The sequence below is a fragment of the Actinacidiphila bryophytorum genome, from assembly GCF_016916835.1.
Taxonomy (GTDB): domain Bacteria; phylum Actinomycetota; class Actinomycetes; order Streptomycetales; family Streptomycetaceae; genus Actinacidiphila; species Actinacidiphila bryophytorum.
Genome location: NZ_JAFFIX010000003.1, coordinates 401796 through 459466, shown reverse-complemented (window position 1 = coordinate 459466; position 57671 = coordinate 401796). Strand labels below are relative to the sequence as shown.

Below are 57671 nucleotides of genomic sequence, written 5' to 3'. Positions count from 1 at the left end.
CTTCCGCTTTCCCCGCCGCCTGCTAGGTTTTTTGTCGGGATGAGTGCGGCCGCAGGTCGGCGGCCGCACCGGCGATGGGGGCACGATCATGAAGTCGGACTGGGACCGGCTGTACGGTTCCGGCGGTGACCAGGCGCCGGGCGAACCCGGTGCGAACGGCAACGGCTCGGACAGTACCGGCGGAAACGGCTCGGACAGTACCGGCGCGAAAGGCGCCGGCTCTGCCGGTGCCGGTGTCGACGGCGGTGACGCCGGCGGCGCCTGGTCGCGGCTGACGGAGCTGGTGGACCGTGCGGGCGACAGCCCGCAGGTGCCGGTCGCCGCGGCCTTCGGCATGCTGCCCAGCGCCCAGGAGGGCGCCCACGCCGCCCTCGTCTCGGAACTCGCCGACCTGCACGCGGGCAACGGCGACCCCGACGCTCTGCTCGACGCCTTCCGGGCGAGCCTGGTCATGGTGCCGACCCTCGACGGCGGCGACCTGTGGGCGACCAGCATGGGCGGGGTGCACTGGGTGTACGCCTTCTCCGACGACACGGAACTGGCCCGCTTCGTGATGGCGCGGGGCGCCGACGGCTCCTCCGACGTGGACTATGTGACGGTCTACGGCTGGCGGCTGCTGGACGAGGTCGTGCCCGCGGTCGGCGAACCGGCAGGCGTGGCACTGGACGTGGCGGGCAGCCGCCCGATGATCTTCCCGCCGGTGGCGGGAGTGGTACCTGACAGGGCCGCGGTGGACGCCGTGGCAGGCAACGGGGAGGAACGATGACCGGAGGCGGGGGCGGCGACGGCTACAACGTCACCGAAACGGCGCTGGCGCAGACGGCGGCCGGGCTCAACGGCGTCATCCACGAACTGCAGTCCATGGGCCAGGAGGCGGCGGCCGACGTCGGCCGCGGCTTCTCCAACCTCAAGCTGACCGGCATGCAGACCGGGCACGACGGCCTCACGTCGGCCTTCGACGGCTTCTGCGACCGGTGGGAGTGGGGCGTGCGGACCATCGTCCAGGACGCCGACCAGATCGCGCAGCGGCTGGGCCTGGCGGCGGGCACGTACTACGAGATGGACCAGTACGCCATGAAGACCCTCAAGGTCGTCGTGGCCTCCGACATCGGGAACCCCAACCTGACGGAGGAGCAGGAGGAGAACATGTCGTGGAGCCAGATCGGCTCCGACAACCCGATCAACGACTTCCTGCACCCCGACTACAGTGCCAAGTCCGCCCAGCAGGCGCTCTCCGACATGGGGCAGACCTGGAAGGACACCGCCCACGACATGAGCCAGTCGATCCCCCTGGAGACGGCGGCGACACTCAGCGGGCACAAGGACGAGTACGACCAGACGCTCGACCAGATCTACGGCCCCACCCCCGAGGAGCGCGCGCAGCAGCAGGCGCAGGGCGGTGGCACCGGCAGCGGCGGCTGATGGGCCTCAGGGCGCTGGTCGACGGGCTCGGCGACGGCGGCGACCGGCTGCTGCGCTCGGCCAAGCGCACGGCCGGCGCCCTGCTCGACGACAACGCCCACCTGCTGGCCGCGGGCCTCGACGCGGCCGGGCTGCACCGGGCGGCCGAGTGGACCGAGGACACCGGCGACCTGATCGCCGACCGCCTCGGCGCCGACGTGGCCGAGCAGCAGCTGGGGCAGACCGCGGAGCCCGGGGACCTGCTGCACGGCGACCCGGGCCGGCTGCGCGCCGCCGCAGGGCACCTGCGCCGCCTGCACACGGCCTTCGACACCGGGCGCGCGGGCCTGTCCAGGCTCGACCCGGGCAACTGGTACGGGGCCGGCGGCGACGCCTTCCGCGCGGCCTTCGCACCGCAGCCCGCGGCATGGGGCCGGGCGGCCACCGCCTGCCAGGACGCGGCCGACGCCCTGGAGCGCTACGCCTTCACCGTGGAGTGGGCGCAGCACAGGGCAGAGGAGGCCGTACGGCTGTGGCGGCGCGGCGCCCGGGCGCGCAAGCAGGCAGCGGCGGCCTACAACGCCGACGTCGACCGCTACCGGGCCGCACTGGCGAACGGCGCCGCCGACGTACCGGCACGGCCCGGCCCCTTCACCGATCCGGGCGCCGACGACCGCGGCGCCGCAGCCGACCTGCTGGCCGCCGCGCGTGACCAGCGCGACACGGCCGCCCGCGGCGCCGAGGCCGCGGTACGGGCGGCGACGGCACTGGCCCCCGGGCTGCCGGACTTCACCGGCCGCTTCTGCGCCCGCACGGCCGACCTCTTCGCCTCCGCACCCATCCGCCTGGAGCACTTCGCGGGCGGGCTGATCCGCAGTGCCACCGACGCGGTGCGCTTCGCCCGCGGCCTGAACCCGTACGACCCGTACAACCTCACCCATCCCGCGGCCTATGTGACGCGGCTCGACGGCACCGCCGCCGGGATGCTCGACCTCGCCCTGCACACCGAGCGGCTGCCCGGGCTGCTGCTCGGCACCGGCTGGGGGCGCGACGGCGACGAGGCGAGCGGGCGGCTGCTCGGCAACGTCCTGCTGGCCCTGGCCACCGACGGCGGCAGCGCGGCGGGCCGCAACGCCGCGGGCTGGCGCAACGCCGTACCGCCGCGCGGCGCCACCCTCGACGACATCCGCAGCGCCCTGCGCGAGGGACCCGACGGGCTGCAGCCGGTCGACCACGCCGACCAGCGGGCGCTGGAGAAGGCGGTGCCGCGCAACCGGGACGGCAGCTTCCAGCGCCACCCCGACCCGCGCGGCGACTGGACCCGGCTGCAGAACGACGGCGGCACCCAGGTGGCAGGCCGGTCGAACAACTGCGCCGACAACGTACGGGCCGCCCTGGAGACCTGGTACGGCAACCCGCAGGTCGCGGCGGCCCGTACGGTCAGCAGGGCGGCGGACGGAACGCTCGACGTGCTGAGCGCCGAACGGTTCGGCGTGGAGAACGGCAACGTATGGGGCGGCACCGCATTCGACTACACAGGACCAGGACCTGCCGCGTACGAGCGGGTGGCCGACGACGTACGCGGCGCGGGGCACGGGTCGAGCGCCTTCGTCCACGTCGAGTGGCCGCCGACCGTCGACGGCGTGCGCACCTCGCACGTCTTCACCGCGCTGAACCACCGCGGCGAGGTGTTCTGGTTCGACCCGCAGGCCGCCCTCGTCAGCACCGACCCCATCCACCGCGGGGCGCGGCATGTCTTCCACTACGTCCTGGACGCGGAGCGGCGTCCCGTCGCCCGCCGCGAGGACCTGACGGCGGCCAGGGAGTAGCCCGTTGACGGAGGACGACGCGCGGCGGATCGCCGCCCTGCACTACTGCTGGCGCCTCGCCGGCGGCGAACCGGCCCCGACCCGAGCCACCGAGTTCGACGCGGGCTTCATCGTGCTGCCCGTGCTGCCACCACCGCCGCCGGAAGTCCCCGGGCAGCCACCGCACATGACGCCGCCCGGAACAGCCGCTGTCGTCGTCGACAAGACCACCGAATCAGCCACCGTCGTGCCCTACCACGGCATCGAGGGAACGGCCGACTACTACCGCCGCATCCGGCGCTGAGCCGGCCCCCGCGGCCGGGCCGTATCGCAGGCCCGTAGGCGCCGCGCGGAACCGGAGGCCGGAAAAGCCCGTTCCGACGCCCTCTGTCGCCCTGCCTGGCCTGGCCGTTCGGGACCCGAAGATGCAACCCGTGGCTGGAACCTGAGAGTATGGGCCGATCGTCTACACAGTCACAAGCGGACCGGCCGCCGAACCGGCACCGCGCAACAGCACCGCGGGGGTGGGCTGATGGGCCTCGGAGGCTTGATCAACAAGATCGGCGACGGTGGCGAGAAACTGCTTGGCAAAGCCAAGAAGAAGGCCGGCGAGCTGATCGACGACGGCGCCCACCTCGTCGGTGACGGCCTCGACCACGTCGGCCTGCACGATGCGGCGGACTGGGTCGACGACCACGGCGACTCCATCGCCGACCACCTCGGCGCCCATGTCGACGAGCAGCAGCTCGGCCAGACCGAGGAGCCCAAGGAGCTGATCCACGGCGACTCCAACAAGATCCGCGAGATCTCCGGGCACCTGAGCCGCTTCCACTCCGCCTTCGACACCGGCCACACCGGCCTGACCCACCTCGACCCGGGCAGCTGGGACGGCGACGGCGCCGAGGCCTTCCGGGCGAAGTTCACCCCGCAGCCCGCCAAGTGGGCCAAGGCCGCCACCGCCTGCCAGGACGCGTCCAACGCGCTGGAGCACTACGCCTTCACCGTCGACTGGGCGCAGGGCCAGGCCAAGGAGGCCGTCCGGCTGTGGAAGCAGGGCACCGAGGCGCGCAAGCAGGCGGCGACCGCGTACAACGCGAAGGTCGACCAGTACAACAAGGACCTGGCCAGCTACAAGGAACTGGTCGACGGCAACGGCGACCCGGGCAAGCCGCCCGTGGCCCCCGACGCCTTCGTCGACCCGGGCGCCGGTGACAAGAACCACGCCAAGGAGATCCTCAGCGCGGCCCGCAAGCAGCGCGACACGGTGGCGGGCGAGACCGAGGCCAAGGTCCGCACCGCGACCGCCCTCGCCCCCGCCAAACCGGACTTCACCGACCGTATGAAGGGCGACGGCGGCGACTTCCTCAAGTCCGCGCCAATCCAGGTCGAGCACTTCGCCGGCGGCCTCATACGCTCCGGCACCGACATGCTGAAGTTCGTCCGCGGCCTGAACCCGTACGACCCGTACAACATGACCCACCCCGCCCAGTACCTGACCCACCTCAACTCGACGGCCGCCGGACTGGTCGACATGACCGCGCACCCCGAGCGGCTGCCCGGCATCCTGCTCGGCAGCGGATGGGGCTCGGACGGCGACGAGGCGGGCGGCCGGCTCGTCGGCAACATCCTGATGGCGCTGGCCACCGACGGCGGCAGCGCGGGCGCCAAGGCCGGCGTCGAGGGCGCGGGCAAGGACGCGGCGGAGCAGGCCGCCAAGGACGCGGCAGAGAACGGCAGCAAGTGGAAGGGCCTCGCCAAGTCCACCTCCGACGTCAAGGGCAAGGCCTTCCACCAGGGTTCGATGACCCCGGCGGAGGAAGCGCAGTTCCTGCACGACGAGTACCCGTGGCTCAAGGACGTCAACAGGACCGGCGAGCCGGGCTACACCCAGAACTGCTCGAAGAACGTCGAAGCGGTCAACGAACGCCTCGACGGAATGCCCTCCCACGCGACCCCGTTGGAGAACCCGCAGTGGCCGAGCCCGGCACGGCTCGGCAATCCCGGCGCGAAGTTCGAGGACGTCGGAAGCTACGACGACATCATCAACGACATGAACGCGCGCGGCGAGGGCTCCCGGGGCGTCGTCTACGTCGGCCGCGGCAATTCCGCGCACGTCTTCAACGTCGTCCACGACAGCAACGGCGTGGTCTTCCTCGACGGCCAGAGCGGCCGATTGGCGGACCTCGAAAAAGGCGTGCAGATCAAGTACATGCCGTACAAGTAGCCTGGACAGCGCGGGCAGGGCGACGGCACCGCCCGACGCCCCGCGGCCAGGCAGAGCCCCCGAGACCGGGCGCGGCCACCGGACGGGCCGCAGCAGACGAAGAAAGGTGCACCTGTGATGACCGAGGAGGAGGCGCTCGCCGCCGCCTGGGCGTTCCTGCGGGACCGGTACGGCGACGGGCCGCCGACGATCGTGATCGCGCCGGGAAGCACCACCGAGTACCGGCTGGCGTGGACCGTCCACTTCGACACGCAGGAGCACATCGACACCGGCGACATCATGCAGGCGCCGCTGGTGCGCGAGATCGTCGTGTTCAAGGACGGCTCCCTGATCGACTTCACCCCGAGCGCCCTGAGCACGCCCAATGCCAGGGCCTGGTTCGAGGACGGCGTGTGGCCCGAGCAGCTCAGTCGGCTCACCGACCCGCGGGTCTTCGGCACCCAGTGGACCCGCCGGCCGCCCGGCACCGGGGCGTGAGGACATGACCGACCCCTACCACCTCGCCCACGAGTGGCTCAGCGCCACCTACGACGTGCCGCTCGACATCCAGCGCACGCCGGTCGCCGAGACCCCGCGGGCCTGGGTCTTCAGCACCGCCCTGCGCCCCGCCGAGGGCGCGCGGACCACCGAGCCCGCCCCCATGCTCACCTCCCTGGTGTGCGTGCCCAAGGACGGCGCACCGCCCTTCCACCCGGCCACCGACGACCCGTGGGGCGACCTGGCCGACTTCGAACGCGACCCGCGCCCCAGGGACCCCGCCGAACAGGCCCGCAGGACCAACGCCAGGGGCGCCGTGCTCGCCGCCCACGCCTCGGTCGGCGGTGCGCCCGCGTCTGCGCTGCCCTGGCAGTCCGCCCACGAGGGACCCACCTGGTGGGACGACTTCCTGCGGCGGTACTTCCCCACGGCCGAGGTCGGCCCCTGCCCCGACTGGGACACCGTGATCGCCGCCGTCGGCGAACCCGGTCCCGGCACCGCGGGCGTGGTGTGGGTACGCCGCGAACTGCACGGTTCGGAAGCCACCGGCCACCTGCTCTACGCGCACAACAACGACGGCCAGGTCGCGCTCCTCGACCCGCAGGGGCAGCGGCTCGCCCGGCTGGAGACCGAGAACGTCCGGCAGATCGTGCTCGCCAGGATCCCCGCGCCGTCCGCACAGCCCCCCGCCGCGCGGGCGGCCCGCGGCCCCGCCGACCTGGCCTCCGCGGTACGCGCGGCCGAGGCCTGGCTGGAGCACGTGCACGGCGGCGACGTCGTCCTGGTCGAGCCCTCCGCCGCCGACGAGACGGCCCGCGGCTGGCTCTTCGCCTGCAACACCCGCGCCTTCCTCGCCGACGGCAACCCTCAGCACGCGATGCTGGACGCGGCACTTGTGGTGCCCAAGGACGGCTCCGTGCCGTTCGGGCTGCCCAACTCCGACCCGTGGGAGTGGTTCGAGCGCTGGGACCAGGGCGCACAGCCCGGCGTCGACGGCTTCCCGCTGCCGCCCGAGCCCGGCCCCGCGGCATGGTTCGCACCGACGATGAGCCCACTGGGCGCCGTCCTGTCCGTGACGGACTACACCGACTGGCCGACGCTGATCGCCGGGCTCACCGAGATGCCCGTGGGCTCGCGCTCGGTGGTGTGGCTGCGCAGGAACGACCGGCGCGGCCGCGAGTCCGTGGGGCTGCTGTGCGTCGCGGCGCAGACCGACACCGGCCTGGTCCTGGTCGACACCGCGCGGGACGCCCCCGCGGAACTGGAGAGCGACGGGGTGCGGTCGCTGCACGTGGTCCAGTACCGCTGAGCGCTCAGGCTGGGGGCGCCGTTCGGCTCAGGAACGGCGCCTGCGGTCGCGCAGCGCCACCGTCGTACCGGTGACCAGGAGCAGCGCCACGGCCACCCCGCTCACCGTGTACGCCGCCGTACGCTTCTCCCGCTGCCGCGCCGGGTCGCCGAAGGTCAGAGCCGCGGGCACGGCCCTGTCCTGGCCCTTGAGCACTCCGGGGTCCGGCGTCGGCGAGTCGATCGGCTTCCCGTCGTCGGTGAGCGCCCGGACCGGGTCCACGACCCCCCAGCCGACCAGGGAGTTGTGCCCGAGCGAGGTGCGCTGCGCCGTCTGCTCGATCTGCGCGATGACCTGCTGTGCGGTCCACTTCGGGTGCTTGGCGCGGATCAGTGCCGCCACCCCGGCGACGTAAGGCGCGGCAAAACTGGTGCCGTTGTCCACGCACTGCCCGCCGCCGGGCACCGTGGACAGCATGTCCACACCCGGGGCCGCCACGCCGACGAAATCCCCCGCCTGGGAGAAGGAGGCGCGTTCGTTGTTGCGGTCCGAGGCGCCGACCGCCAGCACTCCCCGGTAGGCGCCGGGATACGTCGTGCGCGCCTTGCCGTCACCGCCGTCGTTGCCCGCCGACGCGACGACCACGATGTTCGCGTTCACGGCCGCCTCGATGGCGCTCTCCAGCGCGGGCGAGTTGCTCGAGGTGTCCTGCGAGATGTTGATGACGTCGACATGGGCGGCGACGGCCTTCTGCAGCGCCGTGATCAGATGCGGCACCGTACCGGTGCCGTCCTCGCCGGCCTGCCGGATCGAGATGACCTTCGCTTCGGGCGCGAGTCCCACGAAGCCGGTCGAGGGCGAAGGGCGGGCGGCGATGATGCCGGCCACCTCCGTGCCGTGCCCGACCGGGTCGGTCGTGCCGTGGCCCTTGGGATCTATCAGGTCAACGCTGGCCCCGGCAATCACCGCGCCCGTCAACTGGGGGTTCCTGATATCCACCCCCGAGTCGATCACCGCGACGGTGACGCCCTTGCCCCGGGTGTCCTGCCACAGCTGGTTCATCAGCACGCGCTGCAAGGACCAGGGCGTCTGCTTCACCGGCGGCGCGGGGAACGTGCACTGGCCGTCGCCGTCCAGCGGCTCCGCAGCCCGCGGCGAGTCGGGCCGGACAGTGGACGCGGTCGGTGCGGGCTCCGCTGGCGTGCCGGGCGCGGCGCCGGCCGGCGCGGCCGACCCCAGGACGGCTCCCGGCACCAGCGCGAGCACCGCCGCGGCAGCGGCAGCCACCGACGCGGCACGCCGGTGCGGCGGCCCTGCAACCCTCACGACGCCTCTCCTCGGCTCCTCGGCCCGTTCGCCGGCTCCTCGGCCCGTTCGCCCGGAAGGGCCGACCTGCCGCCGACCCGCCGGTCGACCGCCATGGCGGCGGGCCGGCGCGGGTCGGCCGCACGGCCGGTCGATGTCAGCCGAAGTAGGACGCGGCCTTCTTGTCGGCCGCGTTGTAGTGACCGCTCGCGATCTGCACCTTGCTCGCGATCGACTCCAGCACCTCGTGCATGTGGTGGGTGCGGTTCGCCCACTCGTTCGCGACGGCGTGGAAGGCCGTCTGCGCGTCGCCTTCCCAGTACGCGGCGACCGCGCGCACGCGGGTCAGCAGGTTGTCGAGGTCGGTCTCCAGCTGACCGGCCTGCTGCTTGATCGCACCCGCGGCCTCGTCGAGCGAGGAATATGTGACCTTGAGTTCACCGGGATCGGACATGATTACCCCCCATGGAAGTAGGTGATACGGCTCGTGGCGTGATGGTCGGCGACCGACCCGGACGGCAACCCGGTCAGGACCGGGGCGATGGCCGGATCAGGGACCGGGTCAGAGACCGGCGATGCCGCTGCCGGCGGCGCTGCCGTTGATGTCGATGCTCTTCATGTCCTGGAGGACGTCCTCATCGGTGGAGCCCGAGGTGAGGTTGGTGTCGTGCACGGCTTCCTTGATCTTGTTCAGCAGGATCGCCAGTACACGGTGGTCCTCGTTGATCAGGCTCTGCTGCGCGTTGAAGGCGTTCGCGCCGATACCCCGCCAGTGACCCTCGAGGTTGTCGATCACCGTCTGGAGCGCCTTCACCTGGCGGTCCATCGAGCCGACCATGTCGTAGATGTCGGTTTCCAGCTTGGCCAGCGAAGCCGCTGTGACTTTCATTCCGGCAGTCATGTCTTCTGCCCCTCCCCCATGCAATCGCGTGTACGTCGTCGCGGGCGAATACGTTACCCGCTCACTCTAGCCACAACACCTGCCGATCCCAACAGGGGACCCACTGCTCCCAGTTGCGCCCTAATAGGGCGGCGGTGGCGGAGGCGGCCGGTAACCACCATACGGCGGTGGCTGCTGCGGCGGCTGCTGAGGTTGTAGCGGTTGCGCCACAAAAGCCGGCGCGGCAGCGGCGGCGCGACGGCGCCGCCCGCGTAGGGCCAACGCCGTCCCGGCCGCCGCCAGCACGACGACAGCCGCCCCGGCGGCGATCCACGGCGTCGAACTCCCGCCCCCGCCACCGGAGTCGGAAGCCGCGGCCGCGGACTTGTCCGAATCGGACGCGGAAGAGGAAGCGGACGGCGCCGGAGCGCCGGTGCCCTCGGCGCCGTCCGTCGGCGTCGCGGACACGTCCGCACCCTGCTTCCAGCCCTCGTGCTCCGCCAACGGGTACACATCAGCAGGCCCGGGATCCCCCGGCGTCTGCAACGCCACCCGCGGCCGCACGGCCCCGTACCCGATCGCGTCATTCCGCTCCGCCCCGTCCGTGGGCTTCGACGCGGTATTGAGCAGCACACGCAGCACCTGGTTGGCGGTCCAGGCGGGGTGAGCGGACCAGACGAGGGCGGCGGAGCCGGAGGTGAGGGCGGACGCGTCACTGGTGCCGCTGCTCGTGTTGACACAGTTGGGCCGGATCCCGCTCGGGCAGGCCTTGGAGATGTTGTCGCCGACCGCTGAGATGTCTACCTGTGGGCCTTTGGTGGACAACGTGAGCGCGTTGCCGTTCCGATCGAGAGCGCCGACACCGACGACACCGCGGCTGGCCGCGGGGTAGGCAACGGGGCTGCCTTTCTCACCCGAGTTGCCCGTGGCCGCAAAGATCAGCTTGCCCTTGTCACGAGCGTAGTCCACGGCACTCTGGAGTCCAGCGATGTCCTCCGGTCTCAGGGAACTGGCCGGAACGCCCTGGGAAATGTTGATGACACGCGCCTGGCTGTCAGCTGCGTAACGCAGCGCCTTGTCCAACTCAAGGGTGAAAGACTCGGCACTCGCAGCTTCGTTCGTATCCCGCGGGTCGTTGAACACTTGGATCGGAAGAATCTTTGCTGCCGGTGCGGCCCCAATAGCACCGGAACCACCTTCCGCAGCCCCGGTGCCAGCGATCAGGCTGGACATCCCAGTTCCGTGGCCGTCTTTGTCTTTGTAAGGCGAGCTGACCGGATACGTGAAGCTTGTCCCCGCCAATACCTGCCCTTGGAGATCCGGAATCGTCCGGTCAACCCCGGTGTCGATCACGGCAACAGTGATACCCGCGCCTTTGCTGATCTTCCAGGCTTCGGGCAACCGCATCGCGTCAATGTGCCACTGCATCTGACGAAGGGTCTGCGCCTGCGCGGGCAGCGCCCCGATGCTCAGCATCAGGGCGCCGCTCACGGCGGAAACGGCCAGGGCACGCTGTACCCAGGTACGTGCCCGGCGTTTCATCGCTCTTCTCCTCGCGGTGCGGCTCGGTCGGATCGCCGTCGTGTCAGTCGATAACGGGCGGTGCGACATCGTCACGGGTCGGGATCCAGTCGTCCTCTTCGATGAGGTGGTCAGGCCGGCGGCTGTTGCGCCGCCGGTCCCGGTCGGAGGAACGACCCGTCCCGGGTGCGAACTCGCCGGCCGGTGTACGGCCCACGACCCCGCCGGGCTCGCTCGCCAGACGACCCGCGCTGCCTCGGGTCATGCCGTTGCGGCCACCCATGCCGGGGGTGGCGCCCTCCGCCATGCCACCGGGCATCCGAGCGGCAGCGCCCCGGCCGCCGATGACGCTCCCCCGAGGCACTTGCCCTTGCGGGCGACCTCCGTACATCCCCGGCTCGTTCGTCGGACGCCCGCCGTAGATCCCGTTCGTCGTGCTGCGCCGCACGGGCGGTGCGGCACCGATCTCCTCCGAGGGTGTCGTCAGGTTCCGCGGATTGAAGGGACCATTGCCACGCGGACCACCGGAGGTGTTGACCGGCTCCACGTTGCGCAACTGGTTCGGCACGGTCGGCCCGAACTGCTGGTTCTGATTGGGGATCGGCTGGTAGGAGTTGGGCAGGTTCGGCCCTGTGATGTGGGGACCACCACCGGTGGTGGTCGGGGCCACGGGGCTCGGCTGCGTCGGTGAAACGGTGGTCACCGGCCCGGTCGACTGGATGTGCGTCACTGGCGGCGTGTTGGTCTCCGGCACCTGTGCCACCGGCGATCCGACCCGGGAAACGTGCGACACGTCCCCGCTGGCCGAGACCTTCTCCAGCCCACCATGATCGGCAGGCTTCACCGAACGCGTTGAACTGCTGCTAGTTTCCGATGTGTATGGGGACGGCGTACCGGTCGTAGAGCCATAGTGCGCAGGGTCGTAGTCACGCACATCACTCGGCGGCACGAAAGTCGTCGGCATCGGCGGATACGTCGGCGGCTTCGCGTTGTTGATGATCGCCGCCGAGAAGGAGTACGACTGCGCCAGCTTGTGCATCTGGTCGGCGGCCTGGATGCGGGCCGTCTCCAGTTGCGTGTGGGCCTGGGAGATCTCCTTCTGGCCGTCCGGGTCGTGGCGGGCCACGGGGTCGGCGTGGAGGGCGTCGTAGGTGGCCTTGGGGCCGGCCGGGACCTTCGGGATGTCGCGCTTGACCGTGCGCAGCGTGTCGGCGGCGGCCGTGAGGGCCTTGCCGGTGGAGTCGGCGTAGTCGCCGAGCGCCAGCGTGGACTTGGCGACGTTCTTGCCCCAGTCCTTGAAGGCGGCGCCGGACGTGCCCTCCCAGTCGACGTACGCGATGTGGTCGTTGAGGTCGGTGCCGATCTGGTTGATCTTGGTGACGGCCGTGGTGAGGCGGTCACCGAAGCCCGCGAGGGCCTCGGGGTCGGCGTGCTGGACCATGTCCAGCATCTGCTCGTGCGAGAACGACTCGAAGTCGGTCCGCGAGAAGTCGAGTGCGTGCTCGACCGTCTTCGCGATGTTGGCGAACCACCCGCCGGGAGCGCTCCCTGACGTGTCGGTCATGTCCTGCCCCCGTTTTCTGTCGTTTCCGCCGGGCTGTGCTCACGGGTCTCGCAGCTCTCACCGCGCGTCATCCGACGCCCCCGCTGCCCGCCTGCGAACCGTTGCCGTTGCCGTTGCCGTTCCCGGTGCTGCCGTTGTCCGTGGTCGCCGACGCGTTCGCGGGCTGGCCCGCGAGGTTGCCCTTCGGCGCGTTGGGGTCCAGGGCCGGGTTGTAGGCCTGGACGATCTGGTCGTTGAGGTCGAGGAGTTTGCGCTGGGTGCCGAGGTCGACGTTCTTGAACGTCGAGTGCCCGATGTGCAGCGAGAGGCTCATCGCCTCGATCTGGTTGGCGAGCGTCGCGGAGAGCTGTTCGAGCTGGCCGTGGACGTAGTCGTACGCCTTCATCAGGTCTTCGGCCTCGCCGAAACCGCTGCCGATCTGGGCGGACTTGACCCGTCCCTGGCCGATCTCCTTCGGTGCGAAGTCCGAGCCGTCCAGCTCGTCCAGCAGCCCGTCCACTCGTGTCTTGAACGTGCGCAGGTCCTCCAGCGCAACGTGCAGACTGGCTCCGCCGCCGTCTACTGGTGCTTCCATTCGAACGTCGCCCCTCCCCCATGACCCCGGTGGCCACAGACACCACCTGAGTCGAGCTTACCCGCATCCCTTTACGCGGTGCGATCAGGATCCCTGGGGTTGTGCGGCGCTTGCGGTGTCCAATGCCGGTCCCTTCGGCAGAAGTTCGGACCATACGGACGGGATCGACATCGGTTTGACGTCCTGGTAGCCGAGCCTGACGGAGGCCTGGTTGACCTCCTGTTTGGAGTCGGAGGCCTTGTTGGCAGCGGCGCTGTCGTTGTTGCGGGAGACCGCGTAGCGCAGGCCTGTGTCGGTGACCAGGAACAACGTGCCGCCGCTGGTGTCGGTGCCGCTGACCTCCTGGTAGAGCAGGCCGCTGCCGGGCGTCACGTAGGCGCTGCTCGCACCCTCGACGATCTGCTCGGGGTAGTCCTTGCCCGCCCACAGGGTCGTCTTGAGTCCGGGTGTGCCGTCGGTCCTGTTCTGCAGCACGCTGCATGCGACGTCGCGGGGTGAGTCGCCGGTCGACGTGTTGACCTGGCTGGGGTCGCTCTGCGGCCAGTCGTCGGGGAGGAAGGGCTGCAGCAGTGTGACCGGGATGCTGGTCTGCACGGGGGCGGTCTGGTGGTTGGCCTGGAGCAGCAGCAGGGAGGCGAACTGGGTGATCGGTGCGACGCCGTCCTTGGTGACGACGTAGTACTCGTAGCCCTTGCCCGAGACGGCCCGCAGGACGGTGCCGACGGTGGTGCTGCCGCCGGGGACGCCGATGACCTTCTTGGTGCTTCCGCGGTCGTCGACGGACGGGAACCAGATGGGGGTTCCCTTGTGCAGCGACGCGAGCCAGGTTTCGGAGACGGTCTGCGGCTGCGGGTCCTCACCGAAGAGGGTGCGCAGCAGCAGGCCCATGTCCTCCGGCTTGCGGGACTGCGGGTCAGGGCCGCCCAGTTCGTACTTCGTGCCCCGCGGGTCGACGAGGTACTGGATGCCGTCCTGGTTCTGTACGTAGAGGACCTGGCTGCCGTTGAGCGCGGACGGGCCGTTCATGGCGGCGGCCTCGTCGCCGCCGAGCACGAACACCGCCTGCTGGGCCGCGTGACTGCTGCCGCCGCCGGGCCGGTCGCACACCGCCCACGCCTTGGGTTTGCCCGCGTCCGTCGCACTGGGCAGCCGGTCGGGCGCGTAAGGGATGCCTATGGTGGCGCCGTGCTTGAGTCCGCTGTGGTCGAGCACGGACTCCTTGACCTTGATGACGTCGTAGGCCCCGGGGTCGAGCAGCAGGCGTGCCGACGCCATGTTGAGCACGGGGTGCAGCACCGGCTTGTGGGTGTCGGCGTCGTTCAGTACGACGTACCGCGTGGTGGACTCGTCGGCGACGATGACGTGCTTGCCCGGCTCGTCCCAGCCGTGCGGCACCGAGGGGCTTATCAGACCCCAGGCGCCGAAGCCCGCGAGCAGGACGGCGCCGACGACGATGCCGGGCACCAAGGCGCGCATGGGGCGCGGCGCACCCTCGTCGGACCCGGAGGGGCTGGGCTGGAGAAAGGCCGCCACCACGCGTTTGCGCGCGAAGGTGTAGGCGTTGAGCTGTTCCTTGCGTGAGGCCATCGTTCCGCTTTCCCCCCGGGTGACGTCCGCTGGGACCCGCTGCCGTCAGGCACCGTGCCGTCGCGTTGGCAGGGTCGGTCCCCTACTATGCCGGGTGCGCCGCATGTCCTACGACACCGGTACGGTGAGCGGACATCATGACGCCGCACGACGGAGGGCGCAGGGGGATGACCACCGCAAGCACAGCACGCCGTGATCGCAGGCACGGTCCGGCACCGGCCGCGCTGCACCTCAGTTCGCGCCCCGGGCGGATCGGTGTGCTCCGGTTGCACCAGCTGGCCATGGTGGAGGTCGCGGCGGCGCTCGTGGCGATCGGTGCGGCCACCAGCAAGGCGGTGATGGTGCCCTGTGCCGCGGTGGCGGTGCTGCTGGTCGCGGCTGCCGTGCTGCGCCGGCGGGGCAGGCCGCTGCCGGAGTGGCTGACCAGTGTGCTGGCGATGCGGCGCAGGCAGCGCGAGGCGGCCAGGGAGGCCACGCGGGATGCGGGGACGCCGGGCGGCTCGGCAATTGCCGCGGGTTCCGGGCTGATCGACCCGGCGCTGGCGCCGATCACCGAATGCGACCCGGCGCTGCGCACGTACACCTTCACCGGGCGGCGCCGTGAGCGCAGCGTCGGGATGGTGGGCGACGGTACGTTCGTGACGGCGGTGCTTCTGGTGCAGTCGCGCGACGAACCGCTGCGCACTGCAAGGCCGATGCCGCTGGGGCTGCTCTACGACGCGCTGGAGGTCGACGACATATCTCTGGCGTCCGTCCAGGTCGTGCAGCACGTCCAGCCGGCCCCGGCTCCGCACCTCCCCGCGCAGGCGGTGGCGGCGGTGTCGTACGGGCCGCTGCAGGCGCAGTACGGGACACCCGCGATACGCGTGACCTGGGTCGCGCTCAAGCTGGACCCGGAGTTGTGCCCCGAGGCGGTGCTGGCCCGCGGCGGCGGTCTTGGCGGCGCCCAGCGCTCGGTGCTGCGGGCCGCGGACCATCTGGCCAGCAGGCTGGCCGGGGCCGGTTTCGAGGCGTCGGTGCTGGACGAGGAGGAGCTCACCGCGGCCCTTGCCACGTCGGCGGGCGTCAACCCGCTGGCGACGGCGCTTGCCGGGCGGCTCGGCACAGGCCAGCGCAGGACGCTGGAGCGCAGCCGCGCCTGGCGGTGCGACGACCGCTGGCACACCACGTACTGGGTGGGCCGCTGGCCGCAGGGCGGCGGCGCGCTGCCCACCGCCCGTACGGTCACCGCGCTGACGGCGGTGCCCGCGATGGCCGGAAGCTTCGCTCTGACACTGAGCCGCGGCACCGGGCAGACGCCGGCGCTCAGCGCGTACGTACGGATCACCGCCAGGGACGACCGCCAGCTGACGTCGGCGCGGCGGGAACTGGAAAGGGTCGCGCGGCGCCACAAGGTGGGGCTCGTACGGCTCGACCGCGAGCAGCTGCCCGGCGTCCTGGCCACGCTGCCGCTGGGAGGTACCAGCTGATGTCCACTCAGCCGATGTATCAGGGACCGCGCGCGGGCATGCGGCCCGGCGGCGAACCCGACCAGGCGCTGCCCCCGCAGCGCCGCAAGGCCAGGCCCGGCTTCGGGCTGCGCGGCCCCCGGCGGGACCGGCACGGGCTGTCGGTGCGGCAGCTCGACTCCATGTCGCTGCCGCTGGGCGACGACGGTGTCGTCTCCGGGATCGACGAGGCCGGAAATCCCGCGGTCCTCGGGCTGTTCCGCCCCGCGCAACTCGACGTCGTCGTGATCGGCAGCGTGTGGACCGCCCAGGTGCTGGCGCTGCGCGCGGTCGGCACCGGTGCGCGCGTCGCGGTCGAGTCCGCGCGCCCCCAGGTGTGGACGCCCCTGGCGCAGGCCGCGGGCGGCGGGCAGCAGTGCATGACCGTGCACGACGTGAAGGAGCTCCCCTCGCAGGGGCCGACGGTGTCCAGCCCGGTGCTGGTCGTACGGGACTGCGGTACGTACCCGCCGCGCAGCCGCCTCGCGAAGGCGCCCTGGCAGGCCGTCCTCACCCTGCTGCCCTTCCTCGGCCCGCAGGCGCCCAGGCTGCTCGGCGAGGCGGGGCTGGTCGGCATCCAGCGGGTCTCCCCGCAGGAGGCAGAGGTCCTGGCCAAGGTTCTCCGCCTCACCCGCGAGGAAGCCGCGGCGCTGCCCGCGCTGGGGGACGGCGTCATGCTCTGGGGGACGCCGCAGCACCGGCAGTTCGTGCTGGTGCAGCCGACCGATGCGGAGGTGGGCCTCCTCGGGGAGGCCCGTCGCATCGACTGACCCCCCCTCCCCCCGGGCGGCCGGTGTTCCGTGGGCCTGCGGCCCGGGGCAGCTGCCGCGGCGGCGGGCTTGGCGCGGCCGGGCTCGGCCCGGGCTGAGGGGGTGCCACTTGCCGTGCACCGGGCCGTTCCCCGACATATGGGCTGGGCGCGCAGTTCCCCGCGCCCCTGGGTGGGTGCCACCTCGGCTGAGTGGGAAGCCGACCCGGCATCGGGGGGGCTGGGCAGATGGATGCGGGCTTGGGAGCTGGGCCGCCGGGTGGGGGGACTTGGTGGAGTGGGTGGAGTTTGGGCGGGGTTGGGGGTTGGTGGGAGGTGGGGTCGTAGGCTGGGGTGGGCGCGGGGCGTAGGGGCGGTGGCGGGGAATGAGCGGAGCGGGCGGCCTGACGGCGGACGTGCACCGGCGATTAGGCTGTGCGTCGAGAGCGGCAGGGCGTGGCGGATGGGCGCCTGCCCTGCGGCGCACGGGGCGGGGAGCCGGCTGCAGGCAGCTCCTCGACGCAGACCGGGAGGCACAGTGAACAGCGATCGGGACGACAACCGCGCGGGCGGGGCCGCCCCTGTCGAGGAACCGGCCGAAGGTGAGGTGACGGGCGAGTACCGCTTCGACTTCACTCCGCCGGCCTGGTACATGCAGAACGGCAGCGGGACCGGCGAGGAAGACCCGGCGGCGCCGCCGCCGCAACCCGCGCCCGCCGAGGCGCCGGAGGCACCGGCCGCGCCGGCCGCGCCGGCCCCCGACGTCGCCGCGGCCGAAGACGTGACGGCTCGCGTACCGGCGTGGGAGATGCTGCCCCCGCGGCAGCCGCAGGAACCCGCGGCAGGGGCCACGCCGTTGGCCGGGGGCGCCGCCTGGTCGGCGACGGCCGTGCCGCCCGCGGCGCCCGAAGCGCGGGAGCCCGAGGCGCCGGAGCGCCCCGTCTGGTCGGGCACCCCGGTGTCGCCTGCCGTGCCCGAGCCCGCCGCCGCGACCCCCGCACCGGAAGCGGAACCGGAACCCGCCGCCGCGCCGCCGCAGGTTGCGGAGGAGGAGGACGACCCGGAGTCGCGGGGCGACTTGGTGGCCCGCGAGACCGTGCGGTTCTCCGCCGCGGCCTTGCGCCAGGAGATCGAGCAGCGGGCCGGCGTGCGGATCGAGGACATCGCACCGGCGGACCCGGTGGCGCCGCAGCCCGCAGCCGAAGAGCCGGCGGACGCCAGGCCCGCGGCACCGGCTGCGGAAGAGGCGCGGGCGGAACCGGAGGACGCCAGGCCCGTGGAGGCGCCGCCGCAGGATGCCGTGCCAGAAGACGCGCCGCCCGCGCCCCGGGCGCCCGTATGGACGCCGCTGCCGCAGGCACCGCCGGTTGCCGAGCCGCAGCCGTGGGCGCCCGCCGCGCCGCAGAGCGCGGTGCCGCCGCTGCCGCCGCACTTCGAGCGGGCAGTGCCGCAGTCCCCGACGCCGGAGAGTTCGCAGGCCTTTCCGGCCCCGGCGGCGCCGCCCCTGAGCCAGGCCGGTCCTCCGCAGGGTCCGCCCGCCGCTTATCCCCCGCCCGCGCCTGCGGCGCCGGCTCCTGCGCAGCCGGCTGGCGGCTACGGCTTCCCGCAGCCCCCGGCCCCGCAGCAGGCCGAACAGGGCGGTTACGGCTTCCCGCCGCCCGCACCGAACCTCCCTGCCCCGCCCGGCCCGCAGAGCGGTTACGGCTTCCCGCCGCCTGCGGCCGAGCAGCCCGGGCAGGGCGCGTACGGCTTCCCGCAGCAGCAGCCGCAGGCATCGCAGGCGCAGGGTGCGGTACCGACGGGTCTGCCGCAGCAGCCGGTGGCGCCGGTGGACAACAGGCCGCTGCCTGCCCAGGGCGGTTACGGTTTCCCGCCGCCTCCGCAGCCAGGGCACCCGCATCCGGTGGGCGCGGAGCCCGAGGCGGCGGGACCGCTGCCGCCGCTTCCCGCGCAGGGCGGCTACGGCTTCCCGCAGCAGGGCGCGGCAGTGCAGAACCTGCCGGCGCCGTACACCTCGCAACAGCAGCAGCCGCCGCAGCAACCGCAGCCGAGCCCGGCCCAGGGGATCGACCCGCGCCTGGGCGGCGACCAGGCCGCGCCGACAGCGCAGCCGGGTCCCGTGGACCCCCGCTCCGGGGGTTGGCCGACGGTGACGCCGGACCAGCGGCAGCGTACGACGCAGGGCGGTGCGCCGCTGGGCTACACCGCGGCGGTCGAGCTGTCGTCCGACCGGCTGCTGCGCAACCAGCCGAAGCCGAAGAAGCCCGGTGCCAATGCGCAGCCGAGCCGGTTCAAGATCGGCGGCAAGAAGGAGGAGGCGGAGCGGCAGCGGAAGCTGGAGCTGATCCGCACCCCGGTGCTGTCCTGCTACCGGATCGCGGTGATCAGCCTCAAGGGCGGTGTCGGCAAGACGACGACCACGACCGCGCTGGGGTCGACGCTCGCGAACGAACGGCAGGACAAGATCCTGGCGATCGACGCGAACCCGGACGCGGGCACGCTGGGCCGCCGGGTGCGCCGTGAGACGGGTGCGACGATCCGCGACCTGGTGCAGGCGATCCCGTACCTGAACAGCTACATGGACATCCGCCGCTTCACCTCGCAGGCGCCGTCGGGCCTGGAGATCATCGCCAACGACGTGGACCCCGCCGTGTCGACGGCGTTCAGCGACGAGGACTACCGGCGGGCGATCGACGTGCTCGGGCGGCAGTACCCGGTCATCCTGACCGACTCCGGTACCGGTCTGCTCTACAGCGCGATGCGCGGGGTGCTGGACCTGGCCGACCAGCTGATCATCGTGTCGACGCCGTCGGTCGACGGCGCGTCAAGTGCCAGTACGACGCTGGACTGGCTCTCGGCGCACGGCTACGCCGAGCTGGTGGCGCGCAGCATCACGGTGATCTCCGGGGTCCGCGAGACCGGGAAGATGATCAAGGTCGAGGACATCGTGGCGCACTTCCAGACGCGCTGCCGCGGTGTGCAGGTGGTGCCGTTCGACGAGCACCTCGCGGCGGGTGCCGAGGTGGACCTCGACATGATGCGGCCGAAGACCCGGGAGGCGTACTTCAACCTCTCCGCCATGGTCGCGGAGGACTTCATCCGCGCCCAGCAGGCGCAGGGGCTGTGGACGGCGGACGGCCAGAACCAGCCGCCGCACCAGGCGCCTCCGATGCCGGGTCCCTACGGGGCTCCCGGAGCGTACGGCGGTGCCCCGGCCGGCTACCCGGCGCCGGATCAGCCCGGCCAGCAGCCGTACGGCCAGCCGATGCAGCCGGGCCAGCCCGGACAACCTGGCCAGCCGGGGCAGCCCGGGCAGCAGCCGTACGGCCAGCCGATGCAGCCGGGGCAGGTCCCGCCCGCGCAGTACGGAGGCCCGCCGCAGGCACCGCAGCCGTACCCGCAGGCGGGTCCTGGCGGGCAGCCGCCGGCGCCGCAGCCCTTCCAGCCCCAGTCGCCGCAGCCGCAGGCACCCCAGCCGCAGCAGGGCTGGCCGGTGCCGCAGCAGCAGCCGGAGCAGCAGGGATACGGCTACCCCCCGCCCCCGCCGCCTCAGCAGCAGTAGGGGCGGGCGGGCGAAGAGCACCGCGCCGACATCGGGCCGCCGCCGTGGGTCTCCACGGCGGCGGCCCCTTGGCGTGTAAGGGCTCCGGGCGGTCGAGTACCCCGCCGGTCGTACACGGTGTCACCCCGGGGATGCAGCCGGCGGGCTACGGAATCCGCCCGTGGACCGTCGCGGACGGGGGGTCGGGAATCGGACGATGGAGACATCCTGATCGACCCCCCTCCGACGCACGCCAAGAGGTCCCTCCCATGATCGAAGCCCACGCCCTGACCAAACGCTACGGCGAGCGCGCCGCGGTGACCGAGCTGAGTTTCACCGTGCGACCGGGCGCCGTCACGGGCTTCCTCGGGCCGAACGGTGCCGGGAAGTCGACCACGATGCGGATGATCCTCGGGCTCGACGCTCCGACCTCCGGGGAGGTGTCGGTCAACGGGAAACGGTACGCCCAGCACCGTGCGCCCCTGCACGAGGTCGGCGCCATGCTGGAGGCGCGGGCGATCCACACCGGCCGGAGCGCCTACAACCATCTGCTGGCGCTGGCCGCCACGACGGGGATACCGCGCCGCCGGGTGGACGAGGTGATCGACATCGTCGGGCTGCGCGAGGTCGCGCGAAAGCGGGCAGGCGGCTTCTCGCTGGGCATGGGCCAGCGGCTGGGCATCGCCAGCGCACTGCTCGGCGACCCGGCCACGCTGGTGCTGGACGAGCCGGTGAACGGGCTCGATCCCGAGGGCATCCTGTGGATCCGCAATCTGCTCAAGGACCTCGCCGCCGAGGGCCGCACGGTCCTGCTGTCCTCGCATCTGATGTCGGAGATGGCTCTGACGGCCGAGCACCTGATCGTCATCGGCCGCGGCCGACTGATGGCCGACACGTCGGTGGCGGAGTTCGTACGGTCCGCGGCGGGCACGTCGGTGCGGGTGCGGACGGACGAGGCGGACCGGCTGCGGCAGGCGCTGGCCGGGCCGGAGGTCACGGTGAGTTCGACCGAGCGGGAGGTGCTGGAGGTCACCGGGCTGAGCAGTGACCGGATCGGCCGGATCGCGGCGGACTCCGGGATAGCCCTCGCCGAGCTGACGCCGCAGCAGGCGTCCTTGGAGGAGGCGTTCATGGAGATGACCAGGGACGCGGTGGAGTATCAGTCCCCGGCGCGCGAGCGGGAAGGACAGCCGGCATGAGTACGACGACCAGCACGGTCATGGCGGGCGGCCCCGTGCCCCCGGCCGCGGCGGCCGCCCCGCGCGGCCATGTCACCCAGCTGCGGGTGTTCCACTCCGAGTGGATCAAGATGCGCAGTCTGCGCTCCACCTTCTACACCCTGATAGCGGCCGTGGTGGCGTTGATCGGACTGGGTGCGCTGTTCTCGGCGTTCACCGCAAGCCACTGGGCGAGCATGAATCCGCATGAGCGGGCGGACTTCGAGCCGGGTATGACGAGCCTGCGCGGCTTCTTCCTGGCCCAACTGGCGGTGGGCGTGCTCGGGGTGCTGATGATCAGCGGGGAGTATGCGACCGGGATGATCCGGGCGTCGCTGTCCGCGGTGCCGGGCAGGCTGCCGGTGCTGTGGGCCAAGGCGGGGCTGTATGCCGCGGTCATCTGGGTGCTGACGACGGCGGGCGCGCTCGTCGCCTTCCTGATCGGCCAGGCGACCATGTCCTCCAAGCACATAGGGACGTCCCTGGGCAACCCCGGAGTGCTGCGCCAGGTGATGGGAGTCGGCCTGTATCTGACGGTCGTGGGTCTGCTTGGGGTGGCGATCGGCGCGCTGATCAGGAACACGGCGGGCGGAATCGCCACGGTGTTCGGGCTGCTGCTGGTGGTGCCGGTGCTCGCCGAGGCGCTGCCCACGTCCTGGTCGAACCACGTCAACCAGTGGCTGCCGAGCAACGCGGGCCAGTCGTTGATATCCCTGCACCGGGAGGCGCATACGCTGGCGCCATGGACCGGATTCGCGGTGTTCTGCCTGTATGCGGCGGTGGCGCTGGCGGCGGCTGCGGTGCTGCTCAAGCGGCGCGACGCGTGACGGTGGCGTGATGACGTTCGCGATGCCGTCCGCGGGCGGGGCGTCCGCGGAGTCGGCAGGGGTCCCTGGCCTGGGTGAGACGTCCGACCCGGGCCGGGTCCCCCAGGCGGGCGGGGCCTCGAACCCGGGCGGGATCTCGGACCCGGACGCCGTCCCGGGGCTCGGCTCGGCGGGCCGGGGGTCGTTGCCGGACGCCGGCGGTAGCGCGGGCGGGACGGTGGAGCAGGCGGCGGGGCCGGTGGGGCGGGTGGCGGCTCGGGTCGAGCGGGTGGGCCGGGCGGGGTATGCCCGGGTCGCCCGGTGGGTGCGGCTGTCGCCGCCCGCGCTGGACGCGGTCTTCGCGGTGGGGCTGTTCATGGCGAGCGCCGCGGCGTTGCGCCAGCAGCTGTGCGGCCGTCCGATGCTGCTGGTGCCGCTGCACGCGGCGCTGGTGCTGCCATTGGTCTGGCGGCGACGGGCGCCGATGGCGGTGTTCTGCACGATCGCGGGCACGGCCCTGGTGCAGTGGTGCCTCGACGTGCGGATCCCGACGGACGTGACCCTGCTCGTCGCGCTGTACGCGGTGGCCGCCTACAGCACCCGGCGGCGCACGCTGCTGGCGTTCGCGGTGCTGGAAGGGGGCATCCTGCTCGCGACGCTGCGGTGGTCGATGCACGACAGGGGCACGGGGACGTTCGTGTCGCTGTCGGCGATGGCGACCGCCGCGATGGTGCTGGGGCTCAACATGCGCAGCCGGCGGGACCGGTTGGCGACGCTGGAGGACCGGGCGGTCCGGCTGGAGCGGGAGCGCGACCAGCAGGCGCAGCTCGCGGTGGCCGGGGAGCGGGCCAGGATCGCCCGGGAGATGCACGACATCGTGACGCACAACCTGTCGGTGATGGTGGCGCTCGCGGACGGCGCGGTCTTCGCCCAGCGGCGCAGTCCGGAGCGGGCGGCCACCGCGATGCGGCAGGTGTCGGCGACGGGGCGGCAGGCGATCACGGACATGCGGCGCTTCCTCGGGGTGCTGCGGGCCGACGAGCCGGACGCGCTGCGGCATCCGATGCCGGGCATCGGGCAGTTGCCCGCGCTGGCCGAGCAGGTGCGGGCGGCGGGACTGCCCACCCGGCTGGAGGTGGCCGGTGATCCGGCGCTCGTGCCGGTCGCGGCGCAGCTGACGGTGTACCGGCTGGTGCAGGAGGCGTTGACCAACACCTTGAAGCACGCGTCCGCGGGGGCCAGCGCCGAGGTGCGGGTCGAGTGCGCGCCGGAGGCGGTGTCCGTCACGGTGACCGACGACGGCACCGGGCCTGCGTTGCCGCGCGACCCCGCCGCGTCCGCCGGGCACGGGCTGCCCGGGATGCGGGAGCGTGCCGCGGCCTATGGCGGCCGGCTGACGGCGGGGCCGCTGCCCGGCGGCGGCTGGCAGGTGGCCGCCGTTCTCACTCTGACCACTCCGGAGCCGTTGTGACCGCAGAATCCGCAGCATCCGCAGCACCGCCGGCGGGCGCCACCTCGCCGGGGAGGGTGGTCGCGGGCAGGAAGGAGGAGGCGCCGGTGATCCGGGTGCTGCTGGTGGACGACGAGCCGCTGCTGCGGATGGCGTTCACGATGGTGCTGGACGCGCAGGCCGACATGACGGCGGTGGGTGAGGCGGGGGACGGTGCGCAGGCGGTGCGGCTCACCCGGGAGCTGCGGCCCGACGTGGTGCTGATGGACGTGCGGATGCCGGGCACCGACGGGATCGAGGCGACGGCGCGGATCATCGAGAGCTGCCCGCAGTCGAAGGTGCTGATCCTGACGACGTTCGACCTGGACGAGTACGCCTTCGCCGGGCTGCGGGCGGGGGCGTCCGGCTTCCTGCTGAAGAACGCGCTGCCCGAGGAGTTGCTGGCGGCCATCCGGTCGGTGGCGGCGGGGGACGCGGTGGTGGCGCCGCGGATCACCCGGCGGCTGCTGGAGAACTTCGCGCACCAGCTGCCGGCGGCGGGCGGCGCCGAGGGTCCTGAGGCGGACGAGCGGCTGTCGCGGTTGACGGCCAGGGAGCGGGAGGTACTGGTGGAGGTGGGCCGGGGGCTGTCGAACACCGAGATCGCCGCGTCGCTGCACCTGGCGGAGGCCACGGTCAAGACGCACTTCAGCCGGGTGCTGGTCAAGCTGGAGCTGCGGGACCGGGTCCAGGCGGTGGTGTTCGCGTACGAGACGCGGCTGGTCCGCCCGACGTGAGCCCCGGGGGTGCCCCCGGGGCAGGCGGCGGTTAGCGGGCGTCGCTGCGGGAGGGCTGGGCGGCCGCCCCGATGAGGTCCCTGGCGCGCTTCACGTCGTCGGCCATCCGTTCGAGCAGGGCGTCGATGGTGTCGAACTTCTCCATCCCGCGCAGATAGGCCAGGAAGTCCACGGCGACGTGCAGGCCGTAGAGGTCCAGGTCGACCCGGTCGATGGCGTAGGCCTCGACGGTCCTGGTGGTGCCGTCGAAGGTCGGGTTGGTGCCGACGGAGATCGCGGCGGGCATGGCCTCGTCGCCGACGTGCAGCCATCCCGCGTAGATGCCGTCGGCGGGGATGGCGGTGTGCGGCAGGGTCTCGACGTTGGCGGTGGGGTAGCCCAGGTCGCGGCCGCGCTGGGCGCCGCGTACGACGACGCCCTCGACCCGGTGCGGGCGGCCCAGCACCTCGGCGGCGCCCTCCATGTCGCCCGCGCTGATCAGCCGCCGTGTCAGACTGGAGGAGAAGGGTTCGCCGCCGCCGGCCGCACCGCTCATGAAGAGGTCCACGACCTCCAGCTCGTAGTCGTACTTCAGCCCGAGCGCGGACAGGAAGTCGACGTCGCCCGCGGCCTTGTGGCCGAAGCGGAAGTTCGGGCCCTCCACCACATGCTTGGCGTGCAGCCCGTCCACCAGCACCGTGCGGACGAACTCGCTCGGTGAGAGCTGGGAGAACTCGCTCGTGAAGGGGATGATCAGCAGGGCGTCCACCCCGAGTGCCGCGACCAGTTCTGCGCGGTGGTGGTGGGCGGACAGCAGCGGAGGGTGGCTGCCGGGCCTGACGACCTCGCTGGGGTGCGGGTCGAAGGTCACGACCACCGACGGCAGCCCCATCTCGCGTGCCCGCTCCACCGCACGGCCCATGATCAGCTGGTGGCCCCGGTGGACGCCGTCGTAGGAGCCGATGGTGACGACGCAGCGTCCCCAGTCACCGGGAACGTCATCCAAGCCCCGCCAGCGCTGCACCTTGACGCTCCGCTTCCCTCGCTGAATCCATGACATTCGCTTTTCTGCAGAGCCAAGACTGCCATGTCCGCCGCCGCCGCGGATCCTCGGCCCGGCCGGGGCGTGCTTCCCCGCGGCGGCGGGGGCGGCTTCCGGTGCTGCTCAGCTGCGCTCGCCCGACGCCGGTGCGGGACGGCCGAGGCGGTGGCGGGCGCTCGGGCCGACGAGCGGGTCCCAGGTGGCGGTGTCGGTGAGCCAGTCGAGCAGCAGCCGGGAGAAGTCGGGGGTGGCGGCGGCGAGTTCGACGACGCGGCGGTCGAAGCGGGCGGCGCCCTCGGGGGTGCGGCCGAGCAGCAGGGCGAGGCGGCGGACCAGGTCGTGGGTGAGCGGCGGCGGCCGGCGGGCGGCGCCGTCGGCCGCCGCGGCGAGCAGGGCGTCCAGGACGTCGGGGTCGCGTTCCGTCTCCAGCACAGCGTCCAGGAGTTCCTGGCGCAGCGGCCGGGACAGGTGGCTGCCGGGGGCGGCGAGCACCGCGACCAGGATGCTGCGGACCTCCGGCGGGTGGTCGCGCAGCAGCGCGGTGGTCAGCGGCAGGACCACGGCACGCACCGCGGGTCCCTGTTCAAGCCGCAGGTCCAGGAAGCGGGCGACGCCCGCTGCCCCTGCGGGGCGGTGCCGCAGGTGGTCCTGGACCAGGGCGGCGGTCCTGCGGGCCAGCGCGGGGGCGGTGACCGCGGCCATCTCCGCGAGCAGGTCGTCGGCGCCGACCTCGGCGGACCGCAGCCTGGCCTGGAAGGCGGCGAGCACCGGTTCGGGATGCGTGGTCAGCGCCGCGGCCAGTGCGCCGGCCGGCAGCCTGGGGTCGCCGGTGGCGAAACGGTCGAGTGCGGCCGGGAGGTGGCGGGCGCGGGTGGCCGGGTCGCGGACCAGCATGCCCAGCACGGCGCCGTGCAGCGAGCAGTCGCCGGGGCGGGACAGTACGGCAAGGGCGGCATAGCGGAGGAGTTCGCGGTCGGCGTCGGAGCGCACGTGCAGGGCGGCGCGCGGGCCGTACGCGGCGGCTGCGACGTGCCGGTCCGGGCGCGGGTCGTGCGCCCAGCGGTCGACGGCCCGGCACACCGCGGACGGCTCGTCCTCGGCCAGCGCGGCCAGGAGTTCGTCGGCGCCGGGGTGGGCCGCGGCGACCAGGGCCTCGGTCAGGTCGTCCACGGCGAGCCTGCGGTGGGTGTGCAGCAGGGCCTGCGCGGCCGAGGCGACGGTCAGCCGCGGCCCGTCGATGCCGGGCGGTGCCTGGAGCGGGCGGTCGTCGTCGAACCAGCCGCACACCGCGGGCAGCACGTCGGCGGGCCGCTCGCACAGCAGCTCGGCGACGGCGGCCAGGAAGCGGTCGTGGCGGTCGGGCAGCCCGGGCGGGCCGTCGGCGGGCAGCAGCAGCCGCAGCAGTTCGAGGCGTTCTGCGACCGGCAGCCGCACCCGGCGCCAGAACCACGGCCCGAAGTCGCCGAGGCCGCCCATGCCCTCGGGGGTGAAGCCGCCGCGCTCCACGGCCCGTACCGCGGTCCTGGCTGCCAGGTCGCGCAGCACCGTGCGGCACACCGTCGCGTCGGGCAGCCGCAGCAGCACCTCGCGCAGCAGGTGCGCCGCCCACCACAGGGCGTCGCCGCGCCGGGCTGCGGGGCCGGGCAGGGAAGGCCGCCCGGCGACCTGCACGCCGTCGGGCCAGCCGCCGTCGTCGGAGTCCTGCTGCCGCAGCGTCCCGGGTACCGCGTCGGGGCGGGCGGCCCTGCGGGTCCTGGGGTTGGGCACGGTGTCGGCGTCGAGGTCGTCGGGGGGCGGCGCGGACGGGGCCGGCACCGTGACCGCAGGCGGGGGCGGTGCGGGCGCCTTGCGCGGGGTGCAGCGGGTGGGCGGCGGCGTCCTGTGGTCGAGGGCCTGGACGAGGCCGGCCAGATGCCCGGCCAGTTCCGCGGGCGGCGCCATCAGCAGCGCCTGCACGACGGGTCCCGCCCGGTGCCGGGGCACCGGCAGGGAGCGCGGCGCCGACGGCGGGGCGACGGCCGGCGCCGGCGGTACGGGCGGCGGCTGCCCTGCCCGCGCGGCGGGGCGGGAGGGGAGGCGTACGGGAGCGTCGGCGGATTCCGCGGCCGGGGCGGCGAACCAGCGGTGGACCAGGGCTTGCAGGGCCGCGGCCAGGTCCAGGTGCACGGCCTGCAGCCAGTCGGCGGCCTCCTCGTGGACGAAGCGGTAGCCGGCGCCCGCGGGGACGAGCAGGCCCTCGGTCAGCACGGCGGAGGCCCAGCCCGTACGCCAGGGGAAGAGCTCCTCGAAGGCCTCCCGGTCCAGCTCGCCCTGGCCAGGGCCGAGGCAGCGGCGGGCGGCCTCGTGCACCTGGCCCGCGACCCGGGCGGCCAGGTGCCGCACGCCGGTGCCGCGTACCGGCGGGTCGGCCGCGGCGGCCAGCCGGACCGCGATCCGCAGGCACATCAGGTCGAGGTGCGCGGCGAAGACCTGCACGCGGGAGGGGGTGCCGTCGGCGCCGCCCGGGACGGCCGCACGGACCTCCGACAGCAGCCGCAGCGTCAGCGGGTGCGCCTCGTCGGCGCTGCCGAGTGCCCCGTCGGGCAGGCCGTAGCGCTCGCGGGCCGCCGCGGCCTGCGCGGCGTCCAGGTCGCCGACGCGCACGTACGGCGGCAGCGGGCGGCTGCCGTCCTCGGGTGACCCGGGTGCCGGGCGCCCGTGCAGCAGGGCCGCGGGCAGCAGCCGGCCCGCCTGGTCCCAGAACTCGGGCCTGCAGGCGACGACCAGCCGGGCCGTCCCCGCCCGCAGCCAGCTCGCGGTGCCCGCGGTCCAGTCGTCGAGGGCGTGGGCGAGGACCGGCGGCATCTCCTCGGGGGCGTCGAGCACGATCAGCAGCGGGCGCCCTGCGGCCCGCGCGAGGTCGGCGACGGCGTCGGGCGAGGCGTGCAGCGGCTCGGCGGTCGTGGCGGCGCCGACGATCCGGGCCGCGGTGCGCAGCGACCGCTCCACCGCGTCCTTGATGCCGCCGTCGGCGGGGCGCAGTTCCGCGCCGCGCAGCCACACGGTGGGTGCGGGCAGTGCGCCGCGGGTGCGGCGGGCGGCGAGCCGGGCCAGCTCGGTGCTGCGGCCCGTGCCGGGCTCGCCGACCAGGCCGAGCACCAGCGGGGCGCTCTCCCCCCGTGCGGCGAGGAATTCCCGCAGGGCGTCGGCGACGTCCGGCCTGGCGACCGGCTCGCGCCACTCGGCGGGGCCGGAGGCCGCGCCCACGGAGGTCGCGGTCAGCTGGAGCGCGCCGGCGAGGTTCAGGTGCGGGCCGTAGCCGGGCACGGTCGCCGCGTTGCGGGCCAGCAGGTCGGTCAGCGCGCGGGGTGCGCCCGCGGGCCGCAGCGGCAGTGCGAAGCCGGCGGCGCGGTGCCCGGCGTGCAGGGCGGTCGCGACGACGCCGAGCACCGCGCCGGTCAGCGCGTCGACGACGGGCGTGCCGGAGGCCTGCGGCGGCACACGGCTCATGTCGGTGCCGTCCAGGGCGAGTTCGTAGACGCCCTCCAGCAGGTGGAAGCGGTCGGTGGCGGTGTACGTCACCGTGGCGGTGCCCAGCACCGTGCCCTCGGCGGGCTGCGGCAGCCGGACGCGGATCCGCCGCTCGGGGTGCGCGGGGCCGCCGGGCGCCAGTGCCAGCGGCGGCATGCTCAGCCCTTCGGTGGCGACCAGGGCGAGGCCCTCTTCCGGCAGTGCGGTGATGGCGGCGGCCTCGACCAGGCACAACTGCCCGCCGGGTGCGTGCAGCACCAGCCGGGCCAGGCCGTCGACGGCCTCGTGGCTGGTGACCATCGTGCCGTCGGCGTCGGCGAGGAAGCCGGTGCCGCGGGGGCGTCCTGCGAGGTCGCAGACCCGGACGAGTACGTCGTCCGCTCCGCCGCCCGCCGCCCCCCGTGCCGCCCCCATGCGGGCACCTCCCCCACTACCGCGCCCAGTTCGTCCCGCTTCGACGGTAGTGTCGGTTGATCGCCCCGCCTAGATCACCGGGCGAAGGCGCCCCCTCGTGCGCCCCGCCTTCACCCCGAGCGCCCCACCACCCGGGTGACACCAGGGCACCCCCAGGGTCGCGAGGAACTGCGCGCCCACCGCCATCCGGAGGGAAGGTCCCGGATCGAGGAAAAGAGGCACCCCGGAGGGCGGACCCACCGGGGTGCGGGCAAGAAGGGGGGCGTGCCCCCCACGGCTAGGCCGTGTTGTGGAAGTCCCGCCTGCCCCGCGACGCCTGGCACGCACACTCGCTGCGTTGTCGGAGTCGTCCGAGCAGGCCCACTACGAGGACGACCCTCCGCCTTGCGATCGCACGCACCGGACGCCGCGGGGCCCGCCCTGTGGGCGGACGGCGCTACTTCCAAAACACGGCCTAGGCGGGGAAGCCCGCCACGATGCGGGCTTGCCCTTGGTCCGGCTCCACCAGCGCCAGCAGCCGCCCGTCAGGCCCGAAGACGGCGTGCGGACCCGGCGCCAGCTCGGGCGCCCTGATGCGCACCCCGTGTCCCAGCAGCTCGGCCTGGGAGGCGTCGACGTCCCAGCGGGGGAAGGCCGCGGCGGCGGCGTCCTCGATGGGGAGGATGCGGAAGTCCTCGGTCAGCTCCTCCAGGGTGTGCGCGCCCGCGATGTCGTAGGGGCCGACGCGGGTGCGGCGCAGCGCCGTGAGGTGGCCGCCGACGCCGAGCCCGGCGCCGAGGTCGCGGGCCAGCGCCCGGATGTAGGTGCCGGAGGAGCAGACCACGGTGACGTACACGTCGAGCACCCCGGGGCCGGGGCGCACGTCCTGGACGGTGAAGGACGAGACGGTGACCGGGCGCGCGGGCAGGTCGAAGTCCTCGCCCTCGCGCACGCGGGTGTAGGACCGCACGCCGTTGACCTTGATCGCGCTGACCTTGGAGGGCACCTGCTGGATGGGGCCGGTGAGCGCCGCGATCCCGGCGTCCAGGGCCTCGCGGGTGATGGCGGCGACCGCCGCTGCCGGCGCCGTGGCGGTGACGTCGCCCTCGGCGTCGTCGGTGACGGTGGTCTGGCCGAGCCGGACGGTGGCGACGTACTCCTTCTCGGTCAGCGCGAGGTGCCCGAGCAGCCGGGTGGCCTTCTCCACGCCGATGACGAGCACGCCGGTCGCCATCGGGTCGAGGGTGCCCGCGTGGCCGACCCGGCGGGTGCCGGCCAGCCGGCGCATACGGGAGACGACGCCGTGCGAGGTGAGCCCCCCGGGCTTGTCGACCACGACCAGCCCGGAGGGTACTGCGGTGCGGGAGGTCATGCCGGTGACGTACCGCCCTCGTCGTCGGCCCGGTCGGCCCCGGAGTCCCCGTCGTCCTCGGCGTCCTCGGCGTCCTCGGCGTCCAGTTCTGCGTCCTCGTCGGCCGGCTTGCGGTACGGGTCGGCGTCGCCGGCGTACTGCGCGTCGGTGGCGGTCTTGCGGACCTCCTCGTCGGCGGCCCTGGCCTTGGCCAGCAGGTCGTCGATGGTCCGCGCGTTGTCCGGGAGGGCGTCGGCGACGAAGGCCAGGGTGGGCGTGAAGCGCACCCCGGTCTGCCGGCCGACCTCGGAGCGGAGCACGCCCTTGGCGCTCTCCAGTGCGGCGGCGGAGGCGGCCCGCTCCTCGTCGTCGCCGTAGACCGTGTAGAAGACCGTCGCCTCCCGGAGGTCGCCGGTGACCCGGGTGTCGGTGATCGTCACGTAGCCCAGCCGCGGGTCCTTGATCCGCCGCTGCAGGGTCTCCGCGACCACGACCCGGATGCGGTCGGCCAGCTTGCGCGCCCGCGCGGTGTCGGTCATCGTCTTCTTCTCTCTGTCCTGGTCGTCCTGGTCGTCCTGGTCGTTCGCCGACCGCTGCCGATGGGCTCAGTCGTCCTCACCGTGGATGCGCTGCCGTGCGGACAGCAGCTCCACTTCGGGTCGGGCGATCATCCAGCGTTCGCACCGGTCGAGTACGTCCTTGAGGTGCCCGAGTTCGCCCGACACCACGGCGATTCCTATTTCGGCCCTGCGGTAGAGGTCCTGTTCGCCGGTCTCCGCCACGCTCACCCCGAACTTCCGGTGCAGCTCGGCGACGATCGGACGGACCACGGACCGCTTCTCCTTCAGGGACCGTACGTCACCCAGGAGCAGGTCGAAGCACAGTGTGCCTGCATACATGGGTACGACGGTACAGGCGACGGCCGGGGCCGATCGACGGGATTTACCCCGCCGACCGGCCCCGGCCCCAGCCGTCGCCCGGCCGTACGGAAACTCCGTACGGCCGGGCCGCAGCGTCAGCCGCGCGGCTTCTCGCGCATCTCGTACGTCGCGATGACGTCGTCGATCTTGATGTCGTTGTAGTTGCCGAGGTTGATACCGCCCTCGTAACCCTCACGAATCTCGGTGACGTCGTCCTTGAAGCGGCGCAGGCCCTCGATGTTGAGGTTCTCCGCGATGACCTTGCCGTCGCGCAGCAGCCGGGCCTTGGTGTTGCGCCTGACCTCGCCGGAGCGGACCAGCACACCGGCGATGTTGCCGAGCTTGGAGGAGCGGAAGACCTCGCGGATCTCCGCGGTGCCCAGCTCCACCTCCTCGTACTCCGGCTTGAGCATGCCCTTGAGCGCCGCTTCGATCTCCTCGATGGCCTGGTAGATCACCGAGTAGTAGCGGACGTCCACGCCCTCGCGCTCGGCCATCTGTGCGGCACGGCCGGCCGCACGGACGTTGAAGCCGATCACGATGGCGTCGGAGCCGGTCGCCAGGTCGATGTCCGACTCGGTGACCGCACCCACACCGCGGTGCAGGACCCGGATGTCGACCTCGTCGCCGACGTCGAGCTGGAGCAGCGAGGACTCCAGGGCCTCGACCGATCCGGACGCGTCGCCCTTGATGATGAGGTTGAGTTCCTGCACCAGGCCGGCCTTGAGCGCCTCGTCCAGGTTCTCCAGGGAGAACCTGACGCCCTTGCGGGCGAAGCGGACGTTGCGCTCGCGGGCCGCGCGCTTCTCGGCGATCTGCCGGGCGGTGCGGTCCTCGTCGACGACCAGGAAGTTGTCGCCGGCGCCGGGCACGTTGGTCAGACCGAGGACGAGCACCGGAGTCGACGGGGTCGCCTCCTCCACGTTCTCGCCCTTGTCGTCGAGCATGGCGCGCACGCGGCCGTAGGCGTCGCCGACGACCATGGTGTCGCCGACCCGCAGGGTGCCGCGCTGGACCAGGACGGTCGCCACGGCGCCGCGGCCCTTGTCCAGGTGGGCCTCGATCGCGATGCCCTGTGCGTCCTGCTCCGGGTTGGCCCGCAGGTCGAGCGAGGCGTCCGCGGTGAGGATCACCGCTTCGAGCAGCTCGTCGATGTGCAGGCCCTGCTTGGCGGAGATGTCGACGAACATGGTGTCGCCGCCGTACTCCTCGGCCACCAGCCCGAACTCGGTGAGCTGGCCGCGCACCTTGGTCGGGTCCGCGCCCTCGACGTCGATCTTGTTGACCGCGACCACGATCGGCACCTCGGCCGCCTTGGCGTGGTTGAGCGCCTCGATCGTCTGCGGCATCACACCGTCGTTGGCCGCGACCACCAGGATCGCGATGTCGGTGGACTTCGCACCGCGGGCACGCATGGCGGTGAACGCCTCGTGACCGGGGGTGTCGATGAAGGTGATCCTGCGCTCTTCACCGTTGACGTCGGTGGCGACCTGGTAGGCGCCGATGTGCTGGGTGATGCCGCCGGCCTCGCCCGCGACCACGTTGGTCTTGCGGATCGCGTCGAGCAGGCGGGTCTTGCCGTGGTCGACGTGACCCATCACGGTGACGACCGGCGGGCGCGGCTGCAGTGCGTCCTCGCCGCCCTCGTCCTCGCCGAACTCGATGTCGAAGGACTCGAGCAGCTCGCGGTCCTCCTCCTCCGGGCTGACGATCTCCAGCACGTAGTTCATCTCGCCGGCCAGCAGCTCCAGGGTGGAGTCCGAGACCGACTGGGTGGCCGTGACCATCTCACCGAGGTTGAGCATCACCTGAACGAGCGACGCCGGGTTGGCGTTGATCTTCTCGGCGAAGTCGGTGAGCGAGGCACCGCGCGACAGGCGCACGGTCTGGCCGTTGCCGCGGGGCAGCAGCACGCCGCCCACGGACGGGGCCTGCATGGCCTCGTACTCCTGGCGCCGCTGGCGCTTGCTCTTACGTCCGCGCGCCGGACGGCCGCCGGGGCCGCGACCGAACGCGCCCTGCGTGCCACCACGGCCGCCCGGGCCGCCGGGACGCCCGCCGAAGCCGCCGGGACGGGGGCCGAAGCCGCCGCCACCGCCGGGAGCACCGCCGCCGGGACGGGGACCGCCGAAGCCGCCACCGCCGCCGCCGGGACGACCGCCGCCGCCGGGACCCGCGGGACGGCCGGCGAAGCCGCCGCCGCCACCGGGACGACCGCCGGGGCCGCCGGGACGCCCGCCGGGACCGCCGCTGCGGCCGCCGGGGCCACCGCCCGGGCGTCCGCCCGGGGAGGGCGCGGGGCGCTGCGGCATCATGCCCGGGTTCGGGCGCGGGCCTGCGGACTGCGGGCGGGGCATGCCGCCCGGCGAGGGACGGGCACCGCCCGCACCGCCGGGACCGCCCTGGCCGCCGCCGGGACGCGGGGCGCCACCGGGGCGCGGAGCGCCGCCGCCGGGACCCGCGGGACGCGGGGCACCGCCCTGGCCGCCGCCGGGACGCGGCGCGCCACCGGGGCGCGGCATGCCGGTGGAGCCGGACGTGAAGGGGTTGTTGCCGGGACGCGGGCCTGCGGGCCGCGCACCGGGACGTGCTGCGCCGCCCTGGCCGGGCGCGGGGCGCCCGCCCTGGCGGGGTCCGCCGTCACGCTGGCCTGCGTCGCGCCGGTCGCCGTCGCGCTGGCCGCCGGCCGGGGCCGGGCGTGCGGGGCGGGGGCCGGGGGTGGCGGAACCGGGCCTGGCGGGCTGGTTCGCCGGGGGTGCGGCGGGCGGCGCCTGGAACTCCGCGGCCGGCACGGGTGCGGCCGGAGCGGGCTTGGGCGCGGCCGGGGCCGGCTTGGGCGCGGCGGGACCCGGGCGCGGGCCGGGCGCCGGCGCGGAGCCGGTGCTCGGCGCGGCGGGGGCCGCGGGGGTGACGGGGCCGCCGGCGGCCGGCTTGGGCGCCGGGGCAGCGGGACGGGCCGGCGCACCCGGGGTGGGGGCCGGCTTGGCGGGGACGCTCTTGCGGGGTGCCGCGGGCTTGGCGGCGGACTTGCCGCCGTTGCCACCGCCGGGACCCTGGAAAGCGTCGGTCAACTTGCGGACTACCGGCGCCTCGATGGTCGAGGACGCCGAACGGACGAACTCGCCGAGTTCCTGGAGCTTGGCCATGACGACCTTGCTCTCGACTCCCATCTCTTTGGCGAGTTCGTAGACCCGGACCTTAGCCACTTCGCTCCTTTTAGGTCCGGGGTGATCGTCCGCCGGACCGTCGCTACTTCATGGGCGTACTCATCGCGTACTCATCGAGTGCTCATCGCAATCTCGACCTACTTCCATCTCGCGAGGTACCTGATCGCACGGGCTGACCCGTGCCGTACTCTTCTTGCCTTCTTACGGGGTTGCCTGCTGCTCGACAAACCGGCGCAATTCCGCGGTATCGGGCGCCACCGGGCCTCGGAAGGCCCGGCCGAACGCCCGGCGGCGGACCGCCAGGTCGAGGCAGGCAAGGGCGGGATGCAGATATGCACCCCGACCGGGCAGCGTACCGCGATGATCGGGAACGCAGGCGTCCCCGCTCATCACCACACGCAGCAGTTCGCTCTTGGCCGCTCGCTGACGACAGCCGACGCACGTACGCTCCGGGCATGCTGGCGACAGCGTCCGACCAGACACTCTTCAGTCTACCTCCCCGCGCGGACCTCACTCCTTCGAGTGTGCCGACGCACGGCTGTTCGTTTCATGGCAGCCGGGGATTCGGCCACACGTGGGTCGCGTTTCAGCCTTCCGGACGCGCCTGCACCGGTGACCGGGGGGCGGCAGGCGGCTGCTCGGCACCTTCGGTGTCGGGGCGGATGTCGATCCGCCACCCGGTGAGCCGGGCGGCGAGCCGGGCGTTCTGCCCCTCCTTGCCGATGGCCAGTGACAGCTGGTAGTCGGGCACCGTGACGCGCGCGGAGCGGGCGCCGGCGTCCACCACCTCGACCCGGGACACCCGGGCGGGCGACAGCGCGTTCGCCACCATCTCGGCCGGGTCGTCCGACCAGTCCACGATGTCGATCTTCTCGCCGTGCAGCTCGGCCATGACCGCCCGCACCCGGGCGCCCATCGGGCCGATGCAGGCGCCCTTGGCGTTGAGCCCGGAGCGCGCCGACCTGACGGCGATCTTGGTGCGGTGGCCGGCCTCGCGGGCGATCGCCTCGATCACCACCGAGCCGTCGGCGATCTCCGGCACTTCGAGCGCAAAGAGCTTCCTGACCAGGTTGGGGTGGGTGCGCGACAGGGTCACCGACGGGCCGCGGACGCCCTTGGCGACCCGCACCACGTAGGTGCGCAGCCGGATGCCGTGCTTGTACTCCTCGCCCGGCACCTGCTCCTGCACCGGCAGGATGGCCTCCAGCTTGCCGATGTCGACCAGCACGTTCTTGGGATCCTTGCCCTGCTGGACGACACCGGTCACGATGTCGCCCTCACGGCCGGCGTACTCCCCGAAGGTGACGTCGTCCTCGGCGTCGCGCAGCCGCTGCAGGATCACCTGCTTGGCGGTCGAGGCGGCGATCCGCCCGAAGCCGGAGGGCGTGTCGTCGAACTCGCGCGGCTCGGCCCCCTCGGCGACCTCCTCGGGGTCCTCGGTGGCCCACACCGTGACGTGCCCGCTGGTGCGGTCCAGCTCCACCCTGGCCCGGCGGTGGCTGCCCGGCTCGCGGTGGTAGGCGATCAGCAGTGCCGACTCGATGGCCTCGACCAGCAGGTCGAAGGAGATCTGCCGCTCCTGCACCAGGCCCCGCAGGGCCTTCATGTCGATGTCCACGGCTACGCCTCCTGCGTGCTCTCGTCGATGTCGCTGCCGCCGTCGTCGTCTCCGCCGTCGCCCGGGTCGTCGCCGTCGTCCAGTTGGTCACCGAGGTCGTCGGGCCCACCGGCCTTGCGGCTGAACTCGACCTCGACCCGGGCCTTCGCGATCTCCGCGAAGTCCGCGCGGGCGGGCTTGGGCTTACGGCCCTTGACGCCCGGCACCTCCAGGTCGAGACCCGTCTCGTCCACCGCCATGATCCGTGCGATCAGCTCGCCGCGCTCCCTGAGCGCCAGCTTCACCAGGCGTCCCGTGTTGCGCCGGAAGTGCCGCGGCTCGGTCAGCGGCCGGTCGGTGCCCGGCGAGGTGACCTCAAGGACGTACTCCGCCTCACCCATCACATCCGAGTCGTCCAGCGCCTGGGAGACGGTGCGGCTGACGGCCGCCACGGTATCCAGCTCCACCCCGTCCTCGGCGTCCACCACGACCAGCAGCTGCCGCCGCCGGCCCGACGCGGTCAGGGTGACGTCCTCCAGGTCGAGCCCGGCCTCGCCGACAAGCGGCTCAAGCAGCGCGCGCAGCCTCTCGCTCTGGGTGGTGCTCATCCGGGTGACTCCTCGGCCGCGTGTGCTGTTGTGATGGAAGGTCGCGTGTAAGGGCAAGGCTACCCGAGCCGGGGCAGCGCACCGCGCCACTCGGGCACCCGTACACTCCCCCCATGATCCCGGAGGCGGCCGCTCGGCTGAGCAGGCGGAGTGTGGTGGCGGCGGCCGTCGTGGCGGTCGGCGCCGGGTGCGGCAAGGGCGCTGACGGAGCGTCGGGAGCGCCCGACGGCAAGGCCCCCGCGGCGCTGCCCGGGGCCGCGGAACAGGCGGCGGCGGTACGCGACAGCGCCGAGCTGCTCGGACGGTACGACGCCGCCGCGGCCGCCCACCCCTCGCTCGCAGCCCGGCTGCGGCCGCTGCGGGCCGAGGTCGTACGGCACATCGAGGCCTTCGGCGGCACCGCGCCCGCCGGCACCCGGCCGCCCGCCGCGCCCGCCGGCACCACCGCCGCCCAGGCGCTGGCCGCCCTGGCCGCCGCGGAAAGGGCACTGGCCGACCGCAGGGCCGCCGCCCTGCTCACGGTGCCCGGCGAGCTGGCCCGGCTGATGGCCTCGGTCGCGGCGGCAGGCGCAGGCCACGCGGCACTGCTCGGCGCCCCGGCCGGCGGGAAGGACGGACGATGAACTCGGTCATCGACGCGGTGCAGGCGGCGCTGGCCGCCGAGCACGCGGCGGTCTACGGCTACGGCGTGGCCGGCGGCCACCTGACCGGCAGCCGCCGGGCCGAGGCCGCGCAGGGCTACGACGCCCACCGCGCGCGCCGCGACAGCCTCATGCGCACGGTCGCCGACCTCGGCGCCGCCCCGGTGGCCGCGGCGGCAGGGTACGAGCTGCCCTTCCCCGTCGCCGACGCCGCCGCCGCGGTACGCCTGGCCGCCTACGTCGAGGAGCGGGTGGCGGGCGCGTACGGCGACATGGTCCGCGGCACGGTCGGCGACCTGCGGCGGGACGCGGCGAGCGCCTTGCGCGACGCGGCGGTGCGGGCCGTGCGCTGGCGCGGCGGCAGCGTAGCCTTCCCGGGTCTGGCGGAACGCGGCTGAGCGGCCCCGCCGGGCCCAACCGCACGGAGGGCAGGGCACAGGATGGGTTCAGCAGCGCACCACGGACGGCCCGCCGCCGCGGACCTCGAACCGCCCGAGCGGCTGGTGCGTACGGTCACCGCGTGGGAGGGCGGCGCGGGCCGGGAGTGGCTGGCGCGGCTGCCGGCACTGGTCGCGGGCTGCTTCGACCGCTGGGGGCTGACCGTGGAGCGGGTCGTCGCGGCCGGCGGCCAGATCAGCATGATCGTGCTGGTCCGCACCTCGGACGGCGAGCCCGCCGTGCTCAAGGTCGGCATGGTCAACCGGGAGACCGAGCAGGAGCACGCGGCCCTGGAGCACTGGGGCGGGCGCGGCGCCGTACGCCTGCTGCGGGCCGAGCCCGCCGAGGGCGCGATGCTGCTGGAGCGGCTGCGGGCGGACGTCTCGCTGCGCTCGCTGGCCGAGCCCAAGGCGCTGCTGGAGGCCGAGGGCGTCCTGCAGCGGCTGTGGGTGCCGCCGGCGCAGGGCCACCCCTTCCGCTCGGTCGCCGCGGCCACCGGTGAGCTGGCGGCGCTGCTGCGGGAGCGTCGGTCGGCGCCCTATGCGGCGGACGCGGTCGCGGTGATCGACGACGCGCTGGCGGCGCAGGCCGAACTGGCGGGCTCGGCGGACGCGGTGGAGAGCGTGCTGCTGCACGGCGACTACCACCAGGGCAACGTGCTGGCGGGCGAGCGGATGCCGTGGCTGGCGATCGACCCCAAGCCGCTGGTCGGCGAGCGGGCCTTCGACCTGGCGTGGCTGGCCAGGGACCGGCTGTCCACGCTGGCGGCGCAGCCCGGTTCGCGGGCCACGGCCAGGCGGCGGATCGCCAAGCTCGCGGACGCGCTGGAGGTGGACGCGGGGCGGCTGCGCGGCTGGTCGGTCTTCCGTGCGGTGGAGGCCGGCGTCTGGTACCTGTCGGTGGGCGGCCGCGAGGACGGCGAGCTGCTGCTGGAGTTCGCCAGCTGGCTGTAGCCGCGGGTCAGCGCAGCAGCGGTAGCGGGGCGCCCATCACCGCGTAGGGCCGGGCGGCGCTGGGGAAGTGCACGGGCCGAGCCAGGTCGCGGTAGCCCAGGGCGTGGTAGAGCCGCCGGGCGGGGGTGTCGCCGTCGATCGCGGACAGGATGCTGCGCGGCTCGGTCGCCGCGTCGGTGATCGCGGTGATCAGGGCGCGGCCGATGCCGCGGCCCTGGAAGTCGGGCAGCACGTGCAGTTCGGTGATCACGAAGGAGTCGTCGAGCCAGTCGTCGTTGCCCTCCCGGCGCAGATACGGCTGCACGACGCTCGACCACCAGTGCGTACGGTCGTTGGGCAGCCCGTAGACGAAGCCGACCAGCCGACCGCTGCCGGTGCGCGCCGCCAGCGACCGCGCCCCGTCGCAGGCCAGGTGCCGCAGGACGATCTGCCGCCGGATCGCCACTTCGTCGGGGCCGAGGCCGAAGGCGAGCGCCTGGACGGCGAGCGCCTCGTCGACGTGCGCGGCAAGATCGACCGCCCCGATGACCACGTTCTCCATGGGCCGCGACCCTACTGCCTTTCTGACCTCGCTCCCCACAGCGTCCGTGCGCCGCACCTGCGGACCCGGGGGGGATGGCTAGAACAGGACGCTCATGAAGGCGCCGACCTCGGTGAAGCCGACCCGGCGGTAGGCGGCGCGGGCCGCGGTGTTGAAGTCGTTGACGTAGAGGCTGACGACCGGGGCGACGTCGCGCAGGGCGTAGTGCAGGACCGCGGCCATGCCGGACTCCGACAGCCGGCGGCCGCGGTGCGAGGGGGCCACCCAGACGCCCTGGATCTGGCAGGTGTGGCGGGTGACGGCGCCGATCTCCGCCTTGAAGACCACCTCGCCGTTCTCGATACGGGCGAACGCCCGCCCGGTGGAGACGAGTTCGGCGACCCTGGCCTGGTAGAGCAGGCCGCCGTCGCCGGCCAGCGGCGAGACGCCGACCTCCTCGGTGAACATCGCCACGCAGGCCGGCATGATCACCTCCATCTCGTCCTTGCGCACCCTGCGCACCCCCGGGTCGGGTGCGATGCCGGCGGGCAGCGCGCGGGTGGCCATCAGCGGCTGGTGGCGGCGCACCTCGCGGGCCGGCCCCCAGTGCGGTTCCAGCCGCGACCACAGCTCGGCGGTGGCCTCGGCGGGGCCGACGATGGACGAGCAGCGGCGGCCGGACCTGCGGGCGCGCTCGGCGAAGGCGGCGACCGCCTCCGGTGTGGCGCAGATCGGTACGAGGTTGGCGCCGGCGTAGCACAGCGAGGTGAGCTTGCCTGCCGCGTACCATCCCCACATCTCGCCGCCGAGCCGCCACGGGTCGAGCCCGGCGACATTGACCCGGGAGGTCACGAAGGCGTTGGCGACCGGGTCGCTGTGCAGCACGGCAAGCGCCGCGTCGAGGTCACCGGGTTCCAGGACGCGGGCAGTCGGGTGGGTCAGCACGTGGAGGCCTCACCGTCTTCGCCTTCTGGTCCGCTCGTGCAGGCGGGGAATGGTCTGGGCACTTTACCTCGCGCGGCTGGGCCGTACCCCGTGGTGGTGCCTCCCGGCCACGGGGCCGGCCGCTTTCGAGCCGTTCAGGAGACGCTCACCTGGGGTTCGCCCGAGGCCACGCCCGCGTCCTCCATCTGCTCGGCGAGCTTCATGGCCTCCTCGATCAGCGTCTCGACGATCTTCGACTCGGGGACGGTCTTGATGACCTCGCCCTTGACGAAGATCTGCCCCTTGCCGTTGCCCGAGGCGACGCCGAGGTCGGCCTCGCGGGCCTCGCCGGGGCCGTTGACGACGCAGCCCATGACGGCGACGCGCAGCGGCACCTCCATGCCCTCAAGACCGGCGGTGACCTGGTCGGCGAGCTTGTAGACGTCGACCTGGGCGCGGCCGCAGGACGGGCAGGAGACGATCTCCAGCCGGCGCTGGCGCAGGTTCAGCGACTCCAGGATCTGGATGCCGACCTTGACCTCCTCGGCCGGCGGGGCGGACAGCGAGACGCGGATGGTGTCGCCGATGCCCTCGGACAGCAGCGCGCCGAAGGCGACCGCGGACTTGATGGTGCCCTGGAAGGCGGGACCCGCCTCGGTCACGCCGAGGTGCAGCGGGTAGTCGCACTTCTGGGCCAGCAGCCGGTAGGCGGCGACCATCACGACCGGGTCGTTGTGCTTGACAGAGATCTTGATGTCGCGGAAGCCGTGCTCCTCGAACAGCGACGCCTCCCACAGCGCGGACTCCGCCAGCGCCTCGGGGGTGGCCTTGCCGTACTTCTCCAGCAGGCGGCGGTCGAGGGAGCCGGCGTTGACGCCGATCCTGATCGGCACGCCCGCGTCGGACGCGGCCTTGGCGATCTCCCGGACCTTGTCGTCGAACTGCTTGATGTTGCCGGGGTTGACCCGCACCGCGGCGCAGCCGGCGTCGATCGCGGCGAAGACGTACTTCGGCTGGAAATGGATGTCGGCGATGACCGGGATCTGGGACTTCCTGGCGATCGTGGCGAGCGCGTCGGCGTCGTCCTGGGTGGGGCAGGCGACCCGGACGATCTGGCAGCCGGAGGCGGTCAGCTCGGCGATCTGCTGCAGGGTGGCACCGATGTCGGAGGTCCGCGTGGTGGTCATGGACTGGACGGACACCGGAGCGTCGCCGCCCACGGCGACGCTTCCCACCTGGATCTGACGGCTTTTGCGGCGTTCGGCGAGCTTGATCGGAACATCCGGCATACCGAGCGAAATCGCGGTCATCTGCGTGGCTTCCCCAAGGTGTGGCTCAAGTCCCGGCGTGGGCGGGCTCCGCTTCGAGGTTACGGCACCCGCCCCGCGTCTCTCACTCGGCTCAGGGCATTACGAACTCAGTTTGACCGGGTTGACCACATCGGCGATCAGGACCAGCAAGGTGAAGGACACGAAGATTCCGGCCACGACGTACGCCACCGGCATGAGCTTGGCCACGTCGAACGGTCCCGGGTCGGGCTTGCGGAAGACCCGCGCGGTGTGCCGCCGCAGCGACTCCCACAGGGCGCCCGCCACATGGCCGCCGTCCAGCGGCAGCAGCGGCAGCATGTTGAACAGGAACAGCGACAGGTTGAAGCCTGCGACGAGCATCACCATGGTGGCGATCCGGTCGATGGCCGGTTCCTTGAGCGAGAAGACCTCGCCGCCGACCCGGGCCGCGCCGACCACACCCATCGGGGAGTCCGCCTTGCGCGGGGCGCCGTCGAAGGTGGCCCGCCACAGGTCGGGGATGCGCTGCGGCAGCCGCAGCAGCGAGTCCAGGCCCTGCCGCGCCATGTCGCCCATGTGGCCGACCGAGCTGGTGAAGCCCTGCGGCTGGATGTGGCTCGCGGGGCTGAACCCGAGGAAGCCGGCCGTCACCGTGCCGTCCTCGATGTTGCCGTCGCTGTCGGTCTTGGCCACGACGTTCTTGGTGATCACCGGGGTCAGGGTGACCCGCTTGCCGGCCCGCTCGACCACGATGACGGCGGGTCCCGCCCCGTTCCTGATGTCCTTGGACAGGTCGGCCCAGCCGTCGACCGGGCGGCCGTTGAACTCCAGGAACTTGTCGCCCGGCAGGAAGCCCGCGGTCTTGGCCGGCGCGACCGGGTCGGTGGGCAGGCAGGGGTTGTCCGGGTTGCGCTTGGCGGTGTCGGCCTGGGAGATCACGCAGTCGCTGACCGAGCTGACGACGGTGGTCGACTCGGCGATGCCGATGCCCATGAAGACCGACAGGGCCAGCGCGAAGGCCAGGATCAGGTTCATGAACGGCCCGGCGAACATCACGATGACGCGCTTCCACGGCTTGCGCGTGTAGAACAGCCGCGTCTCGTCGCCCGGCTTGAGCTCCTCGAAGGCGGCGGAGCGGGCGTCCTCGATCATGCTGCGCCACGGCGAGGTGGAACGGGCGGTGATCCTGCCGTCCTCGCCGGGCGGGAACATCCCGATCATGCGGATGTAGCCGCCCAGCGGGATGGCCTTGAAGCCGTACTCGGTCTCGCCCTTCTTGCGCGACCAGATGGTGGGGCCGAAACCCACCATGTACTGCGGCACGCGGATCTTGAACAGCTTGGCCGTGGAGAGGTGGCCCAGCTCGTGCCAGGCGATGGAGACCATCAGGCCCACGGCGAAGACCACTATGCCGAGGACCGTCATGAGAGCGGTCATACGCCTGTTGCCTCCGATGTCCTGGCCAGTTCCACGGCCCGGGCGCGTGCCCAGGCCTCCGCTTCGAGGACGTTCTCGACCGTCAGAGAAGTTCCCGGCTCGGGTGTGCCGTGTTCCTCGACGACCTGTGCGACGGTGTCCACGATCCCGGTGAACGCCAGCCGGCCGGCGAGGAAGGCGTCGACGCACTCCTCGTTGGCCGCGTTGAACACCGCGGGTGCGGTGCCCCCGAGGCTACCGACATGGCGGGCCAGTGCGACCGAGGGGAAGGCGTCCTCGTCCAGCGGGAAGAACTCCCACGTGGACGCCTTGGACCAGTCGAAGGCCGGCGCGGCGTCCGGCACCCGGTCCGGCCAGCCCAGGCCCAGCGCGATCGGCATCCGCATGTCCGGCGGGCTGGCCTGGGCAATTGTGGAGCCGTCGACGAACTCGACCATGGAGTGGATGTACGACTGGGGGTGGACGACGACCTCGATGCGGTCGAAGGGGACGTCGTAGAGCAGGTGCGCCTCGATCACCTCAAGGCCCTTGTTGACCAGCGTCGCGGAGTTGACGGTGATGACCGGGCCCATGTCCCAGGTGGGGTGCGCCAGTGCGTCAGCGGGGGTGACCGCGGCCAGCTCGGCCCTGCTGCGGCCGCGGAAGGGGCCACCGGAGGCGGTGACCAGGAGCTTGCGCACCTCCTGGCGGCGGCCGGCCATCATGGCCTGGAAGAGCGCGGAGTGCTCGGAGTCGACGGGCACGATCTGGCCGGGCTTGGCCAGCGCCTTGACCAGGGGGCCGCCGACGATGAGCGACTCCTTGTTGGCCAGGATCAGCACCCGGTCGGCCTGCAGCGCGGCCAGCGTGGGGCGCAGGCCGATGGAGCCGGTGATGCCGTTGAGCACGGAGTGGCATTCCAGGGCGGCGGCCTCGGTGGCCGCGCCCGGTCCTGCGATGATCTCGGGCAGCGCTTCTCCGGGTCCGTACAGCTCGGCCAGCAGCTCGCGCAGCGGGCCGACCGCTGCCTCGTCGGAGACGGCAACGGTCTGTACGCGCAGCTGGTGGGCCTGCTCGGCGAGCAGCCTGACCCGGCTGCCGGCGGCGGAGATCGCGGTGACGCGGAAGCGGTCCGGGTTGCGGAGCACCACGTCGATGGCCTGGGTTCCGATCGACCCCGTGGAGCCGAGGATCACGATGTCGCGGGGGCCGCCGTTCGCCGGTTCGCCGGCGGTGTGCGGGCGGTAGTGCGGGTCTGCGAGAGCATCCGTCATGGGGCCATTGTGTCGTGCGGAAGCGGTGCGCCGTCCACTGCCCCGCGCGGGCTGTGGACGGCGATCGGCCGCGGCGGGGCTCAGTGCACGGGCCGGTGCACGTTGGGGGTCTGCGACGGGCCGGGCTCGGCCGGCGCGATCCACGGGCCCTCCCGGCTGGGGTCGACGACGCCCGCTTCCAGCCACTCGGCGTCCCCGCGCAGCACCGCCCTGGTCAGGGCGCGGTCGGCGCTGTCAGTGTTGGTCCACAGCCGGGCGAACAGCTCGTCGGTACGCACCCGCGCCTGCTTGCAGAAGGTGTCGGCCAGCTGCCGCGCCTGCGGCCCGTTGTCGCCGCTCGCCGCCAGGTGCTGGGCACGGACGCACGCGGCGCTCATCGCGAACAGCTCCGCGCCGATGTCCACGATGCGGGCGAGGAAGTTCTGCTTGGTCTCCATCCGGCCCTGCCAGCGCGACATGGCGTAGAAGGTGCAGCGTGCCAGCTTGCGTGCGCTGCGCTCGACGTAGCGCAGGTGGGTGGCCAGGCCGTCGAACTCGGCGTACGAGGTCGGCAGCTGCCCGGGTCCCGCGACGAGCTTGGGCAGCCACTTGGCGTAGAAGCCGCCGGCCTTGGCGCCTGCCCTCGCCTTGTCGCCGAGCGAGACGTCCGGGTCGATGAGGTCGCCGGCGACCGACAGGTGGGCGTCGACGGCCTCCCGGGCGATCAGCAGGTGCATGATCTCGGTGGAGCCCTCGAAGATCCGGTTGATCCGCAGGTCGCGCAGCAGCTGCTCGGCGGGTACGGCCCGCTCGCCGCGGGCGGCCAGCGAGTCCGCGGTCTCGAAGCCGCGGCCGCCGCGGATCTGCACCAGCTCGTCGGCGATCAGGCAGGCCGCCTCCGAGCCGTAGAGCTTGGCCAGTGCCGCCTCGATCCTGATGTCGTTGCGCTCCTCGTCGGCCATCTGCGAGGACAGGTCGAGCACCGCTTCGAGGGCGAAGGTGGTGGCGGCGATGTAGGCGATCTTGGAGCCGACGGCCTCGTGCTCGGCGATGGGCCTGCCCCACTGCTCGCGGGCCGCGGACCACTGCCTGGCGACCTTCAGGCACCACTTGGCGGCGCCGACGCAGCCGGCCGGCAGCGAGAGCCGCCCGGTGTTGAGGGTGGTCAGCGCGATCTTCAGGCCCGCGCCCTCGGGGCCGATGCGGTTGGCGGCCGGCACCCGCACCTGGTGGAAGCGGGTCACGCCGTTCTCGATGCCGCGCAGGCCCATGAAGGCGTTGCGGTGCTCGACGGTGACGCCCTCGGCCGCGGCCTCTACGACGAAGGCGGTGATGCCGCCCTTGTGGCCCTCGGATGCGGGCACCCGGGCCATGACGACCAGCAGGTCGGCGACGACGCCGTTGGTGGTCCACAGCTTCACGCCGTCGAGCACGTAGTCGTCCCCGTCGGGGACGGCCGCGGTGGCGAGCCTGGCCGGGTCGGAGCCGACGTCGGGCTCGGTGAGCAGGAAGGCGCTGATGTCGCTGCGGGCGCAGCGCGGCAGGAATGCCTCCTTCTGCTCCTTGGTGCCGAACATCTTCACCGGCTGCGGTACGCCGATCGACTGGTGCGCGGACAGCAGGGCACCGACGGCGGGGCTCGCGGAGCCGACCAGGGCGAGCGCCTTGTTGTAGTACACCTGGGTGAGGCCGAGCCCGCCGTAGGCGGGGTCGATCTTCATGCCGAGGGCGCCCAGCTCCTTCAGGCCGAGGATCGTCTCGTCCGGGATGCGCGCCTCGCGGTCGATCCTGGCGCCGTCGATGGAGGTCTCGCAGAAGTCCCGCAGCCGGGCGAGGAACTCCTCGCCCTTGGCGACGGCGTCGGGCGACGGCTGCGGGTAGGGGTTGATCAGGTCGAGGCGGAAGCGGCCGAGGAACAGCTCCTTGGCGAAGCTCGGGCGGTGCCAGTCCCGCTCGCGGGCGGCCTCGGCCACCTGGCGTGCTTCGCGTTCTGAGACCTTGCGTGTTGCGGCGGGTGCGGACACGGTTGCGTCACCTCCGGGTAGCCGGTTACCGACCGGTGCTACCTGTCCGTACTACCCGATTTCCGCCGACCCCACCAGACGAGGCGTCAGCCCGGGGCGCAGGAGCGAGGTCCGCGCCCCGGGCCGGCCGCTCACAGGTCGAGGCCGGTGAGGACCAGGACCCTTTCGTAGGTGTAGTCCTCCATCGCGTACTTCACGCCCTCGCGCCCCGAGCCGGAGTCCTTGACGCCGCCGTAGGGCATCTGGTCGGCCCGGTAGGAGGGCGCGTCGCCGATGACCACGCCGCCGACCTCCAGCTCGCGGTGGGCGCGGAAGGCCAGCTGCAGGTCGTGGGTGAAGACGCCGGCCTGCAGGCCGAAGCGGGAGTCGTTGACGGCCGCGAAGGCTTCCGCGGGGCCGTTGACCCGATGCAGTGACAGGACGGGGCCGAAGGCCTCCTCGGTGGCGAGTACGGCGTCGGCGGGCAGGTCGGCCAGCACGGTGGGGGCGTAACTGGCCCCGTCGCGGGTGCCGCCGGTCAGCAGCTTGGCGCCCTTGGCCACCGCGTCGTCCACCCAGTCGGCGACGCGTACGGCCGCGGCCTCGTTCACCAGCGGGCCGACGTCGGTGGCCTCGTCCGCGGGGTCGCCGGTGGCCTGCTCGCGGACCTTGGCCACGATGCGCTCGGCCAGGGCGTCGTAGACGGCCGCGTCGGCGACGACCCGCTGCACGGAGATGCAGGACTGGCCGCCCTGGTAGTTGGCGAAGGTCGCGATCCGGCCCGCCGCCCAGTCCAGGTCGGCGTCCGACGACCAGTCGGCGAGCACCACGGCCGCCGCGTTGCCGCCCAGCTCCAAGGTGACGTGCTTGCGCGGCACCGAGTCGGCGATGGCGTGGCCCACGGTGTCGGAGCCGGTGAAGGAGATCACCGGCAGCCGCGGGTCCTGCACCAGCGCGGGCATCCGGTCGTTGGGCACCGGCAGGACGCTCCAGGAGCCGGCCGGCAGTCCTTCGGTCTCGGCCAGGATCTCGCCGAGCAGCAGCGCCGACAGCGGGGTCGCGGGCGCCGGCTTGAGGATGATCGGCACGCCGACGGCGAGGGCCGGGGCGACCTTGTGGGCCACCAGGTTCAGCGGGAAGTTGAAGGGGGCGATGCCCAGCACAGGGCCGCGCCCGAAGCGCCGGGTCAGCGCGAGCCTGCCGACACCGCCCGGGTCGGTGTCCAGCCGCTGCGCCTCGCCGGAGTTGAAGCGGCGGGCTTCCTCTGCGGCCCAGCGGAAGACCGACACCGCGCGGCCGACCTCACCCCGCGCCCACTTCAGGGGCTTGCCGTTCTCCGCGGTGATCAGCCGGGCGATCTCCTCGCTGCGCTCGGCCAGCCGCCGCGAGACATGGTCGAGCGCCGACGCGCGCACATGCGCGGGCGTCGCGGAGAACCCGGCCGCCGCGGCCTCGGCCGCCGCGACCGCCTGCTCGACCTGCGCGTCGTCCGGCACGCTCACCCGGCCGACCAGGGCGCCGTCCCAGGGGCTGGTCACGTCGAAGGCGCCGGTGCCGGTGGCCTGCCGGCCCGCCAGCCAGAACGCGTACGGGGCTGCGGTCGTCACGGTTCTTCCGCCCTTCTGTCGCCGGTGTCGCTGCCTGCAACGGTAGGCGCGGGCCGCGGCGGGCCACGTTGTCCACGGCGGAGTACGCGTACGCCGGCGCGCTACGGAATGGCCAGCGCAGCCGGGCGGGCCGCGTGCGCCGGAAGCGGCCCCGCCCCGCGGCCGCCGGCAATATCCTGGCGCCCCTGGCACGGGAGGGGACGGGCGATGGCGCAGACGGTCACGATCGCACTGGACGACGGCTCGACGGTGGAGGCGGAGATCGTCGGCGAGGTGCCCTTCCAGCACCCCGACGAGCACGGCGACTACGACGACGTGGGCGTACGCTCACGGGCCGCCGCGATGGGCTCCGCGGTCACCCTGACCCTGGAAGGGGTCCGCGACACCGTGCGCAGCGTCGGCCGCTGGGCCGCGCAGACCATCACCGAGGGCGGCGCCGCCGGCTCCCCCGACGCCTTCGAGGTGGAGTTCGGCCTCAAGCTGGCGGTGAAGTCGGGGCAGCTGCTCGGCGTCATCGCAGAGGCCGGGACGGAGGCGGGGCTGACCGTCCGGCTGTCCTGGGACCTGGCGGCCCGCAGGGCGGCGGCCGCTTCCGGCGGTACGGGTACGGGCGCGGGCGCGGGCGCGACGTCGGCGCCGTGACGGGGCCGGTCAGGCCGAGCCGGTCTCGGCCTCGGTCTTGAGGGCCAGCCACAGCTCCATGCGCACATCGGGATCGTCCAGGGAACGGCCGAGGATCTCCTCGACGCGCCGCATCCGGTAGCGCAGGGTGTGCCGGTGCACGCCCAGGTCGGCCGCCGCCGCGTCCCACTGGCCGTGGTGGGAGAGCCAGGCGTGCAGCGAGGCGACCAGGTCGCCGCGCGAGGTCGCGTCGTGCTCGCGCAGCGGCCGCAGCAGGCCCTCGGCGAAGGCCCGCACGGCGTCGTCCGCCAGCAGCGGCAGCACGGAGCCCGCGCCCACCTCGCCGTGCTCGACCAGGTTGCGGCCCCTGCGGACCGCGACGGCCAGCGCCCGCTCGGCCTGCCGGTGCGCCTCCGGCACCTCCTCGGGCGCAACCGCGGCAGACAGCCCCGCGGCCAATGCGTCCTCCGCCTCGGCCAGGTCGGCCGCCGCGGCCAGCGCGGTGGCGTCCTGCGCGGCCAGCACGATCAGCCGGCCGTCCTCGTGGATCGCCAGTAGCGGGTCGCCCGAGCGGGCGGCAGCCGCCTCGACCCGCTCGGCCAGCAGAGCCAGGGCCTCGGGGCCGCGCTGGGCGTCGGAGGGCTCGGCGATCAGCACCCGCACCGGGTGGTCGAGCAGGCCGCGGTAGAGGGCGCCGGCGACGCTGCGGGCGTGGCCGGCCTCGCCGGCCAGCAGCATCCGCAGCAGCGCCGCGGCCAGCCGGGTGTGCGCGTCCTGCAGGGTGCGGGACTGCTCCAGCGAGAGGGTCAGCAGGGCCACGGCGGCGTGCACGACGTAACGCGCAGAGGTGTCGAGGCGCTCCTCGGTGCCGACCGCGAGGAAGCCGCGCGGACGGCGCCCGGTGCCCAGCGACTGGATCTCGACCCGGTCCTCGCTGCCCGCGGGGCCTGCGACGGCGGCCCCCGCGTGCCCCTGGATGTCCCGCAGCCGGTCGATCTCGCCGGCCAGCCGGGCGGCGCGGCGGCCCGCCCACTCCGGTGCGGCGGCGACCACCGTGCCCGACGCGTCGTAGAGCGCGGCCCAGCCGTCGAGGTGGGCTGCCAGCCGGGCCAGCAGCGCCGCGGTGCCGTCGGGGGCGAGCGCGGCCCGGGTCAGCTCGCGCTGGGCGTCGAACCCCGCGGTCACCGCCTTGTAGCGCTCGGCCGCGAGCGCCGCGGACACGGTCTTGCTGATCGCGATGAAGGGCGTCCTGCGCGGCACTTCCAGCAGCGGCAGCCCGGCCCGCTCTGCCGCCGCCACCAGGGCGTCGGGGACGCTGTCGTGGCCCACCCCGACGCCGAAGCCCAGCCCGACGACCTTCGCGGCGGTCAGCCGCCGCACATAGCCGCGCATCGCCTCGGGGTCGCCGACCTCCAGCTTGAGCCCGGTGGTCAGCAGCAGTTCGCCGCCCTCCAGGTACGGGCCGGGGTCGTCCAGCTCGCTGGTGTGCACCCAACGGACCTCGCAGTCCAGCCGGTCCTTCCCGGCGAGGACGGTCAGCTTGAGCGCCGAGTGCTGCACGAGGGACGCGAGGGTGAGCGGCATACGGACCAGTTACCGGCAATCGCTGGACTTTTGGCCGACCGGGAGTGGTCGCCCCCTTCAATTGTGCCGCACCGTACAGGCGCGGCCCGTCACCTCGGCTGCACCCGCGCATCACCGGACCGTCACCCGGGCCACCCGGGCGTCGCCCGCGCCTCAGCCGCGCAGGTCCAGCAGGATCGGCGGGGCGTGCTCGCCCGCGGTCGCCGTCAGCGACAGCACCGCGTGCCCGGTCGGCACCGAGTGCGCGAGGTCGGAGGCTGACCACCGCTCCCGCTCCACCTCCCTGACCGTCACCGACTCCGTGGTGACCGCCTCGCCGGTGAAGAGCTTGCGCACCCCGCGGCTGAGCCGCCGCGGCAGGCCGCCGGACTGGTCGGGGGTCCTGGTGATGTCCCTGGTCTCCACCCAGGTGGTCCCCCATGCCTCGGCGAAGCGCTTGCCGTCCCAGGTGGTGACCCCGGACATCGCCATCCGGCACCCCATCGCGCCGAGCAGCGCCGTCCGCAGGTCCTCGGGAACGTCGTCCAGGGTCCGCAGCGCCATCAGGACGCCGGCGTTCGCGGAACGCAGCCGGGCGAAGCCGCGCACCGACTCCGGGGTGACCGCGTGCCCGGCGTCGTCGACCACCAGGCAGGCGAAGAGCGAGCGGTCCCGCCGCGCGACGGCCGCGGCGGTGAACTGCGCGAGCACCAGCCGCACCAGGATCCTGGCGGCCTCGGCGTGGCCGTGCCGCGGCAGGTCGACGCGCACCCGCACCGGGTGTTCGAGTGCGCGCATGGAGAAGGGCCGGGTGCGGCCCGTGACGTCGAAGAAGCCCGCGAAGGCCGGCCGGTCGAACAGCGCGACCCGGTCGGCGAGCACCGGGCCGATGTCGCCGCGCTGCCCGGTCTGCCGCTCGCGGGCGTTCAGCTCCCTGACCATCCCTGGCGCGCCCGCCGCGTCCAGCTCCTGGCGGAGGGCGGCGAAGGCGTGCGGGGTGCCGTCCAGCAGCTCGCGCAGCTCGGAGACGGCGGGGAAGCGGCCGCGGGCGGCGGCGAAGGGGCCGAGGATCTGGCCCAGGGCGGTCGCCGCCCTGCGCACGTCGCCGCTGCCCTGTGCGTCGACCAGCGCCTCCGCGAGGGTCGCCGCTGCCGCGTCGGGGTCGTCGGTGCCGTAGAGGTCCAGGTCGTAGCGCGACGCCGGGTCGGCGAGCCCGATGACGACGTCGTAGGCGTCGGCGGGTCCGAGGTCCGCGCCCGCCACGCCGACCACGACGACGGCGGCCTGCCCCGCCAGCGCCTGCAGGCACAGCGACTCGGCGACCGGGCGCACCACCTGCCGGGTCTTGCCCGACCCCGAGGGACCGACCACGACGAGCCCCGTGCCCAGCAGCGTCGGGTCGAGGGCGATGCCGGAACCGCGGTGCTGGTAGGGGTTGCGGTCGTCCTCGACGCCGCGGCCGATCCGCACCTGCCGGGCCAGCAGGTCGTGCGGTGCGGCGCGGTGCGGCAGGTCGCGCGCGCCCGAGGGGTGCCCGCAGGCCGCTCCCCCGTCGCGCAGCACGCCGTCGGTGAAGGCGTCGAGCCCGCCGGGGTCGGACAGCGCTGCGCGCCAGGCGCGGCTGATGCGGGTGTAGTCGACGTCGTTCATGCGGCCGGTGCGGACTTCGGTGGTGAGGCGGTCGGCGAGTGCGTGGCGCTGCGCGGCGCGCAGCTCCGGCCATTCGACGGGGTCGGGCAGGCCGGCCTGGACGGCGGCTGCGCTGCCCTTGTCCGGCTCGTCGACGAGCCTGCTCAGCGCGGGCGTCACGAAGCGCCGCCACACCTGGCCCCAGTTGCCGATCCTGGCGCAGATCCAGGCGAGCGCGAGGGTGCACAGCCAGGCCCAGATGCGGGTGACGATGTTGAAGGCGTTGGTGTCGCCGCCGGCGCCGCTGCGCCAGTGGTCGGGCGTGACCCATATCGCCGGCCAGATCCAGAAGTCGAAGTAGCCGTCCCTGAACACCGACCAGACCAGCAGCCCGACCAGCAGGCTGAGCAGGGCGCCGCCGAGGAGCCGCCTGGCGGGCAGCCGCCTGGGGTCAGGTTTGGGGCGGGGGGTGTGGCCGAAGCCGTAGATGCCGGGGGCGTCGGCGGCGCGGGGGGTGCGCAGCCAGATCTCCAGGGCGGAGGCGGGCGGCGCCTTGACCGGCATCGGCGGCGGCGCGGCGGGCCGCGGGACCGGGGTGCCGGGCCTGGGCGGTGCGGACGGCGGGGCCGGCGCGCCGGGCGGGCCGTCACCCGGCCGCCCCTGGCCGTGGCCGTAGCCGTGCGTGCCCTCGTAATCCATGGCTTCCATGGCGCGTCTGCCCCTCGTCGCCGCCGATGCGCACAATGTAGTCGAGCCGCTACACCCGACGAAAGGATCTTGGCCGCCGGCGGGCAGGACTCCGGTCCCCGGGGGGCGCGCGGGGCGCCGCACTGGCCGATCCGGCGAAGACCTGCCGGGCAGTGTGACCCTTCGGCGTATGCGGGTGCGCCCGGCGGCGGCCTAGCCTCGGGGAAGGTCCGGATGGAGCAGGGTCGAGGAATTCGAGGAGAATGCCCGTCATGAGCGAATTGCCGCAGGAGCGCAGGCTGGTCACCGCCGTGCCGGGACCGAAGTCGCAGGAGTTGTCGGCCAGGAAGGCGGCGGCGGTCGCGGACGGCGTCGGGGTCACGCTGCCGGTGTACGTGCGGCGGGCCGGCGGCGGGGTGGTCGAGGACGTCGACGGGAACCGGCTGATCGACTTCGGCTCGGGCATCGCGGTCACCTCGGTGGGCAACAGCGCCCCGATGGTGGTGCGCAAGGCGGCCGAGCAGCTGGCCGAGTTCACCCACACCTGCTTCATGATCACGCCGTACGAGGGCTACGTGGAGGTCGCCGAGCAGCTGAACGCGCTCACCCCCGGCGACCATGCCAAGAAGACCGCGCTGTTCAACTCCGGCGCCGAGGCGGTGGAGAACGCGGTGAAGATCGCCCGCTCCTACACCAAGCGCCCCGCGGTGGTGGTCTTCGACCACGGCTACCACGGCAGGACCAACCTGACGATGGCGCTGACAGCGAAGAACATGCCGTACAAGGAGGGCTTCGGCCCCTTCGCGCCCGAGGTCTACCGGGTGCCGCTGGCGTACGGCTACCGGTGGCTGACCGGTCCCGAGCACGCGGCGGAGGAGGCGGCGGCGCAGGCGATCGACATGATCACCAAGCAGATCGGCGCGGAGCACGTGGCGGCGATCGTGATCGAGCCGATCGCGGGCGAGGGCGGCTTCATCGAGCCGGCCAAGGGCTTCCTGCCGCGGATGGCGCAGTTCGCCAGGGACAACGGGATCGTCTTCGTCGCCGACGAGATCCAGACCGGCTTCTGCAGGACCGGGCAGTGGTTCGCGTGCGAGGACGAGGGTGTGGTGCCCGACCTGATCACCACGGCCAAGGGCATTGCGGGCGGGCTGCCGCTGGCTGCGGTGACCGGGCGGGCCGAGATCATGGACGCCGCCCACGCGGGCGGTCTGGGCGGCACCTACGGCGGCAACCCGGTGGCGTGCGCGGCGGCGCTGGGTGCGATCGAGACGATGAAGGCGCTGAACCTGACCGAGCGGGCGCGGCGGATCGGCGAGGTCATGGTGCCCCGGCTGCGCGCGCTGCAGGAGAAGTACCCGGCGATCGGCGAGGTCCGCGGGCGCGGCGCGATGATCGCGGTGGAGTTGGTGCGGCCGGGCACCAAGGAGCCGGACGCGGCGCTGACGGCCGCGGTGGCCAAGGCGTGTCATGCAAACGGCCTCGTGGTGCTCACCTGTGGGACGTACGGCAACGTGCTGCGCTTTCTGCCGCCGCTGGTCATCGGGGAGGATCTGCTGAACGAGGGCCTCGACATCATCGAGGAGGCCTTCGCCGGGGTGTGAGCGGCGGCAGGAGACGAGGCTCGTGAAGAACGTGTGGGGGCCTGATGGCGGACGGGTGATCGGGCGCCTCGCGGCGGGCGCGGTGACGTACGGTTTCACCGGAACACCCCGCTCGCGGTCGGCTCCGCAGGAGTCGGCGACGAGTGACAACGCGCCGGTGATTCCCCATCACCGGCACGGCAGTGCCCTCGCGCACGAAACCGCCGGGTCCGATGGTGGCCCCGGTACACCTCGCCGATCGGCCCGCCGTTCGTCCCACACCCCCCGGGACGGGCGGTACGGCGATCGTCATGGCCGCCCCGGAACTATCCCCCCTGTTCCGGGGCGGCGTTCTGCTGTCCGGGCGCTGGGCGCGCTCGGCGCGGTCTTCTGCGCGGGCCTCGCCCTCTTCGCACTGCTCACCTGGCAGGTCTCGGCCGGCGGTCCGCTGGTGGACCGGGACTGGTCGGTGCTGGGCTGGTTCCGGCGTGCGGCGGCGGCGCACCCCTGGCTGAACGGCCCGGCGCAGGCGCTGTCCGATGTCGGCAATGTGCAGGTCGCGGTGCCGCTGCTGCTGGCCGCCGTGGTCTATGCGGGTGCGCGCGGCCGGGCGGGCGGGCGCCCGCTGTGGTGGCTGCCGCCGCTGGCGGCCGTGGCGGCGATGGCGGCGGTGCCCCTGGTGGTCGGGACGGTGAAGTCGGCGGTGGCCAGGCCCGCGCCGGGCAAGGTGCACCTGGGTCCCGACGGCTACGCGGGCTTCTTCCCCTCGGGGCACACCGCGACCTCCGCGGTCGCCGTCGGTGCGGCGGCCCTGCTGGTGCTGCCGCTGGTCCGGCGTCCTGCGGTGCGCAGGTCGCTGGCCGCGGCGGCGGTGCTGCTGGCCGCGGCGGTGGGCGCGGCCCTGGTGTGGCACGGCTACCACTGGCCGCTGGACGTGCTGGCCAGCTGGTGCCTTGCCGCCTCGCTGCTGGCCACCGTGGCGGCGGCCGGGGTCGTGGCGGGTACGGCGGCCGGTCCGCGTGCCCCGGCCGCCGCTGGCGGGTCGAGCGCGGGCGGGTCAGCTGTGGGTGGGGAATCCGAGGTTGATTCCGCCGTGTGAGGGATCGAGCCAGCGCTGTGTGACGGCCTTGCCGCGGGTGAAGAACCTCACGCCGTCCTCGCCGTAGGCGTGGGTGTCGCCGAAGAGCGAGGACTTCCAGCCGCCGAAGGAGTAGTAGGCGACGGGCACGGGGATCGGCACGTTGATGCCGACCATGCCGACCTCGACCTCGTGCTGGAAGCGGCGGGCGGCGCCGCCGTCGTTGGTGAACAGCGCGGTGCCGTTGCCGTACGGGTTGGCGTTGATCAGCGCCAGGCCCTCGTCGTAGGTCGGCACGCGCACCACGGAGAGCACGGGGCCGAAGATCTCGTCGTCGTAGACGGACATGCCGGGCCGCACCCGGTCGAAGAGGGTCGGGCCGAGCCAGAAGCCGCTGTCCGCTGCGGCGTCCGACAGCGGGTGCTTGCGGCCGTCGACGGCGAGTTCCGCGCCGTCGGCGACGCCCGCGTCGAGGTAGGAGCTGACCTTGTCGCGGTGCACGCCGGTGACCAGCGGGCCCATCTGGGAGTCGGGGGCGCTGCCGGGTCCCACGGTGAGGCCGGCGATGCGCTGCCTGATCCGCTCGACCAGGTCGTCGCCGACCGGGTCCACGGCGACCAGAACGGAGACCGCCATGCAGCGCTCCCCCGCGGCGCCGTACCCGGCGTTGACGGCTGCGTCGGCGGCCAGGTCGAGGTCGGCGTCGGGCAGCACCAGCATGTGGTTCTTGGCGCCGCCGAGGGCTTGGACGCGCTTGCCGTGCCGGGTGGCGGTCTCGTAGACGTAGCGGGCGATCGGGGTGGAGCCGACGAAGGAGACGGCCTTGATGTCAGGGTGCTCCAGCAGCCGGTCGACGGCGGGTTTGTCGCCGTGGACGACGTTGAAGACGCCGTCGGGCAGTCCTGCCTCGCGCCACAGGGCGGCCAGGAAGTTGGCCGCCGAGGGGTCCTTCTCCGAGGGTTTGACGACGACGGTGTTGCCGGCGGCGATGGCGAGCGGGAAGAACCACATCGGGACCATTGCGGGGAAGTTGAACGGGGAGATCACCGCGACCGGGCCGAGCGGCTGGCGCAGCGAGTAGACGTCGATGCCGGTCGAGGCCTGCTCGGTGAAGCCGCCCTTGAGCAGGTGCGGGATGCCGCAGGCGTACTCGACGACCTCCAGGCCGCGGGCGATCTCGCCGAGGGCGTCGGAGTGCACCTTGCCGTGCTCGGAGACGATGATCGCGGCCAGGTCCTCGCGGTGGGCGTTGAGCAGTTCACGGAAGGCGAAGAGCACCGAGGTGCGCTTGGCGACCGAGGCGTGCCGCCACTGGCCGAAGGCGTCGAGTGCGGCGCCGACGGCCTGGTCGACGACGTCGGCTGCGGCGAGGTCGACCTGCCCGCTCACCTGGCCGGTGGCCGGGTCGTAGACGTCGCCGCGGCGCTCCGCGGTGCCGGCCCAGGGGCGGCCGGCGATCCAGTGGGTGATGTGCTGGGGGCTCGTCACGGGCTGACCCTTCCGTCGTGGTCCCGCCAGTGTCACCACGTCGGGCGCCCGGCGTAAAGCACCACGCTGGGGAGATCCGCACGCCTGGCACTACCCTCCGGCCAGTTGCGCCGCGGCCTCGTGCATGGCCAGTTCCAGCACGACCGGGTCGGTGAGGTGCCCGGTGCCGTCGGGCGGGACGAGCCAGCGCACCCCGCCGGTGGGGCGGCCGGGGTAGGGCACCACGATCCAGGTGCCGCGGCCCACGGCCCGCACCCCGGTGCCCAGCCAGCGGGCGGCGGTGCCCGGCGGGACGAAGAAGCCGATCCGCGCGTCGCCGAAGTCGGCCAGGACCGGCCCCGGCAGGTCCACCAGGCGGGTCAGGACGTCGAGGGTGGGGTAGCCGAGCGCACTGCCGAGGATCAGGACGTCCCATTTGCGCCCTGCGGGCAGCAGCGCCACCCCGAGCGGGTTGTCCTCCCATTCCCTGCGGACGGAATCCGGGTCGTGTGTCACCGATGCGAGCCATTCGACCGCGCTCTTCGCTCCGGCGCTGCCCATGCCGGGTCCTCCTTCTGCCCAGTGACGGGTGCTGTCAGGGGAGAGAGGAAGTTGGTGCGAAGTTATTACGCGGGTTCCGCTACTTGTCGGTAGTGGCACGGCTCACGCGGCGCCGGCCGCGCGCACCCCGGTGCGTACCCGGTCAGCTGTCGAAGCCGAGTCCGGCCCGGTCCATGGTGCGCAGCCACAGGTTGCGCCGGCCCTGCGAGCGGTCGGC

At 73.3% G+C, this 57671-nt stretch carries 48 protein-coding genes (1 of these 48 only partly in view); 20 read left to right on the top strand and 28 right to left on the bottom strand.

Annotated elements, in window-relative coordinates; genetic code table 11:
• Positions 1-88 precede the first annotated feature (88 nt).
• The 7 genes from JT723_RS36070 to JT723_RS07170 all read left to right on the top strand — a co-directional run bounded on the left by JT723_RS36070 (position 89) and on the right by JT723_RS07170 (position 7219).
• Positions 89-766, top strand: a complete 678-nt coding sequence (locus tag JT723_RS36070) for a hypothetical protein (RefSeq protein WP_307794021.1) — start codon at positions 89-91, stop codon at positions 764-766.
• Entirely contained in the window at positions 763-1422 is a 660-nt protein-coding gene (locus JT723_RS07195) for a hypothetical protein (RefSeq protein ID WP_205043606.1), read from the top strand. The genes JT723_RS36070 and JT723_RS07195 overlap by 4 nt, the downstream gene beginning before the upstream one ends.
• Positions 1422-3230 carry a putative T7SS-secreted protein gene (locus JT723_RS07190; RefSeq protein WP_205043605.1) on the top strand — a complete coding sequence of 603 codons (1809 nt, stop codon included), beginning with the start codon at positions 1422-1424 and terminating at the stop codon, positions 3228-3230. Before JT723_RS07195 ends, JT723_RS07190 begins: the two co-directional genes overlap by 1 nt.
• A 4-nt stretch (positions 3231-3234) precedes the next feature.
• Positions 3235-3513 (top strand): SUKH-4 family immunity protein, encoded by a 279-nt coding sequence (locus tag JT723_RS07185; protein WP_205043604.1) that lies wholly within the window; start codon positions 3235-3237, stop codon positions 3511-3513.
• Between the two features lie 228 nt (positions 3514-3741).
• Complete coding sequence (locus JT723_RS07180; protein ID WP_205043603.1) at positions 3742-5433, top strand: putative T7SS-secreted protein; 1692 nt, start codon at positions 3742-3744, stop codon at positions 5431-5433.
• Positions 5434-5550: 117 nt separating this feature from the next.
• A complete protein-coding gene (locus tag JT723_RS07175) occupies positions 5551-5910 on the top strand; it encodes a YrhB domain-containing protein (protein ID WP_205043602.1) in 360 nt (119 codons plus the stop codon).
• Positions 5911-5914: 4 nt separating this feature from the next.
• Positions 5915-7219 carry a YrhB domain-containing protein gene (locus JT723_RS07170; protein WP_205043601.1) on the top strand — a complete coding sequence of 435 codons (1305 nt, stop codon included), beginning with the start codon at positions 5915-5917 and terminating at the stop codon, positions 7217-7219.
• A gap of 27 nt (positions 7220-7246) precedes the next feature.
• Here the strand turns inward: JT723_RS07170 and mycP (JT723_RS07165) are convergent, their stop codons facing one another.
• The 7 genes from mycP (JT723_RS07165) to eccB form a co-directional block, all read right to left on the bottom strand.
• A complete protein-coding gene (mycP, locus tag JT723_RS07165; protein ID WP_251512478.1) occupies positions 7247-8524 on the bottom strand; it encodes a type VII secretion-associated serine protease mycosin in 1278 nt (425 codons plus the stop codon).
• Positions 8525-8660: 136 nt separating this feature from the next.
• The gene (locus JT723_RS07160) at positions 8661-8957 is read right to left on the bottom strand and encodes a WXG100 family type VII secretion target (protein WP_073500333.1); all 297 of its coding nucleotides are present in this window, start codon (positions 8955-8957) and stop codon (positions 8661-8663) included.
• Between the two features lie 108 nt (positions 8958-9065).
• The gene (locus tag JT723_RS07155) at positions 9066-9392 is read right to left on the bottom strand and encodes a WXG100 family type VII secretion target (protein WP_073500334.1); all 327 of its coding nucleotides are present in this window, start codon (positions 9390-9392) and stop codon (positions 9066-9068) included.
• Between the two features lie 132 nt (positions 9393-9524).
• A complete protein-coding gene (mycP, locus tag JT723_RS07150) occupies positions 9525-10925 on the bottom strand; it encodes a type VII secretion-associated serine protease mycosin (protein WP_205043600.1) in 1401 nt (466 codons plus the stop codon).
• Between the two features lie 43 nt (positions 10926-10968).
• Entirely contained in the window at positions 10969-12468 is a 1500-nt protein-coding gene (locus tag JT723_RS07145; protein WP_205043599.1) for a WXG100 family type VII secretion target, read from the bottom strand.
• A gap of 67 nt (positions 12469-12535) precedes the next feature.
• Positions 12536-13042, bottom strand: coding sequence for a DUF2563 family protein (locus JT723_RS07140; protein WP_205043598.1), 507 nt, complete (start codon positions 13040-13042; stop codon positions 12536-12538).
• Positions 13043-13126: 84 nt separating this feature from the next.
• On the bottom strand, positions 13127-14629 hold the full coding sequence (gene eccB, locus JT723_RS07135; protein WP_205043597.1) for a type VII secretion protein EccB: 1503 nt from the start codon (positions 14627-14629) through the stop codon (positions 13127-13129).
• 167 nt (positions 14630-14796) lie between these two features.
• Here eccB and eccE point away from each other — a divergent pair, with 167 nt between their 5' ends.
• The 7 genes from eccE (at position 14797) to JT723_RS07100 (ending at position 24654) form a co-directional block, all read left to right on the top strand.
• Positions 14797-16098 carry a type VII secretion protein EccE gene (gene eccE, locus JT723_RS07130; RefSeq protein WP_205043596.1) on the top strand — a complete coding sequence of 434 codons (1302 nt, stop codon included), beginning with the start codon at positions 14797-14799 and terminating at the stop codon, positions 16096-16098.
• Positions 16099-16112: 14 nt separating this feature from the next.
• Positions 16113-16886: a hypothetical protein gene (locus JT723_RS07125; RefSeq protein ID WP_372441244.1), complete on the top strand. Its 774-nt coding sequence runs from the start codon at positions 16113-16115 to the stop codon at positions 16884-16886.
• Between the two features lie 516 nt (positions 16887-17402).
• Positions 17403-20426, top strand: coding sequence for an SCO5717 family growth-regulating ATPase (locus tag JT723_RS07120; RefSeq protein WP_205043595.1), 3024 nt, complete (start codon positions 17403-17405; stop codon positions 20424-20426).
• 248 nt (positions 20427-20674) lie between these two features.
• Positions 20675-21604, top strand: coding sequence for an ATP-binding cassette domain-containing protein (locus tag JT723_RS07115; protein ID WP_205043594.1), 930 nt, complete (start codon positions 20675-20677; stop codon positions 21602-21604).
• The gene (locus tag JT723_RS07110) at positions 21601-22449 is read left to right on the top strand and encodes an ABC-2 transporter permease (RefSeq protein ID WP_240165161.1); all 849 of its coding nucleotides are present in this window, start codon (positions 21601-21603) and stop codon (positions 22447-22449) included. The genes JT723_RS07115 and JT723_RS07110 overlap by 4 nt, the downstream gene beginning before the upstream one ends.
• Positions 22450-22459: 10 nt before the next feature.
• A complete protein-coding gene (locus tag JT723_RS07105) occupies positions 22460-23899 on the top strand; it encodes a sensor histidine kinase (RefSeq protein ID WP_307863908.1) in 1440 nt (479 codons plus the stop codon).
• An 86-nt stretch (positions 23900-23985) separates the two neighbouring features.
• Positions 23986-24654: a response regulator gene (locus JT723_RS07100; protein WP_205043664.1), complete on the top strand. Its 669-nt coding sequence runs from the start codon at positions 23986-23988 to the stop codon at positions 24652-24654.
• 31 nt (positions 24655-24685) lie between these two features.
• Here the strand turns inward: JT723_RS07100 and JT723_RS07095 are convergent, their stop codons facing one another.
• The 9 genes from JT723_RS07095 to rimP form a co-directional block, all read right to left on the bottom strand.
• Positions 24686-25657, bottom strand: a complete 972-nt coding sequence (locus tag JT723_RS07095; protein ID WP_205043593.1) for a bifunctional riboflavin kinase/FAD synthetase — start codon at positions 25655-25657, stop codon at positions 24686-24688.
• Positions 25658-25798: 141 nt separating this feature from the next.
• Positions 25799-29599, bottom strand: coding sequence for a S1C family serine protease (locus JT723_RS07090; RefSeq protein WP_205043592.1), 3801 nt, complete (start codon positions 29597-29599; stop codon positions 25799-25801).
• Positions 29600-30053: 454 nt separating this feature from the next.
• The gene (gene truB / locus JT723_RS07085; protein WP_205043591.1) at positions 30054-30950 is read right to left on the bottom strand and encodes a tRNA pseudouridine(55) synthase TruB; all 897 of its coding nucleotides are present in this window, start codon (positions 30948-30950) and stop codon (positions 30054-30056) included.
• Entirely contained in the window at positions 30947-31468 is a 522-nt protein-coding gene (rbfA, locus tag JT723_RS07080) for a 30S ribosome-binding factor RbfA (RefSeq protein ID WP_205043590.1), read from the bottom strand. Before rbfA ends, truB begins: the two co-directional genes overlap by 4 nt.
• 66 nt (positions 31469-31534) lie before the next feature.
• Entirely contained in the window at positions 31535-31828 is a 294-nt protein-coding gene (locus tag JT723_RS07075; RefSeq protein WP_205043589.1) for a DUF503 domain-containing protein, read from the bottom strand.
• Between the two features lie 116 nt (positions 31829-31944).
• Complete coding sequence (gene infB, locus JT723_RS07070; protein WP_205043588.1) at positions 31945-35055, bottom strand: translation initiation factor IF-2; 3111 nt, start codon at positions 35053-35055, stop codon at positions 31945-31947.
• Between the two features lie 162 nt (positions 35056-35217).
• Positions 35218-35499: a YlxR family protein gene (locus tag JT723_RS07065; RefSeq protein WP_205043587.1), complete on the bottom strand. Its 282-nt coding sequence runs from the start codon at positions 35497-35499 to the stop codon at positions 35218-35220.
• Positions 35500-35602: 103 nt separating this feature from the next.
• Positions 35603-36634: a transcription termination factor NusA gene (gene nusA / locus JT723_RS07060; protein ID WP_205043586.1), complete on the bottom strand. Its 1032-nt coding sequence runs from the start codon at positions 36632-36634 to the stop codon at positions 35603-35605.
• 2 nt (positions 36635-36636) lie between these two features.
• Positions 36637-37221 (bottom strand): ribosome maturation factor RimP, encoded by a 585-nt coding sequence (gene rimP / locus JT723_RS07055; RefSeq protein WP_205043585.1) that lies wholly within the window; start codon positions 37219-37221, stop codon positions 36637-36639.
• Between the two features lie 113 nt (positions 37222-37334).
• On the opposite strand from rimP, the gene JT723_RS07050 reads away from it, so the two are divergent.
• Genes JT723_RS07050 through JT723_RS07040 form a run of 3 tightly spaced genes read left to right on the top strand, consistent with a single transcriptional unit; the run spans position 37335 to position 39253 of the window.
• Positions 37335-37844, top strand: a complete 510-nt coding sequence (locus JT723_RS07050; protein ID WP_205043584.1) for a hypothetical protein — start codon at positions 37335-37337, stop codon at positions 37842-37844.
• The gene (locus tag JT723_RS07045; protein WP_205043583.1) at positions 37841-38260 is read left to right on the top strand and encodes a ferritin-like domain-containing protein; all 420 of its coding nucleotides are present in this window, start codon (positions 37841-37843) and stop codon (positions 38258-38260) included. The genes JT723_RS07050 and JT723_RS07045 overlap by 4 nt, the downstream gene beginning before the upstream one ends.
• A 42-nt stretch (positions 38261-38302) precedes the next feature.
• Entirely contained in the window at positions 38303-39253 is a 951-nt protein-coding gene (locus tag JT723_RS07040; protein ID WP_205043582.1) for an aminoglycoside phosphotransferase family protein, read from the top strand.
• 7 nt (positions 39254-39260) lie between these two features.
• Here JT723_RS07040 and JT723_RS07035 read toward each other — a convergent pair whose 3' ends face one another.
• From JT723_RS07035 to JT723_RS07005, 7 genes are all read right to left on the bottom strand, one after another.
• Positions 39261-39794, bottom strand: coding sequence for a GNAT family N-acetyltransferase (locus tag JT723_RS07035; protein ID WP_205043581.1), 534 nt, complete (start codon positions 39792-39794; stop codon positions 39261-39263).
• Positions 39795-39872: 78 nt separating this feature from the next.
• Positions 39873-40718 (bottom strand): GNAT family N-acetyltransferase, encoded by an 846-nt coding sequence (locus JT723_RS07030; protein WP_205043580.1) that lies wholly within the window; start codon positions 40716-40718, stop codon positions 39873-39875.
• A gap of 134 nt (positions 40719-40852) precedes the next feature.
• Positions 40853-42007: a flavodoxin-dependent (E)-4-hydroxy-3-methylbut-2-enyl-diphosphate synthase gene (gene ispG, locus JT723_RS07025; protein ID WP_033173028.1), complete on the bottom strand. Its 1155-nt coding sequence runs from the start codon at positions 42005-42007 to the stop codon at positions 40853-40855.
• A gap of 99 nt (positions 42008-42106) precedes the next feature.
• Positions 42107-43423, bottom strand: a complete 1317-nt coding sequence (locus tag JT723_RS07020; RefSeq protein WP_205043579.1) for a M50 family metallopeptidase — start codon at positions 43421-43423, stop codon at positions 42107-42109.
• Positions 43420-44676, bottom strand: coding sequence for a 1-deoxy-D-xylulose-5-phosphate reductoisomerase (gene dxr / locus JT723_RS07015; protein ID WP_205043578.1), 1257 nt, complete (start codon positions 44674-44676; stop codon positions 43420-43422). Before dxr ends, JT723_RS07020 begins: the two co-directional genes overlap by 4 nt.
• A gap of 80 nt (positions 44677-44756) precedes the next feature.
• Positions 44757-46679: an acyl-CoA dehydrogenase family protein gene (locus JT723_RS07010; protein ID WP_205043577.1), complete on the bottom strand. Its 1923-nt coding sequence runs from the start codon at positions 46677-46679 to the stop codon at positions 44757-44759.
• A 131-nt stretch (positions 46680-46810) separates the two neighbouring features.
• On the bottom strand, positions 46811-48265 hold the full coding sequence (locus JT723_RS07005; protein WP_205043576.1) for an aldehyde dehydrogenase family protein: 1455 nt from the start codon (positions 48263-48265) through the stop codon (positions 46811-46813).
• Between the two features lie 207 nt (positions 48266-48472).
• Here JT723_RS07005 and JT723_RS07000 point away from each other — a divergent pair, with 207 nt between their 5' ends.
• A complete protein-coding gene (locus JT723_RS07000) occupies positions 48473-48907 on the top strand; it encodes a CU044_2847 family protein (RefSeq protein ID WP_205043575.1) in 435 nt (144 codons plus the stop codon).
• Between the two features lie 9 nt (positions 48908-48916).
• Here the strand turns inward: JT723_RS07000 and JT723_RS06995 are convergent, their stop codons facing one another.
• Both JT723_RS06995 and JT723_RS06990 read right to left on the bottom strand, forming a co-directional pair.
• The gene (locus JT723_RS06995; protein ID WP_205043574.1) at positions 48917-50470 is read right to left on the bottom strand and encodes a PucR family transcriptional regulator; all 1554 of its coding nucleotides are present in this window, start codon (positions 50468-50470) and stop codon (positions 48917-48919) included.
• Positions 50471-50623: 153 nt separating this feature from the next.
• Positions 50624-52777, bottom strand: a complete 2154-nt coding sequence (locus JT723_RS06990) for a type IV secretory system conjugative DNA transfer family protein (RefSeq protein ID WP_205043663.1) — start codon at positions 52775-52777, stop codon at positions 50624-50626.
• Between the two features lie 260 nt (positions 52778-53037).
• Between JT723_RS06990 and gabT the strand changes: the two genes are divergently transcribed.
• Together gabT and JT723_RS34915 are read left to right on the top strand one after the other, a co-directional pair.
• Complete coding sequence (gene gabT / locus JT723_RS06985) at positions 53038-54369, top strand: 4-aminobutyrate--2-oxoglutarate transaminase (protein WP_205043573.1); 1332 nt, start codon at positions 53038-53040, stop codon at positions 54367-54369.
• A gap of 430 nt (positions 54370-54799) precedes the next feature.
• Positions 54800-55447, top strand: a complete 648-nt coding sequence (locus JT723_RS34915) for a phosphatase PAP2 family protein (protein WP_251512476.1) — start codon at positions 54800-54802, stop codon at positions 55445-55447.
• On the opposite strand, the gene JT723_RS06975 is transcribed toward JT723_RS34915, so the two are convergent.
• The 3 genes from JT723_RS06975 to JT723_RS06965 all read right to left on the bottom strand — a co-directional run.
• Positions 55406-56914 (bottom strand): CoA-acylating methylmalonate-semialdehyde dehydrogenase, encoded by a 1509-nt coding sequence (locus JT723_RS06975; protein ID WP_205043572.1) that lies wholly within the window; start codon positions 56912-56914, stop codon positions 55406-55408. The two genes, JT723_RS34915 and JT723_RS06975, sit on opposite strands and share 42 nt — an antisense overlap.
• A gap of 90 nt (positions 56915-57004) precedes the next feature.
• Positions 57005-57454: a bifunctional DNA primase/polymerase gene (locus JT723_RS06970; protein WP_205043571.1), complete on the bottom strand. Its 450-nt coding sequence runs from the start codon at positions 57452-57454 to the stop codon at positions 57005-57007.
• A 142-nt stretch (positions 57455-57596) separates the two neighbouring features.
• A protein-coding gene (locus JT723_RS06965) for an NAD(P)/FAD-dependent oxidoreductase (RefSeq protein ID WP_205043570.1) crosses the window boundary here: on the bottom strand, positions 57597-57671 show its 3' end. The gene runs 1323 nt beyond the window's last position; 75 of the gene's 1398 nt are visible here — the last part of the coding sequence; its start codon lies beyond the right edge, outside the window; it ends in the stop codon at positions 57597-57599.

Coding starts and splice junctions, on each gene's coding strand:
- JT723_RS36070 (WP_307794021.1), top strand. CDS start 89: ATGAAGTCGGACTGGGACCGGCTGTACGGTTCCGGCGGTGACCAGGCG.
- JT723_RS07195 (WP_205043606.1), top strand. CDS start 763: ATGACCGGAGGCGGGGGCGGCGACGGCTACAACGTCACCGAAACGGCG.
- JT723_RS07190 (WP_205043605.1), top strand. CDS start 1,422: ATGGGCCTCAGGGCGCTGGTCGACGGGCTCGGCGACGGCGGCGACCGG.
- JT723_RS07180 (WP_205043603.1), top strand. CDS start 3,742: ATGGGCCTCGGAGGCTTGATCAACAAGATCGGCGACGGTGGCGAGAAA.
- JT723_RS07175 (WP_205043602.1), top strand. CDS start 5,551: ATGACCGAGGAGGAGGCGCTCGCCGCCGCCTGGGCGTTCCTGCGGGAC.
- JT723_RS07170 (WP_205043601.1), top strand. CDS start 5,915: ATGACCGACCCCTACCACCTCGCCCACGAGTGGCTCAGCGCCACCTAC.
- JT723_RS07160 (WP_073500333.1), bottom strand. CDS start 8,957: ATGTCCGATCCCGGTGAACTCAAGGTCACATATTCCTCGCTCGACGAG.
- JT723_RS07155 (WP_073500334.1), bottom strand. CDS start 9,392: ATGAAAGTCACAGCGGCTTCGCTGGCCAAGCTGGAAACCGACATCTAC.
- mycP (WP_205043600.1), bottom strand. CDS start 10,925: ATGAAACGCCGGGCACGTACCTGGGTACAGCGTGCCCTGGCCGTTTCC.
- JT723_RS07145 (WP_205043599.1), bottom strand. CDS start 12,468: ATGACCGACACGTCAGGGAGCGCTCCCGGCGGGTGGTTCGCCAACATC.
- JT723_RS07140 (WP_205043598.1), bottom strand. CDS start 13,042: ATGGAAGCACCAGTAGACGGCGGCGGAGCCAGTCTGCACGTTGCGCTG.
- eccB (WP_205043597.1), bottom strand. CDS start 14,629: ATGGCCTCACGCAAGGAACAGCTCAACGCCTACACCTTCGCGCGCAAA.
- eccE (WP_205043596.1), top strand. CDS start 14,797: ATGACCACCGCAAGCACAGCACGCCGTGATCGCAGGCACGGTCCGGCA.
- JT723_RS07125 (WP_372441244.1), top strand. CDS start 16,113: ATGTATCAGGGACCGCGCGCGGGCATGCGGCCCGGCGGCGAACCCGAC.
- JT723_RS07115 (WP_205043594.1), top strand. CDS start 20,675: ATGATCGAAGCCCACGCCCTGACCAAACGCTACGGCGAGCGCGCCGCG.
- JT723_RS07110 (WP_240165161.1), top strand. CDS start 21,601: ATGAGTACGACGACCAGCACGGTCATGGCGGGCGGCCCCGTGCCCCCG.
- JT723_RS07105 (WP_307863908.1), top strand. CDS start 22,460: ATGACGTTCGCGATGCCGTCCGCGGGCGGGGCGTCCGCGGAGTCGGCA.
- JT723_RS07090 (WP_205043592.1), bottom strand. CDS start 29,599: ATGGGGGCGGCACGGGGGGCGGCGGGCGGCGGAGCGGACGACGTACTC.
- truB (WP_205043591.1), bottom strand. CDS start 30,950: ATGACCTCCCGCACCGCAGTACCCTCCGGGCTGGTCGTGGTCGACAAG.
- rbfA (WP_205043590.1), bottom strand. CDS start 31,468: ATGACCGACACCGCGCGGGCGCGCAAGCTGGCCGACCGCATCCGGGTC.
- JT723_RS07075 (WP_205043589.1), bottom strand. CDS start 31,828: ATGTATGCAGGCACACTGTGCTTCGACCTGCTCCTGGGTGACGTACGG.
- rimP (WP_205043585.1), bottom strand. CDS start 37,221: ATGAGCACCACCCAGAGCGAGAGGCTGCGCGCGCTGCTTGAGCCGCTT.
- JT723_RS07050 (WP_205043584.1), top strand. CDS start 37,335: ATGATCCCGGAGGCGGCCGCTCGGCTGAGCAGGCGGAGTGTGGTGGCG.
- JT723_RS07045 (WP_205043583.1), top strand. CDS start 37,841: ATGAACTCGGTCATCGACGCGGTGCAGGCGGCGCTGGCCGCCGAGCAC.
- JT723_RS07040 (WP_205043582.1), top strand. CDS start 38,303: ATGGGTTCAGCAGCGCACCACGGACGGCCCGCCGCCGCGGACCTCGAA.
- JT723_RS07035 (WP_205043581.1), bottom strand. CDS start 39,794: ATGGAGAACGTGGTCATCGGGGCGGTCGATCTTGCCGCGCACGTCGAC.
- ispG (WP_033173028.1), bottom strand. CDS start 42,007: ATGACCGCGATTTCGCTCGGTATGCCGGATGTTCCGATCAAGCTCGCC.
- JT723_RS07020 (WP_205043579.1), bottom strand. CDS start 43,423: ATGACCGCTCTCATGACGGTCCTCGGCATAGTGGTCTTCGCCGTGGGC.
- dxr (WP_205043578.1), bottom strand. CDS start 44,676: ATGACGGATGCTCTCGCAGACCCGCACTACCGCCCGCACACCGCCGGC.
- JT723_RS07000 (WP_205043575.1), top strand. CDS start 48,473: ATGGCGCAGACGGTCACGATCGCACTGGACGACGGCTCGACGGTGGAG.
- JT723_RS06995 (WP_205043574.1), bottom strand. CDS start 50,470: ATGCCGCTCACCCTCGCGTCCCTCGTGCAGCACTCGGCGCTCAAGCTG.
- JT723_RS06990 (WP_205043663.1), bottom strand. CDS start 52,777: ATGGATTACGAGGGCACGCACGGCTACGGCCACGGCCAGGGGCGGCCG.
- gabT (WP_205043573.1), top strand. CDS start 53,038: ATGAGCGAATTGCCGCAGGAGCGCAGGCTGGTCACCGCCGTGCCGGGA.
- JT723_RS06970 (WP_205043571.1), bottom strand. CDS start 57,454: ATGGGCAGCGCCGGAGCGAAGAGCGCGGTCGAATGGCTCGCATCGGTG.